This window comes from Acidovorax sp. 107 (genome assembly GCF_003058055.1).
Classification (GTDB): Bacteria; Pseudomonadota; Gammaproteobacteria; order Burkholderiales; family Burkholderiaceae_C; genus Acidovorax.
In genome coordinates, this window is the sequence record NZ_QBTZ01000001.1 from 2,674,215 (window position 1) to 2,728,766 (window position 54,552).

The window sequence follows — 54,552 nt, forward strand, 5'->3', positions numbered from 1 at the left end:
ACCTGGGCGTGTTCCTGCTGCAGAAGGAATTCCGCCACCGCTTCGGTCACCCCGCACCCCGCGTGCGCGGCCGGGTGCGCAAGATGAAGGGCACCTTCTCGGGCGGCACCGCCGCCAGCCTCAAGGCCACCATGGCGGCTGCCGCCAGTCAGCCCGGCGTGCTGGACCTGCTGAAAAACCCCTTCTCGCTGACCCCCGGTTTTGAAGGCCCGCGCCAGCCCTCGGGCAACAAGCCCATGGTGGACGAGGCCCTCGGCACCATGGGTGGCGATAGCGTCTGGGTCGCCCCGTTCGTGATGGCCGCCATCAACACCCGCAACGTGCACCGCTCCAACTTCCTGCTGCAGCACGCCTACGGCACCGACTTTGTCTACGACGAAATGCTCATCACCGGCCCCGGCGAAAAGGGCGAGGCCATCGCCAACGCGGTGGCGGGCGACAAGTCGCTGGGCTCGGACAAAGGCCCCAAGCCAGGCGAAGGCCCTTCGCGCGAAGAACGCGAGAACGGCTTTTACGACGTGCTGTTTTTGGGCACCGATGACGCAGGCCACACCCTGCGCGTGGGCGTGAAGGGCGACCGCGACCCGGGCTACGGCTCTACCTCCAAGATGATCACCGAGGCGGCCGTGTGCCTGCTGCAGGAAGCCACGGAAACGCCTGGCGGCATCTGGACCACCGCCCCGGCGATGGGCGACCGGTTGATCGCACGCCTGCAAGCCAATGCAGGGCTGAGCTTCGCGGTCGAGTCGGCGTAACGCTCTCAGAACTTCTTCACGGTCTGGTCCGTTTTCGCACCTTGCTGGTCCTGAAACGACCGGCTGGCGGCCTCCCCGATCCCAGAGAATGCAGGGCATGAACAATTCCCTGCGCCCCCGCGACCTCGCCCTGGCCCTGCTCGTCATCGTGGTCTGGGGCCTCAACTTTGCTGTCATCAAGGTGGGTGTGGCCGGGGTGCCCCCCCTGCTGCTGGGGGCGCTGCGCTACCTGCTGGCAGCCTTTCCGGCGCTCCTGTTTGTCAAGCCGCCCAAGGTGCCGCTGCGGCTGTACCTGCTGTACGGCATGACCATGGCCGTGGGCCAGTTTGCGCTGCTGTTCACCGCCATTCACATCGGCATGCCCTCGGGCCTGGCGTCGCTGGTGCTGCAGTCGCAGTCGTTCTTCACCCTGCTGCTGGCCGCGTGGTGGCTCCGCGAGAAGTGGCTGGGCAACCAGGTGGCAGGCCTCGCGCTGGCGGGCTGCGGGCTGGTGCTGATCGGCAGCGCGCATGGCGCCTCCATGCCGCTGGCAGGCTTTGCGCTCACGGTGGCAGCAGCGGCGATGTGGGGCTGCGGCAATATCGTCACCCGTGCGGTGGGACGGTATGGGCCGATGAACCAGTTTGCCTTCATCGTCTGGTCCAGCGTGGTGGCGCCGCTGCCGTTTGTGGCACTGTCAATGTGGCTGGACGGTCCTGCCACGGTGTGGGCCGCCGTGCAGCATCTGTCCTTCCAATCCATCGCCGCCGTCGCTTACATCGCGTGGATCTCGACCCTGCTGGGCTTCGGGCTGTGGACCTATCTGATGTCACGCTACCCCGTGAACCGCGTGGCGCCCTTCACGCTGCTGGTGCCGGTGGTGGGCCTGACCACGGGGTGGGTGGCGTTTGGCGAGCAGTTGCTGCCCGTGCACTTTGCGGGCGCTGGGCTCTTGATGGCAGGGCTGGTGGTCAACGTGTTTGGCGGCCCGGCCTGGGCGGCCATGATGGGGCGGCTGCGCGGCGCGCAGTAAACGGGCAGAGGCCGACCGCTACACCGCCAGCGGCAGCTCGGTGGTCGAGAGCACGTTGCGCAACACCATGAACGAGCGCACCTGGCGCACCCCGGGCAGGTAGAGCAGTTGCTCGGCGTGCAGCCGGTTGAAGCTGTCGTTGTCGCGCGTGCGCACCAGCATGAAGTAGTCGAACTCGCCGGTGACCACATGGCATTCCATGCAGCCGGACACCTTGGCGGCCGCCTTCTCGAACTCGGCAAACGACTCGGGCGTGGAGCGGTCCAGCACCACGCCAATCATCACCAGCATGCCCGCCCCCACGGCCTGGGGGTTGAGCAGCGCCACCACCTTGTCGATGAGCCCCAGGCGCCGCAGGCGCTCCACGCGGCGCAAGCAAGCGGGGGGACTCAGATGCACCTTCTCGGCCAGTGCGACGTTGGACAGCGACGCATCTCGTTGCAACTGCCGCAGGATGGCTTTGTCGGTGCGGTCCAGCTCGGCAGAGACATCGGCCTGTGGTGCATTCTTGGCACGAACTTTTGTTGCGCACATAAACAATCTAAAGAAATATTTTCGGCTTGCATTCTCTTTCAGAAAACTGAAACGCCGAAATTTTGACAATTTTTGCAACCACTTGATGCGCGTGTTTTTCTACGATGAAGGCACTGCAAGCCCCCCCGCTTGCGCCCCTTCTTCATCGACCGGAACACCGCCATGAACCTGCAGAAATTTGCTCGCCACCCGCTCACCTTTGGCCCCTCGCCCATCACGCCCCTCAACCGCCTGTCGGCGCACCTGGGCGGCAAGGTGCACCTGTATGCCAAGCGCGAGGACTGCAACTCGGGCCTGGCCTTTGGCGGCAACAAGACGCGCAAGCTCGAATACCTGATCCCCGAGGCGATTGCGGGCGGCTACGACACGCTGGTGTCGATTGGCGGCATCCAGTCCAACCAGACGCGCCAGGTGGCCGCCGTGGCCGCGCACCTGGGCATGAAGTGCGTGCTGGTGCAGGAGAACTGGGTGAACTACTCCGACGCGGTGTACGACCGCGTGGGCAACATCGAGATGAGCCGCATCATGGGCGCCGATGTGCGCCTGGACGCTGCGGGCTTTGACATCGGCATCCGCCCCAGCTGGGAGCAGGCCATGGACGACGTGAAGAAGGCGGGTGGCAAGCCCTTCCCCATTCCTGCCGGCTGCTCCGAGCACCCGTACGGCGGCCTGGGCTTCGTGGGCTTTGCCGAAGAAGTACGCCAGCAGGAAAAGGAGCTGGGCTTCCAGTTCGACTACATCGTCGTGTGCTCGGTCACGGGCAGCACGCAGGCGGGCATGGTGGTGGGCTTTGCGGCCGACGGCCGCGCGCGCAAGGTGATTGGCATCGACGCCTCGGCCAAGCCCGAGAAGACGCACGCGCAGATCCTGCGCATTGCCCAGAACACCGCCCAACTCGTCGAGCTGGGCCAGGAGCTGACCGCCGAGGACGTGATCCTGGACACCCGCTACGGCGGCCCCGAGTACGGTCTGCCCAACGAAGGCACGCTCGAAGCCATCCGCCTGTGCGCACGCCAGGAAGGCATGCTGACCGACCCGGTGTACGAAGGCAAGTCCATGCACGGCATGATCGACATGGTGCGCAAGGGCGAATTCCCCGAAGGCTCCCGCGTGCTGTATGCGCACCTGGGAGGGGTGCCGGCGTTGAACGCCTACAGCTTTCTTTTTCGCAACGGCTAAGCGCAATTCATTCATAGCCGAGCACTTCACAGACCTTGTAGGTCTTTCAGTGATTTGAGGAGGGGTAAGACCGTCGCGACGGGCCCATGTGGCTCTCTTCAAGCCCCCGAAGGGGTGGGCATATCAATACGATGCATCGGCTACGACCCCACTCCGGGTTACAGCCGGTAGCTTCGAGGGGTCTCAAGCGCTCAAGTGACGAAGTCTTGAAAGACCCGGGTGCTGCAAGATTGAGCAGGATCCGGCGTGACTGCCGGTCCCGGTAGATCAAACCCACCGAGCACGCCTGACGCCCCAAAAGCCGAACAGCATAAGCCCCGCAAGCACTGCCAGCGCCCAGTTGCTCAAAGTTGGAATGCCTTGCGCCGAGGAAAGAATGAGTGGCACTACTGGGTCGTTGATAACGCCATCCGCTCCAGTGAAGGTATCGTCACCCAACCCGTTATCGGTTATGTCGTAACTCACCGTATTGCCAGCGATCACCATATTGTTCGGCGTGTACCAGACTGTCGCGCCAGAAGACGTCGGCGTCTTTCCATACTTGCGTGCTGTGCGCCCCGCTAAATCTGGCCAAGTAACCGCAACGCGAACAGTTTCACCTGCGGTACAACCCGTGAGTCTGATTTTGAGACCGCCATATGGAGCAACACCTCCGTCAAATAAAGGAGGGGTAAACGCAACCGTATTGGTCGTATCAATAGCGCAGCTCGCACTCCCGCTCACGATTTGAGCGGATACCGTGCCACCGCCAACCGCTGTTGTGATTGCCCCTGTTTGCCGGACCACATAGGTGAATTGGTCTGACGCGCTCGTGGCGCTGGTGCCGCCGGTGGTCGTCACGCGCACATCCACCGTGCCCGTCCCTGCAGGGGCTGTGGCGGTGATCTGCGTGGCTGAGTTCACAGTAAAGCCCGTGGCTGGTGCCGCACCAAAACTCACCGCCGTCGCACCCGTGAAGTTCGTGCCCGTGATGGTCACTGACGTGCCGCCTCCTGTTGGACCTGCTGTCGGCGAGATCGACGTGACCGCAGGCGCTGCGACATAGGTGAACTGGTCCGCTGCGCTGGTCGCGCTGGTACCACCAACTGTTGTCACGCGCACATCCACCGTGCCCGTCCCCGCAGGGACTGTGGCGGTGATCTGCGTGGCTGAGTTCACAGTAAAGCCCGTGGCTGGTGCCGCACCAAAACTCACCGCCGTCGCACCCGTGAAGTTCGTGCCCATGACGGTCACCGACGTGCCGCCTCCTGTTGGACCTGCTGTCGGCGAGATCGACGTGACCGTAGGCGCTGCGACATAGGTGTACTGGTCCGCTGCGCTGGTCGCGCTGGTACCACCAACTGTTGTCACCCGCACGTCCACCGTGCCCGCACTGCCTGCCGGCGCCGTGGCCGTAATCTGCGTGGCCGAGTTGACGGTGAAGCCTGTGGCCGCCGTCGCGCCAAAGGTCACCGCCGTTGTCCCAGCGAGGTTTGTCCCCGTGACAATCACCGACGTCCCACCTGTGATTGGCCCCGCCGTAGGCGAGATCGACGTGACCGTGGGCGCTGCCACGTAAGTGAACTGATCCGCTGCGCTGGTCGCGCTGGTACCACCAACTGTTGTCACTCGCACGTCCACCGTGCCCGCACTGCCTGCCGGCGCCGTGGCCGTAATCTGCGTGGCCGAGTTGACGGTGAAGCCCGTGGCCGCCGTCGCGCCAAAGGTCACCGCCGTCGTACCACTCAGGTTCGTGCCCGTGATCGTGACCGTGGTCCCGCCCACGCTCAGGCCACTCGTCGGCGAGATCGACGTGACCGTGGGCGCAGGCACGTAAGTGAACTGGTCCGCTGCACTGGTCGCGCTGGTGCCACCAACTGTTGTCACGCGCACGTCCACCGTGCCCGTTCCCGCCGGCGCTGTCGCAGTCACTTGCGTGGCCGAGTTGACGGTGAAGCCCGTGGCCGCCGTCGCGCCAAAGGTCACTGCCGTCGCAGCACTCAGGTTCGTGCCCGTGATCGTGACCGTGGTTCCGCCAATTGCGGGACCCGCCGTGGGTGATATCGATGTCACTGTGGGCGCTGCCACGTAAGTGAACTGGTCCGCTGCACTGGTCGCGCTGGTACCACCAACTGTTGTTACCCGCACGTCCACTGTGCCCGTTCCCGCTGGCGCCGTGGCCGTAATCTGCGTGGCCGAGTTGATGGTGAAGCCCGTGGCCGCCGTCGCGCCAAAGGTCACCGCCGTCGCACCCGTGAAGTTCGTGCCCGTGATGGTCACCGACGTGCCGCCTCCTGTTGGACCTGCTGTCGGCGAGATCGACGTGACCGTGGGCGCTGGCACGTAAGTGAATTGATCCGCTGCGCTGGTCGCGCTGGTGCCGCCCGTGGTCGTCACGCGCACATCCACCGTGCCCGTCCCTGCGGGGGCAGTGGCGGCGATCGAGGTGGCTGAGTTCACAGTAAAGCCCGTGGCTGCTGCCGCACCAAAACTCACCGCCGTCGCACCCGTGAAGCTCGTGCCCGTGATGGTCACTGACGTGCCGCCTCCTGTTGGACCTGCTGTCGGCGAGATCGACGTGACCGCAGGCGCTGCGACATAGGTGTACTGGTCCGCTGCGCTGGTCGCACTGGTACCCCCAGCTGTTGTCACGCGCACGTCCACCGTGCCCGCACTGCCTGCCGGCGCCGTGGCCGTAATCTGCGTGGCCGAGTTGACGGTGAAGCCCGTGGCCGCCGCACCACCAAAGACCACGGATGTCGTGCCCGAGAAGCCACTCCCAGTGATAACCACAGTGGTCCCGCCAGCTACTGGGCCCGCCGTAGGCGAAATGGATGTCACTGTGGGCGCTGCCACGTAAGTGAACTGGTCCGCTGCACTGGTCGCGCTGGTACCACCAGCTGTTGTCACGCGCACGTCCACCGTGCCCGCACTGCCTGCCGGCGCCGTGGCCGTAATCTGTGTGGCCGAGTTGACGGTGAAGCTCGCTGCCGCGGCACCAAAAGTCACAGCGGTTACCCCAGTGAAGTTCGTTCCGGTAAGGACTACCGGAGTTCCGCCAGAAGTTGGTCCACTCGTCGGTGAGATGGACGTAATCGTCGGTCCAGGCAACGCAATTGTGATGGCGAAAGAAGTATTCGTTGTTCCAGAAGAAGTGCAACTCCCTAGAGAACTACTGCAATCGCTCGCATACCAGAGCGTGATGGTGTCGCTTCCCGGACTTGTCTGGGAATCAAGGCGGATGGTGTACTCAGGGAAGTCAACCCCACTGCCAACTGGAAGTAGGGTGTATGTTGCCTTGCTAGTGGAAATGCTCAGATTCGTCGGCGACGCAGCAGATGTTCCTGCTATTGGGAAGTAAGTGGAGGCAATGACATTCGGATTGCCTCCCCCTGCCGCCTGTCCGTATAGGCCCCAGCGGACTACATCATTTGTCAGACAGAGGCCAACCGCGTTAGGGGCCCCGGTTCCCGCAATGGCAACGCTAGTACCAGTGGTGGAACCCGACGTGTAGTTGCAAGCGGCTTGTGCACCAGCGATGCATCCCAAGCCCAACCCCAACACGGCTAACCACCGCAAAGCCGCCTGCGAACGCCGTGCCCATGAGATACCGCACACAAGAAAGACTAAACCTACTGCGCCAAAGAATGAAATCGCCATAGCCCCCCCGAACTGCCTACCGGCTGTTGAAAGAATTTTTTATGCGCATGATATGTCCTGTTGCAGCAGTCCAGCGACTCGACCATGCAAGCTCTCCGGGGTGACGAGGAGTGACTGAACAGGCGCCCCCACATTCAGCCCCACGCGGCTGTAGAAGCCCCGGCGGAACGGCCGCACCATCGCGCCGCCTTTTTCAATGCGGCTGAAGTACGAGCCCCACAGGTTGGTCAACGCCATGGGGATCACCGGCGCCTCGACACCCTCGGCCTTCGCCCGTTCGATGATCTTCATGATGCCGCCCTTGAACTCCTGCAGCTGCCCGTCCTTGGTGATTCCACCCTCGGGGAAGATGGCAAGCAAGTCGCCCTCGCGCAGCACCTGGGCAGCACGGTCGAAAGCCGCTTCATAGGTCTTCGGGTCTTCCTTGTACGGCGCAATCGGGATGGCCTTGGCCAGGCGGAAGAGCCAGCCCAGCACCGGCACGCGGAAGATGCGGTGATCCATCACGAAGTAGATGGGGCGCGGGCTGGCGGCCATGAGCAGCACGGCATCCACAAAGCTCACGTGGTTGCACGCCAGGATGGCCGCGCCGGTGGACGGCAGGTTTTCATCGCCCTGCACCTTGAAGCGGTACACGAACCGGGAAGACACCCACGCGATGAAGCGCAGCAGGTATTCAGGCACCAGCATGAAGATGTAGAACGCCACCACGGCGTTGGCCAGGCCGGTGAACAGGAAGATCTGCGGCACCGTGAAGCCCGCGCCCAGCAAGGCGCCGGCGATGAGCGAGCTGCCGATCATGAACAGCGCGTTCAGAATATTGTTGGCCGCGATGATGCGTGCGCGGTGTGTGGGCTGGCTGCGCATCTGGATCAGCGCGTACATGGGTACGCTGTACAGGCCCGCGAACAGGCTGAGCAGCGCTAGGTCCAGCATCACGCGCCAGTGGGCGCCCTGGGCCACGAAGGCGGCCAGGCCCATGATCTCGGACGGCGGCAGGCTGCGCGACGCGAAATACAGGTCGATGGAGAACACGCTCATGCCGATGGCGCCCAGCGGCACCAGGCCGATCTCGACATGGCGGCGCGACAGCACCTCGCACAGCAGCGAGCCCACACCAATGCCGATGGAGAACACCACCAGCAGCAGCGAGGCCACCTGCTCGTTGCCATGCAGCACGTTCTTGGCCAGGCTGGGGAACTGGCTCAGGAACACCGCGCCAAAGAACCACATCCAGCTGATGCCCAGCAGCGAGCGGAACACCACCACGTTCTCGTGTGCCAGCTTGAGGTTGCGCCAGGTTTCGGTGAAGGGATTCCAGTTGATGGTGAGGCCTGGATCAGTGGCGGGCACGGACGGAATGAACTGCGCCACGGCGCGCCCAATCAGTGCAGCCACCACACAGGCCACGGCCACGGTGGTGTGACCGATACCCGGGATGGCCACCAGCAAACCACCGGCCACATTGCCCAGCAAGATGGCCACAAACGTGCCCATCTCGACCATGCCATTGCCGCCTGTGAGCTCGCGCTCGTTGAGCACCTGGGGCATGTACGCAAACTTGACGGGGCCGAATAGCGTGGAGTGCACGCCCATCAAGAAGGTGCACAGCAGCAAGATGGGAATGTTGCCTGCGATGAAGCCCACGGCCGCCACCAGCATGATGGCGATCTCCAGGTTCTTCACGAAGCGGATCATCTTCGTCTTGTCGTACTTGTCGGTGAGCTGGCCCGATGTGGCCGAGAACAGCAGGAACGGCAGGATGAACAGCGCGCCGATCACCAGCCCCGCCATCGCGGGCGGCAGCCAGTCCACACTGAGCTGGTAGGTCACCATCACCGTGAAGGCGAACTTGAAGAGGTTGTCGTTGGCCGCACCCGAAAACTGCGTCCAGAAAAACGGTGCAAAGCGCCGCTGGCGCAGGAGGGCAAACTGGTTCGGGTCCTCGTGCGTGGGTGCGGGGGCCACGCTGGTGGAGGCGGTGTCGGGGCTCATGCGTTTCTCCTCGTTTCCGATGGGTTGGCTTGTTGGAATTTTCCGGACCTGCGCTTCATGCGCCGGATCTGCGGGCGACACCCACGGCGTGGGCGCCATTCTGCCCGGACGGCATGACCCGCGGCATCACCGCCGCGTCACTGTGGCGCAAAGCCACCAGCGAGCCCAATGCCGCCATCACGGGCCAAGCCGCGCCTGCCGCCAGCACATGCTTGAGGCTGTGGCCCGACACCCATCCACCTGTGGCCTCGAACACCGAGTGGTCTGCCGCCTCCAGCAGCTTGGCCAGGGCATACAGCACCACCACCACGCCCAGGTGCAGAGCCAGCCCGCCGACGCGGCGCGGCAGGCATGCCAGCACCAGTACCACCAGCAGACCACCCAGTTGCACCACGGCCCACGGCAGCAGGTTGCCGTTGTGCATCCACGCCCATACGGCCAGTGGCCCCGCCAGCAGCACGGCGCCTGCGGCGGCCACGCCTGCCCGCGCGCTCACCCGGCTGGCCGCCGCCAGGCCCAGCAGTCCCGCAAAGGGCAGCACCATGCCCAGGCGGTCCCACAGCAGGCCCGCATCCTGTGGTTGCCAGTGGTAGAGCACCGAACCTGCAGCGGTGCACAGCAGCCCGCCAAAGAACAGGGCCGCCAGTGCACGGGAGGTGGCGTCCAGCGTGGCCGACGGCACACGGCGCAGCACCCACCAACCCCATGCACCCGCGAAGGCAAAGGCCAGGTTGCTCAACACATCCAGCGCACAGGGAATGCCCCACAACGTGCGCTGGTCGGCAAAGTCATGCTGGTGCGCACTGGCGGGCAGCACCGGGCCGAACAGCGCCAGGGCGAGCAGCGCGGCCGCGCCCAGCAGCAAGCCGGTTTCGGCACCCGACAGGCGCGGCAGCCCTGCCAGGGCGCGCGAACGAAGGAGAGTCACAGGGGAAGAAGACATCACACACACCATGGAAAGTGAACGATGCCGCGCAGTGTGGGCAGCGGCCCCATCGGCCGCCCCAAGAAGTCGCGCAAGGGGCTACCCACGCACCTTCGGGTATTGATAATCGATACCCAGGAGCCCCGTCACCATGAGCACGACCGCCGACCTCGTCACCGCCCTCAAAAAAGAACTCAAGACCGCACAGATGACCTACGCCGACCTGGCGCTGGCACTGGGGATGGCCGAGTCCAGCGTCAAGCGCATGCTGGCCAAGGGCGACATGCCGCTGTCGCGCATCGACGCCATCTGCCGCGCGCTGGCGCTGGACTTTGCCGACCTGGCGCGGCGCGTGGCCGACGAACAGCCCTTGCTGAAAGAGCTGACCCACGAGCAGGAAAAGGCCGTGGTGGCCGACAAGAAGCTGCTGCTGATGGCGATCTGTGTGCTGAGCCAGTGGACGCTGGAGCAGGTGACAGGCTACTACCGCCTGACCGAGGCCGAGGGCATCAAGTACCTGGCGCAGCTGGACCGCATCGGCATCATCGAGCTGCGGCCGCTCAACCGCTACCGCCTCAAGCTGGCCAAGACCTTCCGCTGGCGCCCACATGGCCCGGTGATGAACTACTTCCGCGAGCACGCGCTGCTGGACTACTTTGCGGGCGGCTTTGATGGCCCAGGCGAAGGCGTGCTGCTGGTGCACGGCAACATCAGCCGCAGCCTGGCGCCCGCGTTCATGGAGCGCATGCAGCGCGTGGCGCAGGACTTTGCCCAGCAGCACCTGGCCGACCAGAAGCTGCCCGACCGCGAGCGCGAGGGCTACACCCTGCTGCTGGCCATGCGCAGCTGGGAGTTCGAGGCGTTTGCCAGCATGCGGCGGTAAGCCTCACGCCGATTTCGCGGGCCCCTGCAAGCGGCAGCCGTCGCTGCAAGCCAACTTCTGCCCTTGGTTGAGCGCAGCGGCCGCCTCACAGGTGCGGGAGCAGGCCGCAGTGCCCTGGCCCCGCATTCAATCACTATCTTTTTGATAGCTATCAGCGCATGAATTACCTGCGCTTGAGGCTAAAAACGCCTCAAAACCCCTGCTTGCGCCTGCCAAGAGGTGGCTTGACGCGACAAAGAGAAATAACTATTCTTTAAATTGAAAATTTACTCTATTTAAGAATAGTCAAATGAAAACCACCCGCCAGCAGCAAGACGCCACGCGCCGCCAGATCGTGGCCAGCGCGGTGGACCTCATGACCCGCCAGGGCTTTGACGGCACGACGATGAAAGACATCGCACGCGCCGCCGGCATTGGCGACGCCACAATCTACAAATACTTTCCGACCAAGGACCGCATCGTGCTGGGCTACCTGGACGACGTGGCCCACCAGGCGCTGGCCGACACGCTGCAGACGCCGGGCTTTGCGGGCTACGCCCTGCAAGAAAAGCTGCAGCGCCTGACCGATGCCGTGCTGGAGCGCCTGCTGGCCGACCGCGAGTTTGTGGCTCAGGTACGCGGCCTGGCGCGACGCTCGCCGCTGTCGATGCTGGCCGAGCCGCTGGCCGCGCGCCAGAGCCTGCGCGAGGCGGTGGCAAGCTTTCTGGAAGCGGCCGAGGCCAGCGGCGAGATAGAGCCCTGCGACTTCAAGGGCCTGGCGGGCGGGCTGTACACCGACTACCTGGCCGGGGTGGTGACGTATTGGCTGGCCGACACCTCCGACGAATTTGCCGACACCACGCAGCTGGTGGACCTGTCGCTGGGCGTACTGGTGCAGGCGCTGCGCGGCGGGCTGGTCAACCGCGTGCTGCAACTGGGCGGCTTTGTGCTGCGCAGCCAGATGGCCCGCATGGTGCAACACGGCAGCGGCCTGATGGGCATGCTGCACATGGCCCAGCAGGCCATGGCCAGCGCGCCGATGGATCGCGCCCCTGCGCACACCGCAGCCGCCGCCTCATCCACTGCATCACAGCCTTCTGAGTCGCCCCGCAAGCCCAGCAAAACCGGTAAGCCACGCCAACCACGTGTAACACTCAAAGCCGCCAGCCCCGCACCTGCGGCAAAGCCCGCAGCCACGCCACGCAAGAGGAAGTCCGCATGACCGCCGCCCCCACTGTGCGCGAGATCCCTGTGCCCGCGGGCACTGCCATCCACGCCACCCTGCCCGGCGCCCAGTTTTTTGACGCTTACGAAGTGGCTGACGACCACCCCGCACAGAACGCCCTGCAAACCTGGCTGGACGTTGTAGCCCGCACCCCGCGCTGGACGCAGCAGCTCATGGCCGTGCGCAACAAGCTGGTGCGGCTGGTGGGCCTGAAGGACCTGGGGCAACTGCACGACGGCCATCCGCCTGCCAGCGGCCGCTCTCCACGCGATGCCCGCAGCTACCGCGTGGGCGACCGTGTGGGCATCTTCCTGATCCGGCACCTGAGCGATACCGAAGTCGTGATGGGCCAGGACGACAAGCACCTGGACGTACAGGTGTCGCTGACCAAGCAGGGGCAGCAAGGCACGGCCCCAGCCACCGTCGTGGTCAGTACGGTGGTGCACATCCACAACGCCCTGGGCCACGCTTACATGGCCGTCATCACGCCCTTTCACCGCCGCATCGTGCGAGCCATGATGCAGCGCCTGGCAGACCATGGCCCGCACTGACGCCCCCCGCACCGGCAAGCTGGCCCGCAGTGCCATCACGGGGCTGGCAGCGGCGCGCATTGGCATGGCCGAGCTGGGGCACCGTGTGCGCACACCCACGGCCCAGGCGCAGGCCGAGCACGAGGCCGCGCTGGGCCGCATCCTGTTTGGCGCGCTGGGGCAGCTGCGCGGCTCGGCGCTCAAGGTGTCGCAGTTGCTCAGCATGCACCCGGGCCTGCTGCCCGACGGCGTGCGCAGCGAGCTGGCACGCGCCCACCAACAAGCCCCGCCGCTCAACCGCGCACTGGTGGGCCGCGTGTTCCGCCAGGCATTCGGGCAAGAGCCCGAGGCGCTGTTCGACCAGTTCGAGCCCACCGCGTTTGCCGCCGCCAGCCTGGGCCAGGTGCACCGCGCACAGCTCGCAGGCCAGGGCACGGTGGCCGTGAAGGTGCAGTACCCCGGCATTGCCGCCACCATCGCCAGCGACGTGCAGCTGATGCGCGCCGCGCTGCGCGCCCTGGCCCACACCGACATGCCGCTGCCCACCGATGCCGTACTGGACAGCGTGATGACCGAGATCGAGGCCACCCTGCTGCGCGAGGTGGACTACCTGCAGGAGGCCGAGCAGCTGCAATGGTTTGCCCAGCATGCCGCGCAGCCGGGCGTGGTGATGGCGCAGCCCATCCTCTCGCACACGCGGGCCCAGGTGCTCACGCAGCAATTCTTGCCCGGGCTACCGTTGCAGGCCTGGCTGGCCACACAGCCACCGCAGGCGCTGCGCGACCAGGCCGGGCAGCACCTGTGGGACTGGTTCATGCACTGCATCTTTGTGCTGGGGCGGGTGCATGCCGACCCGCACCCGGGCAACTTTCTGTTCGCGCCCGATGGCACGGTGGGCGTGCTGGACTTTGGCTGCACGCGCGCCCTGCCCAGCGCATTCCGGGCGCAGGTGGTGCAGGCATGGTCTGCCCTGCTGCGCAAGCCCACCTACCCCACGCGCAACGCGCAGGTGCTGCAGGCCTACCAGGCGCTTGGGCTCTTGCGCAAGGACCTGACGGTGCAGGCCTACGCCACCGAACTCGCCCCTGCCCTCGCCGAGATGCAGGCCTGGCAGATCGAGCCCTTGACCCAGCCGGTGTTTGACTTTGGCACCAAAACACCGCCACCCATCACCCCCAGCCGGCACCAGCGCGTGCTGGGCCAGCACCTGGCCCAGATACCCGGCGAGATGCCCGCGTTCGAGCGCATGTGGATGGGGCTGATGCACCTGCTGACGCAGCTGGGTGCGCGGGTGCGTACCCAGGCCCACGATGTACTGACCATTCACCCATGACCAACACCGCACTGACCCTTGCCGCCACCGGGCTGGCCCTGGTGGGCATGGCCCATTCCGTGCTCGGAGAAGCCCTGCTGTTTCGTAGCCTGCGCTCGCGTGCCGGCCCCAAGTCGCCCACCGCGGCGCGGCTGGTGCTGCGCACTTCCCATCTGCGCATCCTCTGGGGCACTTGGCATGTGGCCTCGGTGCTGTGCTGGGCACTGAGCGCCCTGCTCTGGCGCCTGGGTACCGCGCCCTGGGACGCCGCACTGGGCGCCTGGGTGGCCGATGTAGCGGGTATCGCCACCCTGGCCAGCGGCCTGCTGGTGTTTGGCGCCACCCGCGGCAGACACCCGGCCTGGTGTGCGCTGCTGGTGATTGCGGCGCTGGTGTGGTGGCGATGACGCGGGCCACAGGTTGCCTGCCGCAGGTGTGACAAAAGTCACGCGGCGGCCGCGTGTCTGCGAGATCGGCAACACACCTTCACAAAGCTTCGCAATTGGACTACACGGGCTTGACGCAGCCTGCGCACCATGAAGTCTCCGGTTCCGCAAGGAATCACTTCTGAGGAGAACCCTATGGCCCGCAAAGCACTTGCCGCTGTGTCCATCGCCCTGCTGTCGCTGGGCGCCGCAAGCGCGGCGCAGGCGCAGACCAGCGCCACCGTCGTCATCCAGGCTGGCACGCCCGTCTATCAGCAACCCGCTCCGGTGCTCGTGCAGTACCAGGCACCGCCCCCACCCCGCTACGAGGTGGCGCCCCACCCGCGCCGCGGCATGGTGTGGGTGCCCGGCCACTGGGAGTGGCGCGGCCACCGCCATGTGTGGATGCAGGGCTACTGGGTGAAGGCCCGCCCGGGCTATCACTACCGCGAGCCCCGCTGGGTCGAGAAAGGCGGCCGCTGGGACATGCAGGGCGGCGGCTGGGACCGCGATGGCGACGGTGTACCGAACCGCCACGACCGTGACCGCGACGGAGACGGCGTGCCCAACCGCTATGACCAGCGCCCGGACAACCCGTACCGCCGCTAAGCCCCCTCGGTCACCCCGCAGCGCAAAGCGGGGGCCTGCGGCCCGCACCACCCCCACCCGCGCAGACCCGCGGACAAATGCCCATGCGCCCATCGGCAACGATGGGCCCCAAAGGCGCAATACCCGGCCCCCTCTGGCTCCACCGGCACCCCCCTCTCGGCCTGAGCCAGGGCCCCTACCACCAGGAGTTTCACCATGACCACCACTTCCCTTTTTAGCCAGACCCTCACCGCCTCGGCACTCGCCCTGGCGGCCCTGCTGGGCACCACCGCCCCGGCACAGGCACAGGTTGCCACCCAGACCACCGTCATCGTGCAGCCGGGCGTCGTCATCCCGGCTCCGCCACCGCCCCGCCGCGAGGCCGTCCCGCACGCCCGCAGGGGCCAGGTGTGGGTGCCCGGGTACTGGGACTGGCGGGGCCACCGCCACGTATGGGTGCAAGGCCACTTTGAAAAAGTACGGCCCGGCTACCGCTACCGTGCCCCTCAGTGGGACCAGCGCGATGGTCGCTGGGAGCTGCACCGGGGTGGCTGGGACCGCGACGGCGATGGCATCGTCAACCGCAACGACCGGGACCGCGATGGCGACGGCGTGCCCAACCGCCGCGACCACCAGCCTGACAATCCGCGCCGCAACTGATCGACGCACCGCTGGCGAGGCAGGGCGCAAGGCCCTGCGCACTTAGCGCAGGTGCAACACCGCCCGCCCCAGGCCCGGAAAGTCTGCCACCACCTCGGAACCCGGCGCCACCAGCACCGTGCCTGTGCACGAGCCTGTGGTCACCCACTGCCCCGCACGCAGCCCCCCCAGGCTGCGTGCGCCTTCATTGGCCAGCCACACCAGCAGACGCACCGGGTCGCCTGCCGGGTTGCCCCAGGCGGCATGCTGCACGGCCGCCGACCCGTTCACGGACAGCGTCACTCCTTGCACCAGGGGCTGGACCGCTCCCACAGCGTCTGTGCCGGACCCCACGATCAGCGCCCCATGGCAGGCCTGGTCCGCCAGGCGGCTCCACTCGCCCTGCTGCGCCCAGGCGGCAAACCGCGTATCGCACACCTCGATGGCAGCACGCACCGACACCACGGCCGCCAGCACCTCGGCGGCGCTGTAGGGGGTGGCGCGGGCGGGCAGGTCGGCCCCCAGTTCGTAGACCAGTTCCGCCTCCACCCCCATCACGGCAAAACCAGATGCAGCCAGCAACACGGGCTCGCTCGCTGCAGCCACCCACACCGAATCGCGGGTGAGCGCGGCGCGTGCCGGTTGGGCCTGGGGCGATGCAGCCCCGACCTTCCAGCCAGCGATGGGCCCGCGTGCACGCACCACCGCGTCTTGCACGGCATAGGCCTCGGCGGCATCGCGCGGGCGCAGCCCTGCGGGGAAGTCCAGCGGGCGAGGCGTGCGCCCTTCCCGGGCCTGGGTGATGACGGCGGCGCTGGCGGCAGGGTCCAAAGCGGTGGGGGACATGGCAAAACTCTCCGTGGTGCAAGGGGTCGGCGGAATTATCGGCACCTTGCCCCATCGATCCCGCCCCGCTCCATCAGCAACGATTGCGCCCCATTAGCCGCCGCAGTTGATCCGGCGCACAGGCTTGCCCCATAGAATCGGCCTCGCAGGAGAGCACGGCAGCCACCGGCCGCCGCTGCACCGAAGGCGCAAACTCCCATACACGCTCAGGTCCCGTACTGCACCATTCATCAAAGCCGTCTGGAGAGCCGCCTCGCGCAACGCGAAGCGCACCGAAGGAGCAAGCCGCAGCCCGGGTGGGTAGCGGTGAATCTCTCAGGTACCAAGGACAGGGGGAGCGGCAGCTAGGGCATTCATGCGCCAGCTGCACGCTATTTAATTCATAGCTGCAAGCGCATATTGTTCTAGCGCCAGAGCCCAGAAAGGCTTTGAAAATCATGCGCGTGATCGTTTTGGGCGCCGGCTTGCTCGGCGTGACTTCGGCTTATTTCCTCTCTCAACTTGGCCACGAAGTGACCGTCATCGACCGCCAGGGCTCGCCCGGCGCCGAGACCAGCTTTGCCAACGGCGGCCAGATCTCGGTGAGCCACGCCGAGCCCTGGGCCAACCCCAGCGCACCGCTCAAGGTGCTGCAATGGCTGGGCAAGGAAGACGCCCCCCTGCTCTTCCGCCTGCGCGCCGACATGCGACAGTGGCTGTGGGGCCTGTCCTTCCTGCGCAACTGCACGCCCGCGCGCACGCGCCACAACATCGAGCAGATCGTGCGCCTGGGCACCTACAGCCGCGACACGCTGCAGCAGCTGCGCGCGGCCACCGGCATCCAATACGACCAGCGCACGCAAGGCATCCTGCACTTCTATACCAACCAAAAGGAATTTGACGGAGCCCTGGCCCCGGCCGAGCAGATGCGTGCGCTGGGCTGCGAGCGCCAGGTCATCAGCGCTGACGAGGCCGTGCGCATCGAGCCTGCGCTGGCCCACATCCGCCCGCAGCTGGCCGGTGCCACCTACACGGCAGAAGACGAATCCGGCGACGCCAACCAGTTCACGCGCGAGTTGGCCAAGCTGTGCGAAGCGGCGGGCGTGCAGTTCCGCATGGGCCACCACATCACCGCGCTGCGCGAGGCAGGTGGTCGCATCGACCATGTGGAAGTGACCAATGCCGAAGGCCGCTTCGAACGTGTGCGCGGCGATGCGTTTGTGCTGGCCATGGGCTCGTTCAGCCCGCTGCTGGCGCAGCCGCTGGGCATCCCGCTGCCCATCTACCCGGCCAAGGGCTACTCGGTGACCATGCCGGTGAAGGACGCGGCCAAGGCACACCAGGTGAGCCTGACGGACGATGAATTCAAGCTGGTGTTCTCGCGCTACACCAGCGAACGGGGCGGCGACCGCCTGCGCATCGCGGGCACGGCCGAGCTGAACGGCTATGACCGCCACCTGAACCAGGTGCGCTGCGAGGCCATCGTGCGGCGCGTGGAGCAGCTGTTCCCCGGCGCGGGCGACGCGACCCAGGCGCAGTTCTGGAGCGGCCTGCGCCCCGCCACACCCAGCAACGTGCCGCTGATCGGCAAGACGAAGGTGGGCAACCTGTTCCTCAACACCGGCCACGGCACGCTGGGCTGGACGCACGCCTGCGGCTCTGGCAAGGCGCTGGCCGACATCGTGAGCGGCCGCGTGCCCGAGGTGGACTTTGCGTTCCAGGGTTTGCAAGGACGTGCGGCGGGAGCGACGCTGGTGCCTTCGCGCACAGCTGCCTGAAGCATCGCGCGGTTGTAGCGAGGGAGCGCTGCAACCGACGCGAAAGCCTGCGCCTACTTGGCCGCGCCTGTGGCGTGCGCCACAAACTGCGCCACAGCTTGCATGTCCTTCTCGCTCATGCGCTCGGCATACGAGGGCATCGCGCCAATGCCCCCCTTGAGCGCGCGCAGCACACGGCCTGCGTCGGGCTTCAGCTCATCCAGCACCGGGCCCACCTGCCCCTCGGCGCCCGCCGCCTGCAGCGTGTGGCACACGGCGCAGGCGGGCTGGATCTTGGTAAACAGCTCCTTGCCGCGCGCCAGTTCGGCCGGGTCGGCGGCCCAGGCCGACGCACAGGCGCCAGCGGCCCACAACGCCGCTGCGACGCGGCGCGCTCGGTTGCACCCACCCATGTCAGGCCACGGAGACGGTGACGGCGTGGTCGCGCCAGCTGGCGTTGTTGTAGCCGCCCAGGTTTTCTTCGCGCTGCTCGGCCTGCACATTGCCTGCCGTGTCGGTGGCGCGGCTCGCCAGCACATGGGAGCCCGCCTCCAGGCGAATGGGCAGCGCAAACTGCCGCCAGGCAAACGGCCCCAGGTCGGGGCCGATGAGCTTGGCCGCCTGCCAGGTCTTGCCGCCATCGGCCGACACCTCCACACCCTTGATGGCGCGCGTGCCGCCAAAGGCCACGCCATGCACCAGCACCTGGCCGGGCTTGAGTGGACCCTTGTCGGCCAAGGGACCGTTGATCCACGACTTCACGCCCATCTCCCACACCGAAGGCTGGTCGGGGCTGGCCTTGCTGCCGGGCGGCGACATGCGGTAGCCATGCGACATGATGCGCGCCTGCGACTGAGCGCTGCCGAAGGCCACACGCTTGACGTACTTGATGTTGTTCACACCCTGGTAGCCGGGCACCACCAGGCGCAGCGGGCCGCCATGCGCCAGCGACAGGGGCTCGCCATTCATCTCCCAGGCGAGCAGCGCGTCGTCCATCGCCTTCACGGGCACCGAGCGCTCCACCAGCACCGTGAGCGGGTCCACCCCCTCGGGCAGCTTCTCGCCGCCCGTGCCGGTCAGGTAGGCCGCGCCATCGGCCAGCCCGCCCAGGGCCGCTACCACGTTGCGCAGCGGGACGCCGCTCCAGACCACGCAGCCCGCGGCGCCCACCGACCAGGGCGTGCCGCTGGGCTTGCTGGGAAAGAAGCCCCGGCCGTTGCCCGAGCACTGCAGCACGGTGGCCACGGTTTCCACGCCCAGCGTCTTGAGCTCAGCCAGCGTGAGGCTGCGCGGGTTCTTCACCCCTTCGACGGAGACCGTCCATGCGTCACGGTTGTCGAGGATGGCTGCGTCGGGCGCAGGCAGGTTGTTGCGCACATACAGCTGGTTGGACGGCGTGATGACGCTGGTGCCGAACGCGGAGCGCCGGGTTTCCAGGGTGCTGCTGCTGTGCACGATCAGCGCATCCGGCGACTTCCACCCTGCATAGGCGGGCAGCGGCTTGGCTGCGGGGGCGGCGGCCTGCTGGGCGCGCGCACTGCCCGTCCATCCGGCCAGGCCCAGCGCGCTCAAGGCGGCAGCACTTCCGGCCAGCATGTGGCGGCGCGGCAGGGTCATCGAATCTTTCATGCGAACGTCTCCAAAGAGTGGGGTGGACAAAACCTCTCGCCCCCGATTCCCCTCGCAAGCGCAGGGCATCGGGCCAGCCCGCATTCTGTGCGGCAGCCCCTCGCACCGCACGTTCGGCGTCGTTAGCAGAAGTAACAAAAACAAAACATCGGAAACATTCGTACGCAGGTGCGGAGGCCGTGGGCATATTCGCGCTTTGTTGTGGGGAGAGGAAAAGCGCTATGAACATCATCAAAAAACGATCTTGGCGACCACTCGGGCTGCTCCTGCTCTGGGGCCTGGGCTGCAGCGCTGCGCAGGCCCAGCTGACGGCCATGGTGGCGGTGGAGCCCACCGCCCGCAAGGCGGCGCACTCCATCCTGCGCACATCGGCCGAGTCGGGCCTGTCCAAGGCCGCGGGCCAGCCTGTGGCACTGACCACCAGCGACGACCTGGCCGACGTGATGCGGGCCACCCGCAGTGCGGGCTACGACATCTTCATTGGCCCGGCCCAGGTGGCGGCGTCTGCACTGCAACGCGGCTATGAGCTGGTGGGCGCGACGCACAAATCAGACAAATACCTGCTGGTCGGGCTGCAGCAGATCGCGGCGGTGCCCGCGATGAAAGGGAAAAGGCTGTACCTGCCCCAGCAGGACTCGGTCTACACCTACTTGGCACGCGGCATGCTCAACGAGGCGGGGCTGTCTCTCCAGGACCTGCGGGCCGTGCAGTACGAGAAATTCCCGCAGGCGGGCCTCACGGCCCTGACCCTGGGCACGGCGGACGCCACCGTGGTGCGCGAGGACGACTGGGCCGAATGGTCGGCGGCGCACCCCGGCATCGCGCGGGTGCTGGCCACGTCACAGCCCGTGCCGGGTGGGTTCTCCATCGTGGTGAAGAAGGACCTGCCGGCGGATGCCCGCAACAAGCTGGCCCAGTGGTTCGGCACATCGTCCTCCGCCAGCGGCCTGCCGCTGGTCTCGGTGCGCCCGGAGGCTGTTGAATACCGCCGCGTGGCCGAGCTGGGGCTGTTCACCCCCACCAGCCTGCCCGGAGTAAACCGCGTCAGTGCGCGCGAAGCCCAGACCCTGCTGACGCAAGGCGCCACGCTGGTGGACACCCGCACCGAAAAGGAATTCAAGACCAAGCGCATCCGTGGCGCCGTGTTCGCCGCGTACGTCGAAAAGAGCCTCAAGGACGTGGCCTTCAATGCGGCCCAGGATGATTTCCAGGCACTGGACAAGCTCAAGGGTCTGGACAAGGCCAAGCCGGTGATATTTGCGTGCAACGGCGCCGAATGCTGGAAGTCGTACAAGGCCGCCAAGGTGGCCACCACCAAGGGCTTCCAGTCGGTGTACTGGCTGCGCGGGGGGCTGCCCGAATGGGACGAAACCGGCCTGCCCACAGAAGGCGGCTAGGAGTCGGCGCAGGGTCTCTGGCCCCTGTCCTTACAATTGGTCGCTTCTCAACACCCAAGGGCGTGCAAGGCGCCCTTTGTATGGAAATAGCAATACTGTTCGCCCTCATCTGTCTCAACGGCCTGTTTGCCATGTCAGAGATCGCTCTGGTCACGGCCCGCAAGGTGCGGTTGCAAAAGCTGATTGATGAGGGCGATAGCGGTGCCGCCGCTGCCGTGAAGCTGGGCGAAGACCCCACGCGCTTTCTCTCCACCATCCAGATCGGCATCACGTCGATCGGGGTGCTGAACGGTATCGTGGGTGAGGCCGCTCTGGCCGCCCCGCTGGCCGCCTGGCTGGATCGCATGGGCGTGCCTCTGCCCTATGGCGGCTATGCAGCCACCGGCCTGGTGGTGGTGCTGATCACGTACTTCTCCATCGTGGTGGGCGAGCTGGTGCCCAAGCGCATCGGCCAGTCCTACCCCGAGACCTTTGCACGCCTGGTGGCGCGGCCCATCAACTTCCTGGCACTGGCCACCAAGCCGTTTGTGTTGCTGCTGTCCACCTCCACGCGCACGCTGCTGCGCCTTTTGGGCGTGAAGGAAACCAGTGGCAGCCCGGTGACCGAAGAAGAGATTCACGCCATGCTGGTCGAAGGCACCACCGCAGGGGTCATCGAATCGCACGAGCACACCATGGTGCGCAACGTGTTCCGTTTGGACGACCGCCAGATCGGCTCGCTGATGGTGCCGCGTGGTGACGTGGTGTGCCTGGATGTCGATGCGTCGTTTGAAGAAAACCTGAAGTGCATCGAAGAGTCCGACCACGCGCGCTTTCCAGTGGTGCGCGGCGGCATGGACAACATCCTGGGCGTGATCAACGCGCGCCAATGGCTGTCCCGCACCCTGCGCGACAAGGCGCGGGGCAGCCTGGCTGACCAGCCGCTGCAGACCGCGCTGTATGTGCCCGAGACCATCACGGGCATGGAGCTGCTGGACAACTTCCGCCTTTCGGACGTGCACATGGCGTTTGTGATCGACGAGTATGGCGAGGTGCAGGGCATCGTCACGCTGCAGGACCTGATCGAGGCCATCACGGGCGAGTTCCAGCCGCGCGACCCCGAGACCTCGTGGGCGCTGCAGCGCGAGGACGGCAGCTGGCTGCTGGACGGCCACATCCCCGTGCCCGAGCTGAAAGACCGCCTGAACCTGGACGCCGTGCCCGAGGAAGAACGCGGCCGCTACCACACGCTCAGCGGGATGATCATGCTGCTGACCGGCCGCCTGCCCAAGGTGACCGATACGGTGCAGTGGGAGGACTGGAAGCTCGAAGTGGTGGACATGGATGGCAAGACCATCGACAAGATCCTGGCCACACAGCTGACGCCCGAGGAAAAAGCCGAGTCCGACGAGAACGGCGCGGGCTGACCGGCATTGGGGATTGCGAGGGCGGCTGTGCCAGCCAGCCCCCTCTTCTTCAGATCAGGGCGGTGAGGGCTCGCCGTCCACAAATACCGTGAGCACCCCGGTGTAGCCGTACAGGTGGTGGTGCGCGATCTCACCGCCCGCAAAGAAACCGGCCAGTGGTACGTCGCCCAACGCATGTCGCACGATCTGCAGCTCGGCGCTGGGCCCACCAAAATGCGGGCCGCCCCGGCCCGAGCAACTCACGTAGATCGCGCCGCAAATGCGCCGTCCCGCCTGCGGCTGCACACCCAGTGCGGCCATGCCGGGCGCGGGCGCCAACCCGCTGCCCTGCGCGGAGGACGCCAAAGGTGGCGCGGGCTCCAGCTCCTCGGGTTCCAGCTCCTCCCGAATCTCTGCACAGATGCGCATGAGGTCGGCCCGCGCGGCCGCCACGTTGCGCTGGCAGAACGCGAGGTGCATGCCCGGCTCCACATGGTCGGCCACGGCCACGCCCCGGCGGCTGCCGTCCAGCCCCACGATGTGGCGCACACGCGTGTCGGTGCCAAAGTGGCCCGTGCGGCGCTGGCCCGGGGGCTGTTCACCGGCATTGACCAGCCCGGCCAGCGTGGCGCGCACCTTGCGCAATGCGGGCTGCGGGTCGCTGCCATCGAGCGACACCTGCAGCGTGTCGAGCAACACATCGAGCGCGGGCTCGCCATCGAGCGTGAGCACCACGTTGTCCTGCGCTGCGGTGATGGTGTGGAGCGCCCCGACGGGCTGGCAACCTTGCGTGACACGCGACACCATCGCCACCCCGGCGCCAAATGCCACGCCCGACAAGCCACCGTCAAACACCCCACCGGCACCGCCCTGCCCGGCCATGTTGCCGTCGCCGCCCACGGCAAACTGCACGCTGGCCGTGCGGCTGGCAGAGAGACCGCCAAACAGGTAGCCCGTTTCGGTGCGTGCGGCCATCTCGGTCAGCAGCTCGGCCAGCTCGGGCGTGTGGCCGTCTGCATGCACCAGCGCGGTATGGGCTGCAAAGCCGGCGCCTGGGTGCGGCGCATGGGTGGGCAGCGGTGCCACACCCGAGAACACGCGGTATTGGTCCGCAGGCACATCGAGCAGCATCACCGACAGCGCAGGCTCGTCAAAGTACTCAGCGTTGTTGGCCGACACGCCCACGCCCACGGTACCGCTCCAGTCGGTCACCTCAGGCAGCTCAGCGCTCAGGTAGTCGAGCAGCGACTGGGCGTCGCTCGCATAGTGGTCGGTGATGTAGAGCAGGCCCAGCGTGGGGGCGGGTGCGTAACCGGGCAGCGCCATCTGAGCGCGCAGCTGCGCCAGCACCAGGGCAGCAGCCATGCGCCACTGCGGGTGGGTGGCGTGGCCGGTGGGAAAGAGTTTCATGGTGGTGGTCTCCATGCCTGGGCGGGGGTAGGCCAGTAGGGCGCACCTGCGGGTTGCAACACCCGCCCGCGGGCGTCAGCCCGCTCGCTTGCGGGCCGCCGGGCTGCGGGTGCTGCTGGCCTTCTTGGCGGCGGGCTTCGTGTTGGTTTTGCGGGCTGCGGGCTTTTTGGCGGCAGCGGCCTTTTTGGCGGCGCCTGCGGATGATGCCGCCGCGCGCTTGGCACCGCCCTGCATGGTCTGCATGCCTTTGGCGGCAAACTGGCTGGCCATGCCGGTGGCCGTCTTCAGAGCTTCCTTTGCCAGGCCCGTGGCCATGTTCTTGGTGGTGTCTATGGCGGTCTGCTTGGCCGCATCCTTCATGGCGTTGGCCGCAATCTGCTGGAACTGGCTGGTGAGCGCACCCCACCATTGCATGGGGTCCACCACGGCGGGCTCGGCCGCAGCCGAGGTCTTGCCCTTGGCTTTGGGCCTGGCTTTCGCAGCGGGTGCGGACTCGGCGTCGGCCTCGTCTGGGGTTTCCTCTTCAGCGGCGGCGCGGCCCGTGACGCGGGCCGCCGCGCCAGCCACTGCTTCGGCAGCGCCGGTGACGGTGTCGGCGGCCTTTTGCACGCCACTCATCACCGTGTCGGCGGTCTTGAGCTTGAAGGCGTTGGCCACATCGCCCATGCTGAAGTTCATGCCCTTGAGCGTGGCCAGGGTCATCTTCTGCACCTCCAGCGCCTGGATGGTGGCGGCCAGCGCGCGCGAGTTCTGCTCCAGCCAGAACTGCACGGCCTTCAGTTCTTCGATGCGCTTTTCCAGCTCTTCCACGCTGATGGTGGGGGCCACCCAGTTGGAGAGGTTGGGCAACTGCGGAATGCTGCTGGACGCCCCCTTGGCCAGGCTTTGCAGAAAGTCAAAACCGGGGACGAATTTGCCGAAACCGAAGTTGGATGTGTCGCTCATGGCCGCTCCGCAAGAGGTGGGTCTTTAGAACCTTGGGAAGGTTCTGAGGAGGCACAGCTTACTCCAATGCACTGCATCCGCGAAGGCGCTGCGGCGGCCGGGATCTCAGTGTTTATGCCCATCCATCATGCTGCCTGCCGTGGCGCCGCCGGGCGCCGAGGTGCCCACCGGCACTGTCAGGTTCAGCTTGCTTTCCACGCCCTTGGCATCCTGGAACACCAGGGTGATCGGCACCGAACTGTCCTTGGCCAAAGGCGCCTTCAGGTCCAGCAGCATGACGTGGTAGCCGCCGGGCTTGAGTTCCACCGTCTTGCCTGCCGGCAGGTCCAGCGTGGGCACGGCGCGCATCTTCATGATGTCGCCTTCCATCTTCATCTCGTGCACTTCGGTAAGGCCGGCCGCAGGCGACTCGGCACGCACCAGGCGGGCACCGTCCTTGGCCGTGAGGCGCATGAACGCGCCCGTGGCCTTCTGGCCCTGCACGCTGGCGCGTGCCCAGGCGCCTTCGACCTTGACGGGTGCTGTCTGTGCCCATGCGGGGGTGCCGAGCAGTGCGGCAACGACGGCAGCGGTGTGGAGCAGTTTTTTCATGAGGAATGTCTTTCGGTTGGCAAGAAGGGAAAGGGATGCGAGAGCAGGCCCGACTGTCAATGATTGTGCGCAGCGGCGCCACCGGTGGGCAGAATCTCCAGCGCGGCCGCAGGGGACTTCAGGTCCGACAGTTTCTGTCCCGCCGTCGGCACCTCGGTCCAGTCGTTGCGGCCCTCGGTGCAGACCTGGCGCACCGGCCAGTACACAGTGCCGGCCTGCTCGGGCGCTTGAGCGACCAGCACAAACTCGTCGTAATGGGCGCTCTGCAGCATGTCGTCCGGCGTCTTGGCTGTCCAGGTGATGCGCACCACGTCTTCGGTGATGCTGCGGCCGTGGCTGGTGTACGGCTGGGCCAGTTTGTCGCGCTGCACGTCGAGCGTCCAGCCCGGCTTGGGCATGGGGCGCGCGCCGCGCATGCCTGCGGGGATGTCCACCACCACCTGCCGCGTGGGCGCCGCGCCGCAGCCATGGCCCACCTTGAAGGCGGCCTTGTAGCTAGCGCCAGCCGGGGCCACCTGGTATTCGAGCACCACATGGGCAGATGCAGGTACCAACAGGCCGCAAGTGCCAGTCAGCAATACGGCAGCAGCTATCCTTTTTATAGTATTCAGAGACATGGGATGTTTTCCTTTCAAAGGGAGACCTTCAACTCAGCCATGTAGCTGCGCTGTGGGTAGGGGTGGAAGTTCCAGAACTGGTAGTTGTTGAGGTTGTCGATGCCCATGGCGACGCTGACCGCTTTGGTGATCTGGTAGCGCACGCGCACATCGGTGGTGAAGTAGCGGCTCGCGCCCTGGTAGGCAAAACCGTTGGGATCGCTGTTGTCGAGCGTGCTGTATTGCTTGCCGCTGTAGCGCGCGCCCAGGGTGTACGACCATTTGTCATCGGGCCGGTAGGTGGCCACGGCAGTGGCGCGCCACTCGGGGATGCGCGGCTGCCATTGGCCGACGCTGGCGGGGAACTTGTCGTTGCGCGTGATCTTGGAATCCGTCCAGGTCAGGCTGCTGCCCAGCTCCAGCCCGCGCACGAAGACGTTGGTGGCCTGGTACGCCAGCTCGATGCCCTTGGTACGAATCGCGTCCACGTTCTGCACATTGGTGACGTTGGGGGTGACGAGCACATTGGTCTGCGAGTACAGCGCGTCTTTGGTGCGCTCAAAAAAAGCCGTCAGGCGCAGCAAACCGTTGCCCATGTCGCGCTCCGCTGTCAGCTCGGTGGTCCAGCTCTTTTCGGGCCGCAGGTTGGGGTCGTTGTTGATGAGCGTGCCGCTGCCGCTGATGCCGCCCTGGTACAGCTCGGCCACGGTGGGCATGCGCACGGCGCGGCCGGTGGAGGCCTTGAGCACCCACAGATCATTGGCCTGGTAGGCCACCGCAGCCTTGGGTGAGAAGTAGGTCTCGTTGCGCTCAGGGTGGTTCACCGTGGTGGTGGCGTTGCCCGTCTGGCCGTTGCTGGCACTCCAGCGCTCGGCGCGGGCGCCCAGTACGGCCTTCCATTGGGGTGCGATCTTCCAGGTGTCTTGCGCCCACAGGCCCAGCAGTTGTGTGTCGCCATTGAAGGCCTGGTTGCGGGCGCCCGAAGCGCCGTTGATCCAGTTGCTGGTGGCGTTCTCCACCGTGCGCAGCTGGTAGCTGTCGCGCTGCAGGCCAAAGTCCACGATGTGCGCGCCCAACACGCCATCCGGCCGCCAGGTGCCCTTGGCAGCCAGCGTGTTCCAGCCCGTGCCCTTGCTGTTGACGATGCGCCCTGCCCCGCCGTTCATCGCCGCAGGCAGCGCCACCGTGGCGGCGCGCAGGGTGTCGGTCTGGTAGTCATACAGGCTGGCGGCCACTTCCCAGTCGAACGCGCCCTTGGTATTGCTCTTGACCGACAGGCCGTGCATGAAATGCGTGAGGTCTTCGTTGGAAACGTTGAAGTCGGTGGGCGCGAGCGTATACGAACGGCCGTTGATGTTGACCGTGCCCGCGTACACCGCATTGCCATTGGCATCGCGCAGGTAGCTGGCAGGGCGGCCTTCGGATTCGTTGTGCCACCAGCCGAAGGTGTACGCGGCCCGCACGGTGGGCGAGAAGTCGTAGGCGATCTTGGCCTTGATGTGGTCTTGCTGCGTGTGGTACTGCGTGGCGGTGCCCAACAGGTACCAGGGCTGGTTGCTGCGGTTGTTGCCCAGCACAGCGCCCGTCACGGGTGTGCCTGCACTGCCCACAGTGCCTGCGGACACCAGGCGCGTTGGGAAGGTGAGCGGCTGGCCTTCGCTGTCGGTCTTGTTGAAGTTAAGGAACCAGGACCAGTCACCGTTCTTGTTGCCCACCGATGCGCTGACTTGCTTGCCTCCGTAGGTGCCGCTGGTGTTGTACAGGTCGAACGGCTGGTGCTGGTAGCTGACCTGCCCGTGCGCCTCGAACTTCGTCGGCATGCGCGTGACGTAGTCCACCACTGCGCCCACCGAGTTGCCCGCGTACGCTGCAGAGAAGGGCCCGTAGAGCACGTCCACCCGCTCGATCTCCTCGGGCGTAACCAGCATCCAGCGCGGCGCGTTGGTGGGGCCGTTGCCCAGGTAGTTGCTCAGCAAGATGCCGTCGGCAAACACCATGGACCGCGCCGGGTTGCCGGTGCCCGAAGCGCGGGTGGACAGCACGGCGTGGTTGTAGTCGCCGATGTAGCGCTTGCGCACCAGCAGGCTGGGCAGGTACTTGAGGGCGTCTTCGCTGTCGGTGGCATTGATCGCATGCTCGATCTGCTCGCGCGTCACGCCCTCGATGGTGGTGGGTATCTGCGTGGGCAGCGAGGTCGGCTGGCCACCGCTGATGGTGACCACGCCCAGCTCCTTGACCGGGGCATTGGAGCTGGCAGGGACGCTGTCGGTGGTCTGTGCGAATGCGGGCACGGCCCCGGTGACCGTGAAGGTAAGGACGAGGGGAAAGGCACTGGCCACGGCCAGCGCCATGCGGCTTTTGCGCATAGGGACTCCTGAAAATCAAGCCAAATAGGCCGCAAGCGCAGGTGAACAATGCGCAAGCAGCTATCGAATCAATAGCGATTTCAGGAGAGCGATGGGGGCCCGCGCGGCGGCAGCGGCGCGGCGGTGCGCGCAGCAATGTGCGCGGCAGGGATGGGGCGCAAGGCATGCGCCAGGGGGTGAACCACAGGCAGCTGGGCCTGCGACACGGGAGGGGGGGCGCCCACGTGCGCACACAGCGGGCAGTCCAGCGTGTGGCTGGACAGCTCCTTGGCGCCGTCGTCGGTCTTGACCAGCACCTTGATCGCGCCCGAACCCGAGCAGATCAGCTCCATGGACTGCGGATGCACCAGGGGCGACGCCACGGCCACGCCGATCGACAACACAAACCACGCCAGCACAAGGCGGGCGAGCCAGCGAAGGCTGCGGATGGTTTGCAGGGGGGACATGGGTGCGGATTGTAGGGGGCCGGAGCACGCACTCCTTGACCGAGGTCATCTGCGCGACGGCCTACGGCCTCGCCCGCACCTAGGATGCGGGCTGCATTCACCACCCCAACGGAGACACCGTCATGCTCACACTCTGCGGCTTTTCGGCCAGCAATTACTACAACAAGGTCAAGCTGGCCCTGCTCGAAAAGGGCCTGCCGTTCACTGAAGAACTGGCCTGGGTGGGCGAGACCGACCGCAGCGCCAGCCCGCTGGGCAAGGTGCCCTACCTGCGCACGCCGCAAGGCGCACTGTGCGAGTCGGCCGTGATGGCCGACTACATCGAGACCGCCCACCCCGAGCACCCGCTGATCCCGGCCGACCCCTTCCAGGCCGCCAAGGTGCGCGAGCTGATCACCTTTCTGGAGCTGCACCTGGAGCTGGTGGCACGCAACCTGTACCCCCAGGCGTTCTTCGGCGGCACGGTGAGCGACACCGCACGCGAGAAGGTCGGCGCACAGCTGCAGAAGAACATCGCTGCCTTCGGCCAGCTGGCAAGGTTCAGCCCCTATGTCGCCGGCGACACGTTCACGATGGCCGACTGCGCCGCCATCGTGCACCTGCCGCTGGTCAGCTCTGCCACCAAGATCATCTACGGCCGCGACTACCTGGCCGACCTGCCCGTGCGCGACTACCTGGCCCGCATGGCCGAGCGCCCCCATGTGCAGCGCGTGAACGCAGACCGCAAGACCAACACCGCCGAAATGCTGGCGCGCCCGCCCAAGCGCTGAGCCCGCCCCGCAGCGGTGTCACCCGGGCAGTGACACCGCGCGCCATCCCTTGACCCTGGTCAACCCCCGGCACCGCGCGCAGGCGCACCATGCAGGTATCCGATCACACCGAGGAGACCCCGCATGGACAAGACCCAAGCCGCACCTTTCCGCCAGCAGTTACTGGCCCAGCAATCCGAGTTGCTGGCCCAACTGGCCGCGCAGCGCGGTGGTGTCATCGGCCGCGCCGAGGCTGCGGCCGATCACTTTGGGCAGCCCGAAGACCCACGCGCCCAAGTGGCCACCGAGCGCGAACTGGAATTCGCCCTGGGTGAACGCGAAACCGAACACCTCGCAGCCGTCGAGGCCGCCCTGGCCCGCATCGACACAGGCACCTACGGGGAGTGCACCGACTGCGGCGCCCACATCACTGCCGCCCGCCTGCACGCCACCCCCGAAGCTGCGCGCTGCGTGCACTGCCAGGAGAAGGCTGAGCAACACCACCACGCTGCGTGAGCTGGCTCACGCAGTCAGACACCTCGTTTCCCCGTTATGTCCTCACTTCAAGAAAGTCGATTCATGAGCACTTTTCACGCCGTTGTCTGGATGGACCAGTCCGAAGCCCACGTGGTGATGTTCGACCGCGAACACGCCGAAGCCCAGCGCATCAAGTCCCGCAGCCACCACAAGCACCAGGGCAAGGCCGACGACCTGGCCCCGTTCTTTGCAGACATTGCCCAGACGCTCACGCACACCCGCGAGGTGCTGCTGGCAGGGCCAGGCTTGGTGCGCAATCAGTTCCGCGACTGGGCCGCCAAGCACCATGCCGCGGTGGCGGATGTGGTGGTGGACTCCGTGGCGGCCGACCACCCGACCGACGCTCAGCTCGTGGCCATGGCGCGCCAGTATTTCAAGAAGTTTGACAACATGGCTGCCGATCCATCAGCCGCTTGACCTGCCCCCACATCGCGCCCATAGCGCGGCCCTGGCTGCTATCCTTTGCAGGATGCGCAGCCTCTTTCACCTTGCCTTTCACGTCACCGACCTGGACGCCGCGCGCCGCTTTTATGGCGGCGTGCTGGGTTGCCAGGAGGGCCGAAGCACCGACACCTGGGTGGACTTCGATTTTTTTGGCCACCAGATCTCGTTGCACCTGGGTACGCCGTTTGCCAGCGCCCGCACCGGGCATGTAGGGGACCACTTGGTCCCCATGCCGCACTTCGGCGCCATTCTGGAGCTGCCCGACTGGCATGCACTGGCCGCACGGCTGAAGTCCGCCGGCACCGCCTTCGTACTGGAACCGCAAGTCCGTTTTGAAGGCCAGCCCGGCGAGCAGTGGACGATGTTCTTTCACGACCCCAGCGGCAACCCGATCGAGATCAAGGGCTTTCGGTTGCTGGACGCGGTGTACGCAGCGTGAGCTACACCTTCGCGTCAGCCACCATCCTGCTTCTGCTGATCACCGATCCGCTGGGCAACATCCCCATCTTTGCCAATGCCCTGCGTGGCGTGGCGCCCGAGCGGCGCGCGCGGGTGATCCTGCGCGAGGTGCTGATTGCGTTTGCCCTGCTGCTGGTGTTTTTGTTCTTCGGGGCGGAGTTCCTGCGGGTGATGAACCTGAGCGACCTGTCGCTGCAGATTGCAGGTGCGGTGGTGCTGTTTCTGATCGCGCTGCGCATGATCTTTCCGTCGGCAGACGGTCCGCAGGCGGAGCTGCCCAGCGAGCCGCTGATCGTGCCGCTGGCCATTCCGGCACTGGCAGGCCCTTCGGCCCTCGCCACCGTCATGCTGCTGGTGGCCCAGGCGCCGGAACGCCGCTGGGAGTGGGTGGGCGCGCTGTGCGTCACCATGGCTGTGTGCGCCGTGGTGTTGCTGCTGGCCGAACGCATCCAGCGCCTGGTGGGCGAACGCGTGGTGATGGCGTTTGAACGCCTGATGGGTCTGATCCTGGTCGCCATCTCGGTGGAGATGCTGATCCGGGGGATCAAGCAGCTCGCGCACCAGCTGTAGCCGTCGGCGAGCTGGCGGCCGCCGCTGCGCCAGCCTAGGTGGGCTTGGCGCCGCATCCGACACCTCGCACCACCGCCTGATCCATTCGCCTCAGCGGCGCTGCAGGATCGGCATGCTCCCCAAGGCAAACACCGAATTGGGCACGTTGACCCGCGCCATCAGCGGACGGGGCTTGGGCGCCAGGGGCAGCTTGGTCCGCGCAGGGGGCGCCTTGTCCTCCACGACCGTGCCTTGCTTCAGTGCCTGGGTGACCAGGTCCTGCAGCGTTACCGACTGCAGGTATTCCATCACTTGGGAGTTGAAGCTGGTCCACAGCTCGCCCGTCATGGATTTGACCTGCGCGGCCTGGCCGGCTCCCAGATTCTGCAGTTCGTCGTTCTTGAGATTCTCCACCGCCAGGATGATTTCAGCCACCGACACCTGCTCCGCGTGCCGCGCCAGCGTGTAGCCGCCGCCTGGCCCGCGGGTGCTGTCCACGAGGCCGGCACGGCGCAGCGCGCTGAACAGCTGTTCCAGATAGGACAAAGAAATCCCCTGCCGCGCGCTGATGGTGGACAAGGGCACAGGCCGCATCTTCTGGCGCAGGGCCAGGTCGGTCATGGCAGATACCGCCAGCTGTCCTCGGGTCGTGATACGCATCGTTGCTACTCCTTGTGAACACAGGCAGCTCCAGGCCGCAGCGCAGATCGCCACGGAAGCTGCCAAACGTCAATGTAGAGATTTTCATACTTCGCGTATATTCGTTTTATTGCGTTTTATTCTTCGCTTTAATCGAAGTATTGAGAGCACCATGAACTTCAAGCATCTGCGTTATTTCTGGACAGTAGCCAAGGCGGGTGGTGTCATGCGTGCGGGTGAGCAGCTCAACACCACGCCCCAAACCCTGTCGGGCCAGATCAAGCAGCTGGAGGAATGGCTCGGCCATGACCTGTTCCGCAAGCGGGGGCGGGGTCTGGAACTGACCAGCGAGGGGCGCGTGGCCCTGGGGTATGCCGAGCAGATCTTTGCGCTGGGTGACGAGCTCGAAAAATCCATTCGGCTGGCCCGCGGCCAGGAGAAACCGCTGGAGTTCCGCGTAGGCGTGGCCGACTCGATTGCCAAGTCAGTGGCCTACCACCTGCTGGAGCCCGCGCTGGGCATGCCCCAGCGCGTGCACATGACCTGCCATGAGGGCAAGTTTCCCGAACTGATTGCGCAGCTGAGCCTGCACCGGCTGGACCTGGTGCTGGCCGATGAGCCGGTGTCCAAGAAAATCGGTGTCAAGGCCTTCAACCACCCGCTGGGCACCAGCAGCATGAGTTTTCTGTGTGCTCCTGCCTTGCGGGCGCAGCTGGAGGGCCCCTTTCCCCAATGCCTGCATGGCGCGCCCATGCTCATCCAAGGCCCCATGTCGTCCGTGCGCCAGCAACTCGACCACTGGCTCAACAAGCATCACCTGCAACCCCGTCTGGTCGGTGAATTCGACGATAGCGCCCTGATGAACGCTTTTGGCCGGGAAGGCCGGGGGATCTTTACGTCCCCGTCTGTGCTGGACGACGAGACGACGGCCCAATTCGGCGTGGAGGTGATTGGACGCTCTGCAGACTTGGTCGAGGAGTTTTTCGCCATCTCCATCGAACGGCGCATTACCCACCCTTGCGTGGTAGCCATCACCAAAGCCGCCAAGGCAGATCTGTTTGCGCGTTGACGGTGCTTGGCGCCAAGGACCGCGGCGGGCCAAGGGCAGCCACGGAGTCAAGCTTCACGCCACACCGGATGGCGCAGATCTTTGCGCACAAACAAAAACGCCCACTGTGAAGTGGGCGTTTTGCTGCAGCAGTTGCTGTTTTTTTGGTTGCGCGAGAAGGATTTGAACCTCCGACCTTTGGGTTATGAGCCCAACGAGCTACCAGACTGCTCCATCGCGCGGTAAGAAATAAATTATACCCTATTATTCGGCTGCTGCCGAATTATTTTCGGTTTCTGCAGCGCGGTCCACCAGTTCGACCAGCGCCATAGGAGCATTGTCGCCCACGCGGAAGCCCATCTTCAGAATGCGGGTGTAGCCGCCAGGACGCACCTTGAAACGGGGGCCCAGGTCATTGAACAGCTTGGTCACGCTGTCACGGTCGCGCAGGCGGTTGAATGCCAGACGGCGGTTGGCGACAGAGTCTTCCTTGGCCAGGGTGATCATGGGTTCGATCACGCGGCGCAGTTCCTTGGCCTTGGGAACGGTGGTCTTGATGACTTCGTGCTCGATGAGCGAGTTCATCATGTTCTGCAGCATCGCGAGGCGGTGCGAGCTGGTGCGGTTGAGTTTGCGGAGGCCGTGTCCGTGGCGCATGGTGCTTTCCTTCTACTGTCTATGTAATTAAATCGGGCAGCCGGATCAGGTACTGTCCGAGGCACTGTTCCCCTTGGGGAACGAAAAGTCCCCCTTGCGGGGGACATCAAATCAGGTGCCCAAACTTTGGGCAGCCTTCTATTATAGCTTTGGCTTAACGCTTGTCCAGACCAGCTGGCGGCCAGTTCTCGAGCTTCATGCCCAGCGTGAGACCACGCGAGGCCAACACTTCTTTGATTTCGTTGAGCGACTTTCGGCCCAGGTTAGGGGTCTTGAGCAACTCGTTCTCAGTACGCTGGATCAGGTCACCGATGTAATAGATGTTCTCGGCCTTCAAGCAGTTGGCAGAACGCACGGTCAGTTCCAGCTCATCCACAGGACGCAGCAGGATCGGATCGAACGTGGCGTTGCCGCGTGGGCCTGCTGGTGCGTCAAACGCAGCCAACTCGCCACCTTCCAGCTGTGCAAACACAGCCAGCTGCTCCACCAGAATCTTGGCCGAGGCACGCACTGCGTCTTCGGCAGTGATGGCACCGTTGGTCTCGATTTCAACCACCAGCTTATCCAGATCGGTGCGTTGCTCCACACGGGCGCTTTCCACGGTGTAGCTCACGCGCTTCACGGGGGAGAACGACGCGTCCAACACGATACGGCCAATGGACTTGGTCGATTCGTCGGCATAGCGGCGCAGATTACCTGGCACGTAGCCACGGCCCTTCTCGACCTTGATCTGCATGTCCAGCTTACCGCCGGCAGACAGGTTCGCAATCACGTGATCAGGATTGACGATTTCCACGTCGTGAGGGGTCTGGATGTCACGGGCCGTGACAACGCCTTCGCCATCTTTGCGCAGGCTCAACGTCACTTCATCACGGTTGTGCAGCTTGAACACCACACCCTTGAGGTTCAACAGGATGTTGACCACATCTTCTTGAACGCCGTCAATGGACGAGTACTCGTGCAGTACCCCTGCAATCGTGACTTCCGTCGCTGCGTAACCCACCATGGACGAGAGCAGGACGCGCCGGATGGCATTGCCCAGCGTGTGGCCGTAGCCACGCTCGAACGGCTCCAGCGCGACCTTGGCACGATTGTGGCCAAGCTGTTCGACATTGATCGCCTTGGGTTTCAGCAAATTGGTTTGCATTCAGACTTCCTCTCAATACCCCCAGCTCGTTACACCGGTAAGGCTGGTGAAGCGCCTAAACCGCGATGCCTCGCGGTTCAGGGACGGTTTTCTTGAATTACGTACTCGACCGATTAGCGCGAGTACAACTCAACGATCAGCGATTCGTTGATGTCGGCGCCAAACTCGTCGCGGTCCGGCACCTTCTTGAAGATGCCTTCTGCCTTCTCGGCATTCACTTCCACCCACGCAGGCATACCCACTTGGGCGGCCAGTTGCAGGGCTTCCACCACACGGTTTTGCTTCTTGGACTTTTCGCGCACAGCCACCACGTCGCCCGTCTTCACGAGGTACGAAGCGATGTTCACGGACTTGCCATTCACGGTGATCGCCTTGTGCGACACCAGCTGACGTGCTTCGGCGCGGGTCGAACCGAAACCCATGCGGTACACCACGTTGTCCAGACGCGATTCCAGCAGGAACAGCAGGTTGGCGCCGGTGTTGCCCTTCTTGCCTTCAGCGGCTTCGAAGTAACGGCGGAATTGCTTTTCCAGCACGCCGTACATGCGCTTGACCTTCTGCTTTTCACGCAGTTGCAGACCGTAGTCCGAAGTACGGGCACCGGAGGTGCGGCCGTGCTGACCAGGCTTGGAGTCGAATTTGGACTTGTCAGCGATCGAGCGGCGAGCGCTCTTCAGGAACAGGTCCGTGCCTTCACGGCGGGAGAGTTTGGCCTTGGGGCCGAGGTAACGTGCCACTTGAGCTTCCTTTGTGTCATCTACCGCAAACCATTGCGGGAGCCGCCTGAGGCGCTTGCGCGTTCACAGGCGGCGGTGGGCTTAGAGAGAGATTAGATACGACGACGCTTTTGAGGGCGGCAGCCGTTGTGAGGCACCGGGGTCACATCGGAGATCGACGTGATACGGATGCCCAGTGCGCCCAGTGCGCGCACCGACGACTCACGGCCAGGACCTGGGCCCTTGATTTCAACGTCAAGGTTCTTAATACCTTGATCGATGGCAGCGCGGCCAGCCACTTCCGAAGCCACTTGGGCTGCGAATGGAGTGGACTTGCGCGAGCCCTTGAAACCTTGGCCACCGGACGAGGCCCACGACAGGGCATTGCCCTGGCGGTCGGTGATCGTGATGATGGTGTTATTGAACGAGGCGTGCACGTGTGCAATGCCGTCCGAAACATTCTTCCGGACCTTCTTGCGGACGCGCTGAGCTGCGTTATTGGCAGGAGACTTAGCCATGATGATCTTTCAATCTTTATTTCTTCAGTGCAGCGGCACCCTTGCGCGGACCCTTGCGGGTACGGGCGTTGGTACGGGTGCGCTGACCACGCATTGGCAGACCGCGGCGATGGCGGAAGCCACGATAGCAGCCGATGTCCATCAAACGCTTGATGTTCATCGTGGTTTCGCGGCGCAGGTCACCTTCAATGGTGAACTGCTCGATTTGCTCGCGAATTTTTTCCAGGTCGCCGTCCGTCAGATCCTTGATCTTCTTGGAGTAAGCGATACCAGTTGCTTCGCAGATCTTGCGAGCGCGGGTGCGACCAATGCCAAAAATGGCGGTCAAACCGATTTCCGCGTGCTTGTGCGGCGGAATGTTAATGCCAGCGATACGTGCCATATGCGTCCTCTAATACTTTCCAATCAACCTTGGCGCTGCTTGTGACGCAGATCCGTGCAGATCACGCGCACCACACCCTTGCGGCGGATGATCTTGCAGTTGCGGCAGATTTTTTTGACCGAAGCCGAAACTCTCATTGCATTCTCCTAAAACTTTTCCATCCGTCCCGGCTGCTTCGCACGGAACACAATTTGTGCCCGCGAAAATCGTGGGGCGCCAACTCAACCGATATCCAACTCTTTGCAGTCAGCGCTGAACGCTGCCTTTGTCGCCATCAACCGCCTGCACTGCCCTTGAAGTTCGCCTTCTTGAGCAGCGACTCGTATTGCTGAGACATCATGTAGTTCTGGACCTGGGCCATGAAGTCCATGGTCACCACCACTATGATCAGCAGCGAAGTTCCACCAAAGTAAAACGGTACGTTGTACTTCAGGATCAGAAACTCCGGCAGCAGACACACGAATGTGATGTACACAGCACCAGCCAAGGTCAGGCGAACCAGGATCTTGTCGATGTAGCGTGCCGTTTGCTCACCTGGACGAATGCCCGGAATGAACGCGCCACTCTTCTTCAGGTTGTCTGCTGTTTCACGGCTGTTGAACACCAAGGCCGTGTAGAAGAAGCAGAAGAAGATGATCGCAGCAGCATAAAACATCACATAGATCGGCTGACCAGGGGTCAGTGCGCCGGAGATGTCCTTGAGCCAGCGCATCGATTCACCCGCGCTGAACCAGTTCACCACCGTAGCAGGTAGCAAGATGATCGACGATGCAAAGATCGGTGGAATCACACCGGCCATGTTCAGCTTCAGCGGCAAGTGCGACGATTGACCGCCATACACCTTGTTGCCGACCTGCCGCCGTGCATAGTTCACCAGAATCTTGCGCTGACCACGCTCCACGAACACCACGAAGTAGGTCACGAGACCGACCACGATGACGATAAAGATGGCGGCCAGAATGCTCATCGCACCGGTACGAACCAACTCCAGAAGACCACCAATCGAACTAGGCAATCCGGCAGCAATACCACCGAAAATCAGGATCGAGATCCCGTTGCCGAGTCCACGCTCGGTAATCTGCTCACCCAGCCACATCAGGAACATCGTGCCTGCCGTCAGGCTGACGACTGCAGTCAGTCGAAAGCCGAAACCGGGGCTCAACACGAGACCTGCCGAGCTTTCCAAGGCCACAGCGATACCCAGCGACTGAAACAGGGCCAGGCCCAAGGTTCCATAGCGCGTGTATTGCGTGATCTTCCGGCGACCAGCTTCGCCTTCCTTCTTCAACTGCTCAAACGCGGGCAGCACATAGGTCATCAGCTGCATGATGATCGATGCCGAGATGTACGGCATGATCCCCAGAGCAAACACCGTGAAACGCGACAGCGCGCCACCCGAGAACATGTTGAACAGGTTCAGGATGCCACCCTGCTGGCCACTGAACAGCTGCTGAAGTTGGGCTGGATCGATACCAGGCACAGGGATGTGAGCCCCGATGCGGTAAACGACCAGCGCCAGCAACAGAAAAACCAGACGCCGACGCAGGTCGCCGAATTTTCCGGTCTTTGCAATTTGAGCCGCGCTAGTAGCCACAGATGCCTTCCTTCAGTGCCACACTCAGGCGACGCTGCCGCCAGCAGCTTCAATCGCTGCCTTGGCACCAGCCGTAGCACCCACGCCAGACAGTTTGACTGCCTTGGTCAGGGAGCCGCTCTTGATGACCTTGACCACCTTGGCCAGCTCACCCACCAGACCTGCCTGCTTGAGTGCCAGCACGTCCACTTCGGCCAAGCCGAGTTGGTCCAGAGCCGTCAGCGTGACTTCTGCATTGAACTTGAGCAGATGCGACTTGAAGCCGCGCTTGGGCAAGCGACGTTGCAGAGGCATTTGACCGCCTTCGAAGCCCACCTTGTGGTAGCCACCGGAGCGGGACTTTTGGCCCTTGTGACCACGGCCAGCGGTCTTGCCCAGGCCGGAGCCGATACCACGGCCTACGCGGCGCTTGGCATGCTTGGCGCCGTCAGCGGGCTTGATGCTATTGAGTTCCATGATCTATCTCTCAGACGATTTTGACCAGGTAGCTGATCTTGTTAATCATGCCGCGAACTTCGGGCGAATCCTTCAATTCGCTGACGCTGTTCAGCTTGCGCAGACCCAGGCCACGGACTGTGGCGCGGTGCGATTCCTTGGTGCCGATCGGGCTGCGCACCAGTTGAATCTTGACGGTTTGTTGCGTTGTCATATTCAGGCTCCGGTTCAGGCGAAGATGTCTTCGACTGTCTTGCCGCGCTTGGCTGCCACATTCGACGGGGTGGTCGAATTGACAAGTGCGTCAAAGGTGGCACGGACCATGTTGTAGGGATTGGACGAACCGTGGCTCTTGGCCACAATATCGGTCACACCCAGCACTTCAAAGACTGCGCGCATTGGACCGCCAGCGATGATACCGGTACCCTTGGGAGCCGGAGCCATCATCACCACGGCCGCGCCATGATGGCCGGTCACGTTGTGATAGATGGTGCCGTTCTTCAGAGAAACCTTGACCATGTTGCGGCGGGCTTCTTCCATCGCTTTTTGCACGGCAGCAGGCACTTCCTTCGACTTGCCCTTACCCATGCCCACGCGGCCATCACCGTCGCCGACCACCGTCAGTGCGGCGAAACCGAGAATACGGCCACCCTTCACGACTTTGGTCACGCGGTTGACCGCGATCATTTTTTCGCGCAGACCGTCGTCACGACCTTCGTCTTGCACTTTGGGTTGAAATTTAGCCATTTTTTATTCCGCTCCGCTTAGAACTGCAGGCCGGCTTCACGGGCTGCGTCGGCCAGGGCCTTGACGCGACCGTGGTAGGCAAAGCCTGCGCGATCAAATGCAACCTTCTCGACACCTGCAGCCTTCGCCTTTTCAGCGATACGCTTGCCGATGATCTGGGCTGCAGCGGCATTGCCACCCTTGCCCGAACCGCCGAGCGACTTGCGCACGTCGGCTTCTGCCGTCGAAGCGCTTGCCAGCACCTTGCTGCCGTCGCCGGAGATCACACTGGCGTAGATATGGAGGTTCGTGCGGTTCACGGTGAGACGCGCCACGCCTTGCTGTGCAATGCGGATGCGGGTCTGGCGCGAACGACGAAGACGCTGCTCTTTCTTGGTCAACATGTTGCAGCTCCTTATTTCTTCTTGGTCTCTTTGATCGTGATCTTTTCGTCCGCATAGCGGATGCCCTTGCCCTTGTAGGGCTCGGGTGGACGAACAGCACGGATCTCAGCAGCGATCTGACCGACGCGCTGACGATCGGCACCCTTGATCACCACTTCAGTGGGGGTCGGGGTGGCAACCGTGATGCCAGCAGGCATGTCGATGTTGACCGGGTGCGAATAACCTACGGCCAGGTTCAGCTTGGAACCGGCTGCAGCAGCCTTGTAACCCACACCAACCAAGCTCAGCTTCTTCTCAAAGCCCTTGCTGACACCGACCACCATGTTGTTGACCAACTGGCGAATCGTGCCGCTCATGGCATTGGCTTCGCGGGAATCATTGGCAGGCTCAAAGCTGAGCTTGCCTTCATTGCTGGACACCTTCACCAGCGCGTTTTGCGCCAGCGACAAGGTACCACCAGAACCCTTGACAGAGATCTGGTCGCTTTTCACGGACACATCCACACCTGCGGGGATGGTCACGGGCATTTTTCCTACTCGGGACATTTCAGTTTCTCCTCAATGCCGCGGGTTAGGCCACGTAGCAGAGCACTTCGCCACCAACACCGGTAGCTCGCGCCTTGCGATCGGTCATCACGCCCTTGGGCGTCGTGACAATTGCCACACCCAGACCGTTCATGACTTGTGGAATGGAATCACGGCCTTTGTAGACACGCAGACCAGGGCGGCTGACACGCTCGATGCGCTCAATCACGGGACGGCCTGCGTAATACTTCAGGGCAATTTCGAGTTCGGACTTGCCAGCTTCGGTCTTGACCTGGAAGCCGTCGATATAACCTTCGTCCTTCAGCACTTGGGCGATGGCGATCTTCACTTTGGAAGAAGGCACCAGAACCGTGGCCTTGGAGACCATCTGTGCATTACGGATGCGGGTCAGCAAGTCAGCGATGGGATCACTCATGCTCATGTTTAATCTCTCCTGCCTGCTTACCAGCTGGCCTTGGTGACACCAGGGATGTCGCCATTGAAAGCCAGTTCGCGGATCTTGGCGCGAGCCAGACCGAATTGACGGAAGGTGCCACGTGGACGACCGGTGATTTCACAACGGTTGCGCTGACGTGTGGGATTGGCGTTGCGTGGGAGCTTTTGCAGGCCCAGGCGGGCTGCATCACGCTCTTCGTCGCTACGCTTGGCATCGCCAGCGATTGCCTTCAGTTCCGCATACTTGGTTGCGTACTTGGCTGCCAGTTTTTCGCGCTTCAGTTCGCGCTGGATCAAAGCTACTTTAGCCATGCTTCGCCTCAGTTCTTGAACGGGAAACGGAAACCAGCGAGAAGCGCCTTGGCTTCTTCGTCGGACTTGGCCGTCGTGGTGATGCTGATATTGAGACCGCGCAAAGCGTCAACCTTGTCGTACTCAATTTCAGGGAAGATGATCTGTTCTTTGACGCCGATGTTGTAGTTGCCACGGCCATCGAAAGCGCGACCGGAGATACCACGGAAGTCACGAACGCGGGGCAGAGCCACGGTCACGAAACGGTCCAGGAACTCATACATCTGCACGCCACGCAGCGTGACCATGCAACCGATGGCCTGGCCTTCGCGGATCTTGAAACCGGCGATAGCCTTCTTGGCCTTGGTCACCACAGGCTTCTGACCAGCAATCTTGGTCAGGTCAGCCACGGCGTTGTCCATCACCTTCTTGTCCGAGACTGCTTCGCTCACGCCCATGTTCAGGGTGATCTTGGTCAGACGGGGAACCTGCATCGGCGAGGTGTAACCGAACTGCTTGGTCAGCTCGGGAGCGATCTTGTCGCGGTAAATTTCTTGGAGTCGTGCCATGTTTACCCCTTAGGCCGCCTTGATTTCAGCGCCGCTGGACTTGAACACGCGAACGCGCGTGCCGTCAGCCTGCACCTTGATGCCCACGCGATCCGCCTTGCCGGTGGCGGCATTGAAGATAGCGACGTTGGACTGGTGAATCGGCATGGCCTTTTCGATGATGCCGCCGGTCGTGCCCTTCATGGGGTTTGGCTTGGCGTGCTTCTTGACGAGGTTGATGCCGTCGATGACGAGGTGGGAGTCATCCTTGCGCAGCGACACAGTGCCGCGCTTACCCTTGTCACGGCCGGTCAGCACGATGACTTCGTCGCCCTTGCGAATCTTATTCATGGCGCGTCCTTAGAGAACTTCAGGAGCCAGGGACACGATCTTCATGAACTTCTCGGTACGCAGTTCACGCGTCACGGGTCCAAAGATGCGGGTGCCGATGGGCTCCAACTTTGCATTCAGCAACACTGCAGCATTGCCGTCGAATTTCACGAGCGAACCATCGCCGCGACGAATACCCTTCGCCGTGCGAACCACCACTGCGCTGTAAACCTCGCCTTTTTTGACGCGGCCACGTGGAGCGGCTTCTTTGATGCTCACCTTGATGATGTCGCCAACGCTTGCATAGCGACGCTTCGAGCCACCCAGCACCTTAATGCAAAGGACGGACTTGGCGCCGGTATTATCGGCAACCTCTAACCGAGATTCTGTCTGGATCATTTCAATATTCCCAACTTGCACCAGAAGACAACAGCCCCAGAGAACTTCTCAAGGGCTGCAGATCAGCCAGTCAGTCTTGGGCCCGTCGTCCGCACCGCAAACCATTTGCAGCACTTCCCGCTGGGCAGAAACTTCGCGCTTTAAACGCGAAGCCCTCGATTATTGCAAAGGACTTTCAGGAAGTCAAGCGTGTGCTACGCAGGCACATGCAGATACTGTTGCGCCAGGGTCAGAAAGGCCGCCAGCTGCGGGTCTGCACCCAACTCCTCACGCAGAATGTCCGCAACGAGGGGGGCCAGCTCAATGGCCTTGCGGGCGTCCAGGAACAGCAGGCGCGAGCGGCGAGCCAGCACGTCTTCCACGGTGCAGGCGTATTCGTGGCGGGCAGCAAAGCGCACCATCGCTTCCGTGAGGCCTTCGCCCAGACTCCTCTCGGCGCCCGGGGTTCGCAGCACCTCAGCCGCCTCACTGCCGTACGAATGCAGACCCTGGGCATCGCTGATACGGTGCCGCACCGGCTCCCGCGGCGTTCCCACCAGGGGCAGGTGATTGGTCACGCCTGCAGGCTTTTCTGGCAGCAGTCCCGTGGTGAAGCATTTTTGCAACACATCTTCGGCCATGGCGCGGTACGTGGTCCATTTGCCACCGGTCACGGTGATCAGACCACTGCGGCTCGCCAGCACCGTGTGCTCCCGGCTGATTTTCTTGGTGTTATCGCCGTCGTCGTCCTGCGGCTTGACCAGCGGGCGCAAGCCCACCCAGATGCTGCGGATGTCCTCGACGCGGGGCGCGCGGGTCAGGTAGCGGGCGGATTCCTCCAGGATGAACCGCACTTCCTCCCGGAAGGGCTCGGGCTCACGCACTACGTCCTGGCGTGGGCTGTCGGTGGTGCCCAGAATGAGTTTGCCCAGCCAAGGCACCGCAAACAGCACGCGGCCATCGGCCGTCTTGGGCACCATCAAGGCGTGGTCAGACGGCAAGAATTCCCGGTCCACCACGATGTGCACGCCTTGGCTGGGCGCCACCATGGGCTTGACGGGCCGACCGATGGCTTCACCATCCATCTGGCGCAAGGTGTCCACCCACACGCCCGTGGCGTTGACCACCGACCGGGCGCGCACGGAGAACTGCTGGCCGCTGTCCGCGTCCTCGCAGACAAAGCCCACGACCTTGCCGGCCTCATGGACCAAAGATTTGGCTGGGCAGTAATTGACCACCAAGGCGCCCAGGCTGGCCGCCGTGCGCGCCAGCGCCAGCGCCAGGCGCGCATCGTCGAACTGGCCATCCCAGTATTTGACCCCGCCTTTGAGGCCCTCGGTCCGGGCGGTGGGCAGGCACCGCAGGGTGCTCTCGCGCCCCAGGAACTGCGTGGCGCCCAGGCCCGCCTTACCCGCCAGCGCGTCGTACATCATCAGCCCGACACCATAAAAGGGGGTTTCCCAAAAACGGTACGACGGCATTACGAAGGGCAATGGCTGCGCGAGGTGGGGCGCGTTGTGCAGCAGCGTGGTGCGCTCATGCAGCGCCTCGCGCACCAGGGCGATGTTGCCCTGCGCCAGATAACGGACTCCGCCATGCACCAGCTTCGTGGCGCGGGACGACGTCCCTTTGGCGAAATCGTGGGAATCCACCAGGACCACGCTGAAGCCGCGCGCCGCAGCATCCAGCGCCACCCCCAGGCCCGTCGCGCCCCCGCCGATCACGGCGAGGTCATAGTGGTGCGGCTGGGCAAGGCGGGCCAGGAGGTCGGCGCGCCGTGTGGGGAGGGGAGCGGTGGCAATGGTCATGGGGTGATTGTCCATGGGCGGAGCAAAAACCAAGGGTTTACCCTTGAATTCCTGACACTCCCGGGGTGAGAACCCGCCCCAAGCCCAATGGAGGCCGGGGCGGTATGGAGCAAAAAAGGCAGCCAGAGACCTTGTGAGCCCTGGCTGCCGATCAATGGTGGTTACATGAACCCCTTGATCTGTGGATCAGCGCGTCTTGCCGTCCTTCCACGCTTGCAGGAGCGTGCCGTAGGCAATCGTCTGGCCCTTTGGCTTCTCATTGGCCAGCTTGGCCCAAGGCGCCTGCTTGTCGCTCAGCCACTTCGCGGGGTCGCTCTTGGGGTTCAGCTTGGGTGCGCAATGCGCCATGCCAGCCCGTTCCAGACGGGCCATCACCTGGTCCATCTCGTCGGCCAGCGTGTCCATGGCGCCCTGGGGGGTCTTTTCACCCGTCACAGCCTGGGCCACGTTCTTCCACCAGAGCTGCGCCAGCTTGGGGTAGTCGGGCACGTTGGTACCGGTGGGCGACCATGCCACGCGGGCAGGGCTGCGGTAGAACTCCACCAGTCCGCCGAGCTTGGGTGCGGCATCGGTCATGGCCTTGGACTGGATGTCGCTCTCGCGGATCGGGGTCAGGCCTGTCAGCGTCTTCTTGAGCGACGTGGTCTTGGCGGTCACAAACTGGGCGTACAGCCAGGCGGCAGCCGTCTTGTTGGCATCATGGTCCTTGAAGAAAGTCCACGAACCCACGTCCTGGTAGCCGTTCTGCATGCCCTGCTTCCAGTACGGGCCGTTGGGGCCTGGGGCCATGCGCCACTTGGGCGTGCCGTCGGCGTTCATCACAGGCAGGCCAGGCTTGGTCATGTCGGCCGTGAACGCGGTGTACCAGAAGATCTGCTGGGCGATCTGGCCCTGGGCGGGCACGGGGCCGGCTTCGCCGAAGGTCATGCCCGTGGCTTCCTTGGGCGCGTACTTCTTCATCCAGTCCACGTACTTGGTGAGGGCGTAGACGGCGGCGGGCGAGTTGGTCGCACCGCCACGGGCCACGCTGGCACCTACAGGGGTGCACTTGTCGTCAGCCACACGGATGCCCCACTCGTCGATCGGCAGGCCGTTGGGAGCGCCAATGTCGGCAGCACCTGCCATGGACAGCCAGGCGTCGGTGAAACGCCAGCCCAGCGACGGGTCCTTCTTGCCGTAGTCCATGTGGCCATAGATCGGCTTGCCGTCGATGTTCTTCACGTCGTTGGTGAAGAACTCGGCGATGTCCTCGTAGGCGCTCCAGTTCAGCGGCACGCCCAGGTCGTAGCCGTACTTGGCCTTGAACTTGTCCTTGATGTCCTTGCGGTCGAACAGATCGGCGCGGAACCAGTACAGGTTGGCGAACTGCTGGTCGGGCAACTGGTACAGCTTGCCATCGGGCGCGGTCGTGAACTTGGTGCCGATGTAGTCCTTGATGTCGATGCCGGGGTTTGTCCACTCCTTGCCCGCGCCGCCCATGTAGTCGGTCAGGTTCATGATCTTGCCGTAACGGTAGTGCGTACCGATCAGGTCAGAGTCCGAGATCCAGCCGTCATAGATCGACTTGCCCGACTGCATGGAGGTCTGCAGCTTCTCGACCACATCACCTTCCTGGATCAGGTCGTGCTTGACCTTGATGCCCGTGATTTCTTCGAACGCCTTGGCGAGCGTCTTGGACTCATATTCGTGGGTGGTGATGGTTTCCGACACCACCGAGATCTCCTTCACACCCTTGGCCTGCAGTTTCTTGGCCGCGTCCATGAACCACTTCATCTCGGCCATCTGCTGGTCTTTGCTCAGCGTGGAGGGCTGAAACTCGCTGTCGATCCATTTCTTGGCCTCCGCCTCGCCCGCCATGGCGGCCTGACCCGTCATGACCGCCACTGCCAGTGCCAGCGCTGTGTACCGCGTCTTCATAGTGCCTGTCTCCTCATAGTCATCTCCCCTTTGGATGCAAGGGTCGCGCAGCTCCGGGGAAGGGTTGAGCCGCACGACGGGAACCATTGAAATCAAAGCTGCCCGGAGGCATCTCACCCTTTGCGCAGGATGAACACCAGCAGCGCCATCGACAGCACAAAGCTGATCCAGATCGACGGATCGCCTTGCAGGCTGAACCACTGGGCCAGCTTGCCGCTGATGCCCACAAAAATCAGATTCACATAAGCCGCTGACAACAGGCCGATAAACAGCCGGTCGCCGCGCGTGGTCTCCAGCGGCAAAAAGCCCCTGCGCATCACTGTGGGGGACTTGATCTCCCACACCGTCATGCCAATCAGCATCAGCACGATGCAAACGAAGAACACCGCCACAGGCAGCGTCCAGGCCATCCAGTCAAACATGTCGCTGCCTCCTCAAACACGCCCCATCGCAAAGCCTTTTGCGATGTAGTGGCGAACAAACCAGATCACGATGGCACCCGGCACGATGGTCAGCACCCCAGCAGCCGCGAGCGTGGCCCAGTCCATGCCCGAGGCGCTGACGGTGCGTGTCATCGTGGCCACGATGGGCTTGGCATTCACGCTGGTCAGCGTGCGCGCCAGCAGTAGCTCCACCCAGCTGAACATGAAGCAGAAGAACGCCGCCACACCCACGCCCGCCTTGATGAGCGGCAGGAAGATGGTCATGAAAAAGCGCGAAAAGCTGTAGCCGTCGATGTAGGCCGTCTCGTCAATTTCACGAGGGATGCCGCTCATGAAACCTTCGAGAATCCACACCGCCAGCGGCACGTTGAACAAGAGGTGCGCCAGCGCTACGGCGATGTGCGTGTCCATCAGCCCCACGGTCGTGTACAGCTGGAAGAACGGCAGCAAAAACACGGCCGGCGGCGTCATGCGGTTGGTCAGCAGCCAGAAGAACACATGCTTGTCGCCCAGGAACTGGTAGCGGCTGAACGCATAAGCCGCAGGCAGCGCCACGGTGAGCGAGATCACCGTGTTGATGCCCACGTAGATCAGGCTGTTGATGTAGCCCGAATACCAGGACTCGTCCGTGAAGATGGTCTTGTAGTTATCCCAGGTGAAATGCTGGGGGAAGAACGAGAACGTCGACAGGATCTCCGCGTTCGTCTTGAAGCTCATGTTGACCATCCAGTAGATGGGCAGCACGGCGAAGATGAGGTAGACGACAAGGAAGATCGACCGCTTCTGGAAGCGCTTTTCATTCATGGCCGGCCCCTTCGTTGCTGGCGGTGCCCACGCGCTGCATCCAGTTGTAGAGGATGAAGCACAGCAGCAGGATGATGAAGAAATAGATCAGCGAGAACGCTGCGGCAGGGCCCAGATCAAACTGGCCCACGGCCTTGGTCGTGAGGTACTGGCTCAGGAAGGTGGTGGCATTGCCTGGCCCGCCGCCCGTGAGCACAAAGGGCTCGGTGTAGATCATGAAACTGTCCATGAAGCGCAGCAGCACGGCAATCATCAGCACGCCGCGCATCTTGGGCAGCTGGATGTAGCGGAACACCGCGAACTTGCTGGCGCCGTCAATGCGCGCGGCCTGGTAGTACGCGTCCGGGATGGAGCGCAGCCCGGCAAACGCCAGCAGCGCGACCAGCGGCGTCCAGTGCCACACATCCATCAGCAGCACCGTGAGCCAGGCCTGCGTGGCGTTGCCGGTGTAGCTGTATTCGATGCCCATCTGCTGCAGCAGCCGGCCCATGAGGCCGATGTCGGCACGGCCATAGATCTGCCAGATGGTGCCCACCACGTTCCACGGAATCAGCAGCGACAGCGCCACCACCACCAGCACGGCGGACGACTTCCAGCCCTGCGCGGGCATGGAGAGCGCGAGCAGGATGCCCAGCGGAATCTCCACCGCCAGCACGGCCAGCGAGAAGGTGAGCTGGCGCAGCAGCGCGGCGTGCAGCTCCTCGTCGCGCATCACCTGCACGAACCACTCGGTGCCCACGAACACGCGGCGCTCGGGGCTGATGATGTCCTGCACCGAGTAGTTCACCACCGTCATCAGCGGCAGGATGGCCGAGAAGGCCACACACAGAATCACGGGCAGGATCAGGAACCAGGCTTTCTGGTTGACGGGCTTGGTCGTTGTGCTCATCCCAGGAGCTCCTCATTTTGGTAGAAGCAGGTGTGCTCACCCAGCACCTGCAGCCAGGCCGTGTCACCGGCCGATGGCAGTCGCGTCTCGGGCGTGAAACGCGCCTTGACGGTGTGCTCACCCACCTTGGCGGTCAGCATCTGATAGGTGCCAATGTCCTGCACCTGCACCACCGTGCCGGGCAGTGCACCTGCCTGTTGCGGCTGGGCCAGCGCCAGGTATTCGGGGCGGATGCCGACCTGCAGGGCGCCAGCGGGCAGCGTGCGGCCCACGGGGCTGGCCAGGCGGTTGCCGGCCACGGTGAGGCTGCCGCCCTCGCTGTGCGCTGGCAAGAAGTTCATGCCCGGCGAACCAATGAAGTGGCCCACGAAGGTGTGTGCGGGCCGCTCGAACAAGGCGTCGGCCGAGCCTACCTGCACGGCCTTGCCGCGCGTCATCACCACCACCTGGTCGGCAAAGGTCAGTGCCTCCACCTGGTCGTGCGTGACGTAGATCAGCGTGAGCTTGAGTTCGTGGTGAATCTGCTTGAGTTTGCGCCGCAACTGCCACTTGAGATGGGGGTCGATCACCGTGAGCGGCTCGTCGAACAGTACGGCGGCCACATCGGCGCGCACCAAGCCACGGCCAAGCGAGATCTTCTGCTTGGCATCGGCCGCCAGGCCTGCGGCGCGCTGGTTGAGCTGCCCACTCATCTCCAGCATCTCGGCAATCACACCCACGCGCTGCTTGATCTGGTCCTCAGGCACCTTGCGGTTACGCAACGGGAAGGCCAGGTTCTCGGCCACCGTCATGGTGTCGTAGATCACGGGGAACTGGAACACCTGGGCGATGTTGCGCTCCTGCGGGCTGGCGCGCGTCACGTCGCGGCCGTCAAACAGCACCTTGCCATGCGAGGGCACGAGCAGCCCCGACATGATGTTGAGCATGGTGGTCTTGCCACAGCCCGAAGGGCCGAGCAGCGCATACGCGCCGCCGTCCTCGAACTCCATCTTGAGCGGCAGCAGCGCGTAGTCGCTGTCCTGCTGCGGGTTGGGCTTGTACGAATGCGCCAAGTCCAGGCTGATGCGGGCCATGTCAGCGCCCTCCTTGTGCGGTAGCAGGCCGGGCGGGCGCCCAGGCCAGTCGGCCGTCGGCACCAAACACGTAGGCCTGGGCGGGGTCCAGGTGCAGCGTGATGGGCGTGCCCAGTTCAAAGTAATGCACGCCGGTCAGCTGCGCCACCAGGTCACCCCAGGGCGTGGCCGCGTGCACAAAGGTGTCGGAGCCCGAAATCTCGGCCAGCTCCACCACCCCTGCCACACTGACGTCGCCCGGGCGGGCCGCCACGCGCAGCGCACTGGCGCGCACGCCCACCGTGAGGCCGGCAGCTGCCGCCACGCCTTGTGGGAGCGGCACGCTCAGCTCCAAGCCGCCCTGCAGGCGCACACCGGCAGGCGTGGCCGAGGCGGCAATCAGGTTCATCGGCGGGTCGCTGAAAGCGCGCGCCACGCGCAGTGAATTGGGCGCATGGAACACCTCGGCCGTGGGGCCGTACTGCAGCAGCTGGCCTTCGTCCAGCACCGCCGTGTAGCCTCCCAGCAGCAGGGCCTCGCCCGGCTCGGTGGTGGCATAGACCACGGTGGACTGGCCGGCGGCAAACAGCTGGGTCAGCTCTTCGCGCAGTTCTTCGCGCAGCTTGTAGTCCAGGTTCACCAGGGGCTCATCTAGCAGCATCAGGGGCGCACCCTTGGCCAGGGCGCGGGCCAGTGCCACGCGCTGCTGCTGGCCGCCCGACAGCTCGGCCGGATAGCGGTCCAGGAACATGTCGATGTGCAGGCGGCTGGCAATTTCACGCACGCGGGCGTCGATGTTCTTTTCGCCGCGCAGCTTCAGGGGCGACGCAATGTTGGCCGCCACCTTCATCGAGGGGTAGTTGATGAACTGCTGGTACACCATGGCCACATTGCGGTCGCGCACGGGGGTGCCCGTCACGTCCTTGCCATCCACCAACACACGCCCGTGGGTGGGCACATCCAACCCCGCCATGATGCGCATCAGGCTGGTCTTGCCCGCCTGGGTCGCCCCCAGCAGCACCGTCACGGCATTGGGCTGCAGCGACAGGTTCATGTCGTACAGCCAGGTCTGCGCCCCGACTTTTTTGCTGATGCTGTCCAACGCCAGCTGCATGAAGCATCCTCTTCCGGCCCTGCGGCCTGTGTGAAAGGGCTGCACACACGCACGGCAGCCCTCAAATTTCGATCTTTTTCATTTTTGTTCCTTTTTGTTCGAATCGAATCAAGGTTTACCCTTAATCAATTCGTTTTTGTTCGATTTACAGTCTTTGGCGTGTCACCGGGCACCAAAGCGAATGTTTCATATTCGTTACGATTCGGTGACAAACCACTGCGCACCACACCCCACCGTGAACACCAATCCCCGCCAACTCCAACTCCTCGAAGAAGTGCGCGCGCGCAAGTCCGCCACGGTGGAACAACTTGCCGACACCCTGGGGGTCACGCTGCAGACGGTGCGCCGCGACGTGCAGCGCCTCGCGGAGTCGGGACTGCTCACGCGCTTTCATGGCGGCGTGCGCGTGCCCAGCTCCACGGTGGAGAACCTGGCGCACACCCAGCGCGAAAACCTGCATGCCGAAGGCAAAGCGCGCATTGCGCGCGCCGTGGCCGAACAGGTGCCCAACGACTGCTCGCTGATCCTGAACATCGGCACCACCACCGAGGCCATTGCCAAGGCGCTGCTGCACCACCGGGGCCTGCGCGTGATCACCAACAACCTGAATGTGGCCGCCATCCTGAGCGGCAACCCCGAATGCGAGGTCATCGTGGCCGGCGGCGTGGTGCGCGCGCGCGACCGGGGCATCGTGGGCGAAGCGGCGGTGGACTTCATCCGCCAGTTCAAGGTGGACATTGCGCTCATCGGCATTTCGGGCATCGAGCCGGACGGGTCGCTGCGCGACTTTGACTACCGCGAGGTGAAGGTGGCGCAAACCATCATCGAGCACGCGCGCGAGGTCTGGCTGGCGGCCGACTTCAGCAAGTTCAACCGCCCGGCCATGGTGCAACTGGCCACTCTGGCGCAGATCGACCGCCTGTTTACCGATGCACCGCCGCCTGAGCCGTTTCCTGCCCTATTGCAAGACGCCGAAGTCCTCTGCACAGTCGCCGCCTGAATTCCTGAATCTTCCTCACCATGACCTACTTGCTCGCCCTCGACCAAGGCACCTCCAGCTCCCGCAGCATCGTTTTTGACGAAGGCGGCCACATCGTGGCGCAGGCGCAGCTGGAGCTGCCGCAGATCTACCCCCAGCCCGGCTGGGTGGAGCACGACCCGCTGGAGATCTGGCGCACCCAGCTCGCCACCGCGCGCGATGCGCTGGCCAAGGCGGGCATCGCGGCCCGCGACATCCGTGCCGTCGGCATCACCAACCAGCGCGAAACCACGGTGCTGTGGAACCGCAAAACCGGCCAGCCCGTGCACCACGCCATCGTGTGGCAGGACCGGCGTGCCGAACCCGCCTGCGCCCAGCTGCGTGAGCAAGGCCATGCCGCCACCATCCAGGCCAAGACCGGCCTGCTGGTGGATGCGTACTTCTCCGGCACCAAGCTGCAGTGGATGCTGGACCACGTGCCCGGCGCCCGCGACGCGGCCGAGCGCGGCGAGCTGGCCTTTGGCACGGTGGACAGCTGGCTGATGTGGAAGCTCACCCACGGCAAGGTGCATGTGACGGACGTGAGCAACGCCTCGCGCACCATGCTGTTCAATGTGCACACCAACCAGTGGGACGACGAGCTGCTGGCGCTGCTGCGCATTCCCAAGGCGCTGATGCCCGAGGTGCTGCCGTCCAGCGCCCACTTTGGCGACATTGCGGCCGACCTGCTGGGCCACGCCATCCGCATCGGCGGCGTGGCGGGCGACCAGCAAAGCGCGCTGTTCGGCCAGGCCTGCTTCACCGCCGGCATGGCCAAGAACACCTATGGCACGGGCTGCTTCATGCTCATGCACACGGGCGGCACGTTCCAGACCTCGCAGAACGGCCTGCTCACCACCAGCGCAGCGCAGGCGACGGCGCAACCTGAATTTGCGATGGAAGGCAGTGTGTTTGTCGGCGGCGCGGTGGTGCAGTGGCTGCGCGACGGCCTGCGCGCAATCTCCACCAGCGGCGAGGTCGAGTCGCTGGCCCAAAGCGTGCCCGACTCGGGCGGCGTGATGATGGTGCCGGCCTTCACCGGCCTGGGCGCCCCGTACTGGAAGCCCGACGCACGCGGCACCATCACCGGCCTCACGCGTGGCACCACGCTGGGCCACATTGCGCGCGCAGCACTCGAAAGCATTGCCTACCAGAGCGCCGCCCTGCTGCTGGCCATGAGCCGCGACGCCGTGGCTGCCGGTGGCGCCCCAGTGAGCGAGCTGCGCGTGGACGGCGGCGCCTGCATCAACGACCTGCTGATGCAGTTCCAGGCGGACCTGCTGGGCATCCCGGTGGTGCGGCCCGCGGTCATCGAGACCACGGCCCTGGGCGCTGCTTACCTGGCCGGGCTGTCGAGTGGCGTGTACCGCAGCACGGATGAACTCTCGCAGCTGTGGCGCGCCGACCGCCGCTTTGTGCCCACGCTCAGCAGTGCGCGCGCGCAGGAGCTGATGGCGAACTGGGAACACGCCGTTCGCCAAACTGTTGCGGAGTAGCCCCCCTGAGTCGCCTTCGGCGCCTTCCCCCCGCTCTCACATCGCTGCGCGTTGCGGGCGGGGGGACGCTCCCAGCGCCCCTACCTGGGAATGCTGGCGGCCCTTGCGTGGGAGCACTGGCATGGGCCGCGCCAGTTGCGCAGGCCATTCGGACAATCACAGGTCTCCGGCGCTACCATGGCGCCTCCCTTTCTCGCCTGACCGTAGCATGACCTCCTCCGCTTCCGCCGCAGCAAATTCCCAACTCCCCACCATCGCCTTCATTGGCGGCGGCAACATGGCCAGCGCCATCATTGGCGGGCTGATCCGCCAGGGCCACCCGGCCAGCCAGATCGAGGTGGTTGAGCCCTACGCCCCCACGCGCGAGGCGCTGCTCAAGAATTTCGGCCTCACGGCACAACCCGACGCAGGCCCCGCGCTGCTGCGCGCCAGCATCGTGGTCTGGGCGGTCAAGCCCCAGACCTTCAAGGACGCCGCCGTACAGGCCAAGGCGCACACCCACCAGGCCCTGCACCTGAGCGTGGCCGCAGGCATTCGCTCGGACAGCATCGCCCAGTGGCTGGGCACCGAGCGCATCGTGCGCACCATGCCCAACACGCCCGCGCTGGTGGGCAAGGGCATGAGCGCGATCTACGCGCGCCCCGCCGTAACCAGCGCCGAGCGCCAGAGCGTGGAAGCCATCATGACGTCCACCGGCGAATTCCTATGGGTGGAGAGCGAGACCCAGCTCGACGCAGTCACCGCCCTGTCGGGCTCGGGCCCGGCCTATGTTTTCTACTTCCTCGAAGCCATGACACGCGCCGGCGTGGGCATGGGCCTGACCGAAGCGCAGGCGCACCAGCTGGCCGTGGGCACGTTTGTGGGCGCGTCCGAGCTGGCCCGCCGTTCCGACGAATCCCCCGCCGTGCTGCGCGAACGCGTCACCTCCAAGGGCGGCACGACCTACGCGGCCTTGCAGTCGATGGAAGCCAGTGGCGTGTCGCAGGCGTTCGAGGCCGCCATGCGCGCTGCCGAAAAACGCGCCAACGAATTGGGCAACGAGTTCGGATCTTGATGTTTTTGGGCGGTAGCGCCAGTCGATAAAGCACTAGCTGCTATTAATTTGTGAGTGCCGCCCGCACGAGGTAACTGCCCGCAATGCCCGCAAACACCGTGGCGCCCAGCCAGTGGTTGATGCGGAACGCCTTGAAGCAGCCCTCTCGGGTGCGGGTGCGGATGAGCGTGAAGTGCCACACGGCCTGGGCCAGCGCCGCCGCAAGCGCTACATAAAAAATAGCACCCAGGGCATACGGTTGTAGCACTACCGCCCAAATTCCCAAGAAAAGCAGATAGAACACCACGATGGCGGCCACATCCAGCCGCCCCAGGGTGATGGCCGAGGTCTTGATGCCGATCTTGAGGTCATCGTCGCGGTCCACCATGGCGTATTCGGTGTCATAGGCCAGCACCCAGAACAGGTTGCCCAGCCACATCCACCACGCCACCGCCGGCACGCTGCCCTGCACGGCAGCAA

General features: G+C 64.3%; 61 protein-coding genes, 1 tRNA gene and 1 riboswitch (2 of these 63 running past the window's edge). Of the genes, 22 read left to right on the top strand and 40 right to left on the bottom strand.

Translation table 11 applies throughout. The annotated features are described in order from the left end of the window. Both C8C99_RS12510 and C8C99_RS12515 read left to right on the top strand, forming a co-directional pair. A protein-coding gene (locus C8C99_RS12510; RefSeq protein WP_056648058.1) for a trans-acting enoyl reductase family protein crosses the window boundary here: on the top strand, nt 1-755 show its 3' portion. Its footprint begins 439 nt before the window's first position; only the last 755 of its 1,194 coding nucleotides appear in the window; the start codon falls outside the window, past its left edge; the stop codon is at nt 753-755. Nucleotides 756-852: 97 nt separating this feature from the next. Then, nucleotides 853-1,767, top strand: a complete 915-nt coding sequence (locus C8C99_RS12515) for an EamA family transporter (protein ID WP_056648368.1) — start codon at nt 853-855, stop codon at nt 1,765-1,767. A gap of 18 nt (nt 1,768-1,785) precedes the next feature. On the opposite strand, the gene C8C99_RS12520 is transcribed toward C8C99_RS12515, so the two are convergent. Beyond that, entirely contained in the window at nt 1,786-2,301 is a 516-nt protein-coding gene (locus C8C99_RS12520) for an Lrp/AsnC family transcriptional regulator (protein ID WP_056648055.1), read from the bottom strand. Between the two features lie 162 nt (nt 2,302-2,463). Between C8C99_RS12520 and C8C99_RS12525 the strand changes: the two genes are divergently transcribed. Next, the gene (locus C8C99_RS12525; protein ID WP_056648366.1) at nt 2,464-3,480 is read left to right on the top strand and encodes a 1-aminocyclopropane-1-carboxylate deaminase; all 1,017 of its coding nucleotides are present in this window, start codon (nt 2,464-2,466) and stop codon (nt 3,478-3,480) included. Between the two features lie 267 nt (nt 3,481-3,747). Here the strand turns inward: C8C99_RS12525 and C8C99_RS12530 are convergent, their stop codons facing one another. Genes C8C99_RS12530 through C8C99_RS12540 form a run of 3 tightly spaced genes read right to left on the bottom strand, consistent with a single transcriptional unit; the run spans nt 3,748 to nt 10,057 of the window. Next, on the bottom strand, nt 3,748-7,119 hold the full coding sequence (locus C8C99_RS12530; protein WP_108625923.1) for an IPTL-CTERM sorting domain-containing protein: 3,372 nt from the start codon (nt 7,117-7,119) through the stop codon (nt 3,748-3,750). Between the two features lie 39 nt (nt 7,120-7,158). After that, on the bottom strand, nt 7,159-9,114 hold the full coding sequence (locus tag C8C99_RS12535) for an MFS transporter (RefSeq protein WP_056648039.1): 1,956 nt from the start codon (nt 9,112-9,114) through the stop codon (nt 7,159-7,161). Nucleotides 9,115-9,169: 55 nt separating this feature from the next. Beyond that, nucleotides 9,170-10,057, bottom strand: a complete 888-nt coding sequence (locus tag C8C99_RS12540; protein WP_056648361.1) for a hypothetical protein — start codon at nt 10,055-10,057, stop codon at nt 9,170-9,172. Nucleotides 10,058-10,190: 133 nt separating this feature from the next. Between C8C99_RS12540 and C8C99_RS12545 the strand changes: the two genes are divergently transcribed. The 7 genes from C8C99_RS12545 to C8C99_RS12575 all read left to right on the top strand — a co-directional run bounded on the left by C8C99_RS12545 (nt 10,191) and on the right by C8C99_RS12575 (nt 15,641). Beyond that, nucleotides 10,191-10,922 carry a helix-turn-helix transcriptional regulator gene (locus C8C99_RS12545; protein WP_108625924.1) on the top strand — a complete coding sequence of 244 codons (732 nt, stop codon included), beginning with the start codon at nt 10,191-10,193 and terminating at the stop codon, nt 10,920-10,922. Nucleotides 10,923-11,211: 289 nt separating this feature from the next. Further along, nucleotides 11,212-12,123, top strand: a complete 912-nt coding sequence (locus C8C99_RS12550; protein ID WP_108625925.1) for a TetR/AcrR family transcriptional regulator — start codon at nt 11,212-11,214, stop codon at nt 12,121-12,123. After that, nucleotides 12,120-12,677, top strand: coding sequence for a DUF2867 domain-containing protein (locus C8C99_RS12555; RefSeq protein WP_056648028.1), 558 nt, complete (start codon nt 12,120-12,122; stop codon nt 12,675-12,677). Before C8C99_RS12550 ends, C8C99_RS12555 begins: the two co-directional genes overlap by 4 nt. Then, nucleotides 12,664-13,989, top strand: a complete 1,326-nt coding sequence (locus C8C99_RS12560; RefSeq protein ID WP_108625926.1) for an AarF/ABC1/UbiB kinase family protein — start codon at nt 12,664-12,666, stop codon at nt 13,987-13,989. The genes C8C99_RS12555 and C8C99_RS12560 overlap by 14 nt, the downstream gene beginning before the upstream one ends. Further along, nucleotides 13,986-14,375: a hypothetical protein gene (locus C8C99_RS12565; protein ID WP_108625927.1), complete on the top strand. Its 390-nt coding sequence runs from the start codon at nt 13,986-13,988 to the stop codon at nt 14,373-14,375. The genes C8C99_RS12560 and C8C99_RS12565 overlap by 4 nt, the downstream gene beginning before the upstream one ends. Before the next feature lie 174 nt (nt 14,376-14,549). Further along, nucleotides 14,550-15,002 (top strand): YXWGXW repeat-containing protein, encoded by a 453-nt coding sequence (locus C8C99_RS12570; RefSeq protein WP_108625928.1) that lies wholly within the window; start codon nt 14,550-14,552, stop codon nt 15,000-15,002. Nucleotides 15,003-15,197: 195 nt separating this feature from the next. Beyond that, nucleotides 15,198-15,641, top strand: coding sequence for a YXWGXW repeat-containing protein (locus C8C99_RS12575; protein ID WP_056648016.1), 444 nt, complete (start codon nt 15,198-15,200; stop codon nt 15,639-15,641). Between the two features lie 42 nt (nt 15,642-15,683). On the opposite strand, the gene C8C99_RS12580 is transcribed toward C8C99_RS12575, so the two are convergent. Beyond that, on the bottom strand, nt 15,684-16,466 hold the full coding sequence (locus C8C99_RS12580; protein WP_108625929.1) for a 2-keto-4-pentenoate hydratase: 783 nt from the start codon (nt 16,464-16,466) through the stop codon (nt 15,684-15,686). Nucleotides 16,467-16,696: 230 nt separating this feature from the next. Then, a riboswitch (glycine riboswitch) is annotated at nt 16,697-16,808 on the top strand. A 95-nt stretch (nt 16,809-16,903) separates the two neighbouring features. Here C8C99_RS12580 and C8C99_RS12585 point away from each other — a divergent pair. Continuing rightward, a complete protein-coding gene (locus C8C99_RS12585) occupies nt 16,904-18,223 on the top strand; it encodes a D-amino acid dehydrogenase (protein ID WP_108625930.1) in 1,320 nt (439 codons plus the stop codon). A gap of 53 nt (nt 18,224-18,276) precedes the next feature. Here the strand turns inward: C8C99_RS12585 and C8C99_RS12590 are convergent, their stop codons facing one another. Beyond that, complete coding sequence (locus C8C99_RS12590; protein ID WP_108625931.1) at nt 18,277-18,615, bottom strand: cytochrome c; 339 nt, start codon at nt 18,613-18,615, stop codon at nt 18,277-18,279. Between the two features lies 1 nt (nt 18,616). Continuing rightward, complete coding sequence (locus C8C99_RS12595) at nt 18,617-19,831, bottom strand: sulfite oxidase (protein ID WP_108625932.1); 1,215 nt, start codon at nt 19,829-19,831, stop codon at nt 18,617-18,619. Between the two features lie 221 nt (nt 19,832-20,052). Between C8C99_RS12595 and C8C99_RS12600 the strand changes: the two genes are divergently transcribed. Continuing rightward, nucleotides 20,053-21,228 carry a rhodanese-like domain-containing protein gene (locus C8C99_RS12600; RefSeq protein WP_108625933.1) on the top strand — a complete coding sequence of 392 codons (1,176 nt, stop codon included), beginning with the start codon at nt 20,053-20,055 and terminating at the stop codon, nt 21,226-21,228. Nucleotides 21,229-21,308: 80 nt separating this feature from the next. After that, the gene (locus C8C99_RS12605) at nt 21,309-22,634 is read left to right on the top strand and encodes a hemolysin family protein (protein WP_056648001.1); all 1,326 of its coding nucleotides are present in this window, start codon (nt 21,309-21,311) and stop codon (nt 22,632-22,634) included. 54 nt (nt 22,635-22,688) lie between these two features. Here C8C99_RS12605 and C8C99_RS12610 read toward each other — a convergent pair whose 3' ends face one another. From C8C99_RS12610 to C8C99_RS12635, 6 genes are all read right to left on the bottom strand, one after another. Beyond that, a complete protein-coding gene (locus tag C8C99_RS12610; RefSeq protein WP_108625934.1) occupies nt 22,689-24,023 on the bottom strand; it encodes an FIST N-terminal domain-containing protein in 1,335 nt (444 codons plus the stop codon). A gap of 75 nt (nt 24,024-24,098) precedes the next feature. Then, nucleotides 24,099-24,968, bottom strand: coding sequence for a PhaM family polyhydroxyalkanoate granule multifunctional regulatory protein (locus C8C99_RS12615; RefSeq protein ID WP_108625935.1), 870 nt, complete (start codon nt 24,966-24,968; stop codon nt 24,099-24,101). 105 nt (nt 24,969-25,073) lie between these two features. Then, nucleotides 25,074-25,559: a copper chaperone PCu(A)C gene (locus tag C8C99_RS12620; RefSeq protein ID WP_108625936.1), complete on the bottom strand. Its 486-nt coding sequence runs from the start codon at nt 25,557-25,559 to the stop codon at nt 25,074-25,076. Between the two features lie 56 nt (nt 25,560-25,615). Continuing rightward, nucleotides 25,616-26,176 carry a YcnI family protein gene (locus C8C99_RS12625; RefSeq protein ID WP_233247215.1) on the bottom strand — a complete coding sequence of 187 codons (561 nt, stop codon included), beginning with the start codon at nt 26,174-26,176 and terminating at the stop codon, nt 25,616-25,618. A gap of 14 nt (nt 26,177-26,190) precedes the next feature. Next, nucleotides 26,191-28,521: a TonB-dependent receptor gene (locus tag C8C99_RS12630; protein WP_108625937.1), complete on the bottom strand. Its 2,331-nt coding sequence runs from the start codon at nt 28,519-28,521 to the stop codon at nt 26,191-26,193. Nucleotides 28,522-28,601: 80 nt separating this feature from the next. Further along, on the bottom strand, nt 28,602-28,967 hold the full coding sequence (locus C8C99_RS12635; protein WP_056647991.1) for a DUF2946 family protein: 366 nt from the start codon (nt 28,965-28,967) through the stop codon (nt 28,602-28,604). Between the two features lie 122 nt (nt 28,968-29,089). Between C8C99_RS12635 and C8C99_RS12640 the strand changes: the two genes are divergently transcribed. The 5 genes from C8C99_RS12640 to C8C99_RS12660 all read left to right on the top strand — a co-directional run bounded on the left by C8C99_RS12640 (nt 29,090) and on the right by C8C99_RS12660 (nt 31,726). Next, nucleotides 29,090-29,737 carry a glutathione S-transferase gene (locus C8C99_RS12640; RefSeq protein WP_056647988.1) on the top strand — a complete coding sequence of 216 codons (648 nt, stop codon included), beginning with the start codon at nt 29,090-29,092 and terminating at the stop codon, nt 29,735-29,737. A 123-nt stretch (nt 29,738-29,860) separates the two neighbouring features. Continuing rightward, nucleotides 29,861-30,232 (top strand): TraR/DksA family transcriptional regulator, encoded by a 372-nt coding sequence (locus C8C99_RS12645; RefSeq protein ID WP_108625938.1) that lies wholly within the window; start codon nt 29,861-29,863, stop codon nt 30,230-30,232. Nucleotides 30,233-30,295: 63 nt separating this feature from the next. Next, the gene (locus C8C99_RS12650; protein ID WP_056647982.1) at nt 30,296-30,670 is read left to right on the top strand and encodes a hypothetical protein; all 375 of its coding nucleotides are present in this window, start codon (nt 30,296-30,298) and stop codon (nt 30,668-30,670) included. A 52-nt stretch (nt 30,671-30,722) separates the two neighbouring features. Next, nucleotides 30,723-31,136: a VOC family protein gene (locus C8C99_RS12655; protein ID WP_108625939.1), complete on the top strand. Its 414-nt coding sequence runs from the start codon at nt 30,723-30,725 to the stop codon at nt 31,134-31,136. Further along, nucleotides 31,133-31,726 carry a MarC family protein gene (locus tag C8C99_RS12660; protein WP_108625940.1) on the top strand — a complete coding sequence of 198 codons (594 nt, stop codon included), beginning with the start codon at nt 31,133-31,135 and terminating at the stop codon, nt 31,724-31,726. The genes C8C99_RS12655 and C8C99_RS12660 overlap by 4 nt, the downstream gene beginning before the upstream one ends. A gap of 90 nt (nt 31,727-31,816) precedes the next feature. Here C8C99_RS12660 and C8C99_RS12665 read toward each other — a convergent pair whose 3' ends face one another. Beyond that, a complete protein-coding gene (locus C8C99_RS12665; RefSeq protein WP_056647979.1) occupies nt 31,817-32,365 on the bottom strand; it encodes an Rrf2 family transcriptional regulator in 549 nt (182 codons plus the stop codon). 151 nt (nt 32,366-32,516) lie between these two features. Between C8C99_RS12665 and nhaR the strand changes: the two genes are divergently transcribed. Next, complete coding sequence (gene nhaR, locus C8C99_RS12670; protein ID WP_108625941.1) at nt 32,517-33,413, top strand: transcriptional activator NhaR; 897 nt, start codon at nt 32,517-32,519, stop codon at nt 33,411-33,413. Nucleotides 33,414-33,557: 144 nt separating this feature from the next. Here nhaR and C8C99_RS12675 read toward each other — a convergent pair. The 25 genes from C8C99_RS12675 to C8C99_RS12795 all read right to left on the bottom strand — a co-directional run bounded on the left by C8C99_RS12675 (nt 33,558) and on the right by C8C99_RS12795 (nt 50,525). After that, nucleotides 33,558-33,634, bottom strand: a tRNA-Met gene (locus C8C99_RS12675). 22 nt (nt 33,635-33,656) lie between these two features. Further along, entirely contained in the window at nt 33,657-34,049 is a 393-nt protein-coding gene (rplQ, locus tag C8C99_RS12680) for a 50S ribosomal protein L17 (protein WP_008906513.1), read from the bottom strand. A 154-nt stretch (nt 34,050-34,203) separates the two neighbouring features. Continuing rightward, nucleotides 34,204-35,196, bottom strand: a complete 993-nt coding sequence (gene rpoA / locus C8C99_RS12685) for a DNA-directed RNA polymerase subunit alpha (protein ID WP_005793666.1) — start codon at nt 35,194-35,196, stop codon at nt 34,204-34,206. Nucleotides 35,197-35,309: 113 nt separating this feature from the next. Beyond that, nucleotides 35,310-35,933 carry a 30S ribosomal protein S4 gene (gene rpsD / locus C8C99_RS12690; RefSeq protein ID WP_008906515.1) on the bottom strand — a complete coding sequence of 208 codons (624 nt, stop codon included), beginning with the start codon at nt 35,931-35,933 and terminating at the stop codon, nt 35,310-35,312. 92 nt (nt 35,934-36,025) lie between these two features. Continuing rightward, on the bottom strand, nt 36,026-36,430 hold the full coding sequence (rpsK, locus tag C8C99_RS12695; RefSeq protein WP_005793662.1) for a 30S ribosomal protein S11: 405 nt from the start codon (nt 36,428-36,430) through the stop codon (nt 36,026-36,028). Nucleotides 36,431-36,446: 16 nt separating this feature from the next. Next, complete coding sequence (gene rpsM / locus C8C99_RS12700) at nt 36,447-36,812, bottom strand: 30S ribosomal protein S13 (RefSeq protein ID WP_008906516.1); 366 nt, start codon at nt 36,810-36,812, stop codon at nt 36,447-36,449. A gap of 23 nt (nt 36,813-36,835) precedes the next feature. Next, nucleotides 36,836-36,949, bottom strand: a complete 114-nt coding sequence (rpmJ, locus tag C8C99_RS12705; RefSeq protein ID WP_005793651.1) for a 50S ribosomal protein L36 — start codon at nt 36,947-36,949, stop codon at nt 36,836-36,838. A 137-nt stretch (nt 36,950-37,086) separates the two neighbouring features. Next, a complete protein-coding gene (secY, locus tag C8C99_RS12710; protein ID WP_056065391.1) occupies nt 37,087-38,406 on the bottom strand; it encodes a preprotein translocase subunit SecY in 1,320 nt (439 codons plus the stop codon). A gap of 24 nt (nt 38,407-38,430) precedes the next feature. Then, nucleotides 38,431-38,862, bottom strand: a complete 432-nt coding sequence (gene rplO / locus C8C99_RS12715) for a 50S ribosomal protein L15 (protein WP_015016013.1) — start codon at nt 38,860-38,862, stop codon at nt 38,431-38,433. Nucleotides 38,863-38,872: 10 nt separating this feature from the next. Continuing rightward, entirely contained in the window at nt 38,873-39,055 is a 183-nt protein-coding gene (rpmD, locus tag C8C99_RS12720; RefSeq protein ID WP_005793644.1) for a 50S ribosomal protein L30, read from the bottom strand. Nucleotides 39,056-39,069: 14 nt separating this feature from the next. Further along, nucleotides 39,070-39,588, bottom strand: a complete 519-nt coding sequence (gene rpsE, locus C8C99_RS12725; RefSeq protein ID WP_015016014.1) for a 30S ribosomal protein S5 — start codon at nt 39,586-39,588, stop codon at nt 39,070-39,072. A gap of 17 nt (nt 39,589-39,605) precedes the next feature. Beyond that, nucleotides 39,606-39,971, bottom strand: a complete 366-nt coding sequence (rplR, locus tag C8C99_RS12730; protein WP_005793639.1) for a 50S ribosomal protein L18 — start codon at nt 39,969-39,971, stop codon at nt 39,606-39,608. A gap of 11 nt (nt 39,972-39,982) precedes the next feature. Continuing rightward, the gene (gene rplF, locus C8C99_RS12735) at nt 39,983-40,516 is read right to left on the bottom strand and encodes a 50S ribosomal protein L6 (protein ID WP_056647962.1); all 534 of its coding nucleotides are present in this window, start codon (nt 40,514-40,516) and stop codon (nt 39,983-39,985) included. A 25-nt stretch (nt 40,517-40,541) separates the two neighbouring features. After that, nucleotides 40,542-40,937 carry a 30S ribosomal protein S8 gene (rpsH, locus tag C8C99_RS12740; protein WP_005793636.1) on the bottom strand — a complete coding sequence of 132 codons (396 nt, stop codon included), beginning with the start codon at nt 40,935-40,937 and terminating at the stop codon, nt 40,542-40,544. A 20-nt stretch (nt 40,938-40,957) separates the two neighbouring features. Further along, nucleotides 40,958-41,263, bottom strand: a complete 306-nt coding sequence (rpsN, locus tag C8C99_RS12745) for a 30S ribosomal protein S14 (RefSeq protein WP_015016017.1) — start codon at nt 41,261-41,263, stop codon at nt 40,958-40,960. Nucleotides 41,264-41,271: 8 nt separating this feature from the next. After that, complete coding sequence (rplE, locus tag C8C99_RS12750; RefSeq protein WP_005793632.1) at nt 41,272-41,811, bottom strand: 50S ribosomal protein L5; 540 nt, start codon at nt 41,809-41,811, stop codon at nt 41,272-41,274. Between the two features lie 9 nt (nt 41,812-41,820). After that, entirely contained in the window at nt 41,821-42,141 is a 321-nt protein-coding gene (gene rplX, locus C8C99_RS12755; protein ID WP_008906524.1) for a 50S ribosomal protein L24, read from the bottom strand. Between the two features lie 9 nt (nt 42,142-42,150). Continuing rightward, entirely contained in the window at nt 42,151-42,519 is a 369-nt protein-coding gene (rplN, locus tag C8C99_RS12760) for a 50S ribosomal protein L14 (RefSeq protein WP_007861702.1), read from the bottom strand. A gap of 194 nt (nt 42,520-42,713) precedes the next feature. Continuing rightward, nucleotides 42,714-44,306 carry a glycerol-3-phosphate dehydrogenase/oxidase gene (locus C8C99_RS12765; RefSeq protein WP_056648356.1) on the bottom strand — a complete coding sequence of 531 codons (1,593 nt, stop codon included), beginning with the start codon at nt 44,304-44,306 and terminating at the stop codon, nt 42,714-42,716. Nucleotides 44,307-44,492: 186 nt separating this feature from the next. Further along, entirely contained in the window at nt 44,493-46,223 is a 1,731-nt protein-coding gene (locus C8C99_RS12770; RefSeq protein WP_056647959.1) for an ABC transporter substrate-binding protein, read from the bottom strand. Between the two features lie 113 nt (nt 46,224-46,336). Beyond that, nucleotides 46,337-46,645 (bottom strand): DUF2160 domain-containing protein, encoded by a 309-nt coding sequence (locus tag C8C99_RS12775; RefSeq protein ID WP_056647956.1) that lies wholly within the window; start codon nt 46,643-46,645, stop codon nt 46,337-46,339. A 12-nt stretch (nt 46,646-46,657) separates the two neighbouring features. Further along, nucleotides 46,658-47,470 (bottom strand): carbohydrate ABC transporter permease, encoded by an 813-nt coding sequence (locus C8C99_RS12780; RefSeq protein WP_056647953.1) that lies wholly within the window; start codon nt 47,468-47,470, stop codon nt 46,658-46,660. Next, nucleotides 47,463-48,359 carry a carbohydrate ABC transporter permease gene (locus C8C99_RS12785; RefSeq protein WP_056647951.1) on the bottom strand — a complete coding sequence of 299 codons (897 nt, stop codon included), beginning with the start codon at nt 48,357-48,359 and terminating at the stop codon, nt 47,463-47,465. The genes C8C99_RS12780 and C8C99_RS12785 overlap by 8 nt, the downstream gene beginning before the upstream one ends. Next, on the bottom strand, nt 48,356-49,432 hold the full coding sequence (locus tag C8C99_RS12790; protein WP_056647948.1) for an ABC transporter ATP-binding protein: 1,077 nt from the start codon (nt 49,430-49,432) through the stop codon (nt 48,356-48,358). Before C8C99_RS12790 ends, C8C99_RS12785 begins: the two co-directional genes overlap by 4 nt. A 1-nt stretch (nt 49,433) precedes the next feature. Next, complete coding sequence (locus C8C99_RS12795; RefSeq protein WP_015016026.1) at nt 49,434-50,525, bottom strand: ABC transporter ATP-binding protein; 1,092 nt, start codon at nt 50,523-50,525, stop codon at nt 49,434-49,436. A gap of 235 nt (nt 50,526-50,760) precedes the next feature. On the opposite strand from C8C99_RS12795, the gene C8C99_RS12800 reads away from it, so the two are divergent. The 3 genes from C8C99_RS12800 to proC all read left to right on the top strand — a co-directional run bounded on the left by C8C99_RS12800 (nt 50,761) and on the right by proC (nt 54,093). After that, nucleotides 50,761-51,525, top strand: a complete 765-nt coding sequence (locus C8C99_RS12800) for a DeoR/GlpR family DNA-binding transcription regulator (protein WP_056648352.1) — start codon at nt 50,761-50,763, stop codon at nt 51,523-51,525. A 20-nt stretch (nt 51,526-51,545) separates the two neighbouring features. Continuing rightward, nucleotides 51,546-53,039 (top strand): glycerol kinase GlpK, encoded by a 1,494-nt coding sequence (gene glpK / locus C8C99_RS12805; RefSeq protein ID WP_108625942.1) that lies wholly within the window; start codon nt 51,546-51,548, stop codon nt 53,037-53,039. 208 nt (nt 53,040-53,247) lie between these two features. Continuing rightward, nucleotides 53,248-54,093 carry a pyrroline-5-carboxylate reductase gene (gene proC / locus C8C99_RS12810; protein ID WP_108625943.1) on the top strand — a complete coding sequence of 282 codons (846 nt, stop codon included), beginning with the start codon at nt 53,248-53,250 and terminating at the stop codon, nt 54,091-54,093. Between the two features lie 43 nt (nt 54,094-54,136). Here proC and ubiA read toward each other — a convergent pair whose 3' ends face one another. Beyond that, nucleotides 54,137-54,552, bottom strand: the end of a protein-coding gene (gene ubiA, locus C8C99_RS12815; RefSeq protein WP_108625944.1) for a 4-hydroxybenzoate octaprenyltransferase. The gene runs 478 nt beyond the window's last position; the window shows 416 of its 894 coding nt (coding positions 479-894); the start codon falls outside the window, past its right edge; it ends in the stop codon at nt 54,137-54,139.

Coding starts and splice junctions, on each gene's coding strand:
- C8C99_RS12515 (WP_056648368.1), top strand. CDS start 853: ATGAACAATTCCCTGCGCCCCCGCGACCTCGCCCTGGCCCTGCTCGTC.
- C8C99_RS12520 (WP_056648055.1), bottom strand. CDS start 2,301: ATGTGCGCAACAAAAGTTCGTGCCAAGAATGCACCACAGGCCGATGTC.
- C8C99_RS12525 (WP_056648366.1), top strand. CDS start 2,464: ATGAACCTGCAGAAATTTGCTCGCCACCCGCTCACCTTTGGCCCCTCG.
- C8C99_RS12530 (WP_108625923.1), bottom strand. CDS start 7,119: ATGGCGATTTCATTCTTTGGCGCAGTAGGTTTAGTCTTTCTTGTGTGC.
- C8C99_RS12535 (WP_056648039.1), bottom strand. CDS start 9,114: ATGAGCCCCGACACCGCCTCCACCAGCGTGGCCCCCGCACCCACGCAC.
- C8C99_RS12540 (WP_056648361.1), bottom strand. CDS start 10,057: ATGTCTTCTTCCCCTGTGACTCTCCTTCGTTCGCGCGCCCTGGCAGGG.
- C8C99_RS12545 (WP_108625924.1), top strand. CDS start 10,191: ATGAGCACGACCGCCGACCTCGTCACCGCCCTCAAAAAAGAACTCAAG.
- C8C99_RS12550 (WP_108625925.1), top strand. CDS start 11,212: ATGAAAACCACCCGCCAGCAGCAAGACGCCACGCGCCGCCAGATCGTG.
- C8C99_RS12555 (WP_056648028.1), top strand. CDS start 12,120: ATGACCGCCGCCCCCACTGTGCGCGAGATCCCTGTGCCCGCGGGCACT.
- C8C99_RS12560 (WP_108625926.1), top strand. CDS start 12,664: ATGGCCCGCACTGACGCCCCCCGCACCGGCAAGCTGGCCCGCAGTGCC.
- C8C99_RS12565 (WP_108625927.1), top strand. CDS start 13,986: ATGACCAACACCGCACTGACCCTTGCCGCCACCGGGCTGGCCCTGGTG.
- C8C99_RS12570 (WP_108625928.1), top strand. CDS start 14,550: ATGGCCCGCAAAGCACTTGCCGCTGTGTCCATCGCCCTGCTGTCGCTG.
- C8C99_RS12575 (WP_056648016.1), top strand. CDS start 15,198: ATGACCACCACTTCCCTTTTTAGCCAGACCCTCACCGCCTCGGCACTC.
- C8C99_RS12580 (WP_108625929.1), bottom strand. CDS start 16,466: ATGTCCCCCACCGCTTTGGACCCTGCCGCCAGCGCCGCCGTCATCACC.
- C8C99_RS12585 (WP_108625930.1), top strand. CDS start 16,904: ATGCGCGTGATCGTTTTGGGCGCCGGCTTGCTCGGCGTGACTTCGGCT.
- C8C99_RS12590 (WP_108625931.1), bottom strand. CDS start 18,615: ATGGGTGGGTGCAACCGAGCGCGCCGCGTCGCAGCGGCGTTGTGGGCC.
- C8C99_RS12595 (WP_108625932.1), bottom strand. CDS start 19,831: ATGAAAGATTCGATGACCCTGCCGCGCCGCCACATGCTGGCCGGAAGT.
- C8C99_RS12600 (WP_108625933.1), top strand. CDS start 20,053: ATGAACATCATCAAAAAACGATCTTGGCGACCACTCGGGCTGCTCCTG.
- C8C99_RS12605 (WP_056648001.1), top strand. CDS start 21,309: ATGGAAATAGCAATACTGTTCGCCCTCATCTGTCTCAACGGCCTGTTT.
- C8C99_RS12610 (WP_108625934.1), bottom strand. CDS start 24,023: ATGAAACTCTTTCCCACCGGCCACGCCACCCACCCGCAGTGGCGCATG.
- C8C99_RS12615 (WP_108625935.1), bottom strand. CDS start 24,968: ATGAGCGACACATCCAACTTCGGTTTCGGCAAATTCGTCCCCGGTTTT.
- C8C99_RS12620 (WP_108625936.1), bottom strand. CDS start 25,559: ATGAAAAAACTGCTCCACACCGCTGCCGTCGTTGCCGCACTGCTCGGC.
- C8C99_RS12625 (WP_233247215.1), bottom strand. CDS start 26,176: ATGTCTCTGAATACTATAAAAAGGATAGCTGCTGCCGTATTGCTGACT.
- C8C99_RS12630 (WP_108625937.1), bottom strand. CDS start 28,521: ATGCGCAAAAGCCGCATGGCGCTGGCCGTGGCCAGTGCCTTTCCCCTC.
- C8C99_RS12635 (WP_056647991.1), bottom strand. CDS start 28,967: ATGTCCCCCCTGCAAACCATCCGCAGCCTTCGCTGGCTCGCCCGCCTT.
- C8C99_RS12640 (WP_056647988.1), top strand. CDS start 29,090: ATGCTCACACTCTGCGGCTTTTCGGCCAGCAATTACTACAACAAGGTC.
- C8C99_RS12645 (WP_108625938.1), top strand. CDS start 29,861: ATGGACAAGACCCAAGCCGCACCTTTCCGCCAGCAGTTACTGGCCCAG.
- C8C99_RS12650 (WP_056647982.1), top strand. CDS start 30,296: ATGAGCACTTTTCACGCCGTTGTCTGGATGGACCAGTCCGAAGCCCAC.
- C8C99_RS12655 (WP_108625939.1), top strand. CDS start 30,723: ATGCGCAGCCTCTTTCACCTTGCCTTTCACGTCACCGACCTGGACGCC.
- C8C99_RS12665 (WP_056647979.1), bottom strand. CDS start 32,365: ATGCGTATCACGACCCGAGGACAGCTGGCGGTATCTGCCATGACCGAC.
- nhaR (WP_108625941.1), top strand. CDS start 32,517: ATGAACTTCAAGCATCTGCGTTATTTCTGGACAGTAGCCAAGGCGGGT.
- rplQ (WP_008906513.1), bottom strand. CDS start 34,049: ATGCGCCACGGACACGGCCTCCGCAAACTCAACCGCACCAGCTCGCAC.
- rpoA (WP_005793666.1), bottom strand. CDS start 35,196: ATGCAAACCAATTTGCTGAAACCCAAGGCGATCAATGTCGAACAGCTT.
- rpsK (WP_005793662.1), bottom strand. CDS start 36,430: ATGGCTAAGTCTCCTGCCAATAACGCAGCTCAGCGCGTCCGCAAGAAG.
- rpsM (WP_008906516.1), bottom strand. CDS start 36,812: ATGGCACGTATCGCTGGCATTAACATTCCGCCGCACAAGCACGCGGAA.
- rpmJ (WP_005793651.1), bottom strand. CDS start 36,949: ATGAGAGTTTCGGCTTCGGTCAAAAAAATCTGCCGCAACTGCAAGATC.
- rplO (WP_015016013.1), bottom strand. CDS start 38,862: ATGGAACTCAATAGCATCAAGCCCGCTGACGGCGCCAAGCATGCCAAG.
- rpmD (WP_005793644.1), bottom strand. CDS start 39,055: ATGACAACGCAACAAACCGTCAAGATTCAACTGGTGCGCAGCCCGATC.
- rpsE (WP_015016014.1), bottom strand. CDS start 39,588: ATGGCTAAATTTCAACCCAAAGTGCAAGACGAAGGTCGTGACGACGGT.
- rplR (WP_005793639.1), bottom strand. CDS start 39,971: ATGTTGACCAAGAAAGAGCAGCGTCTTCGTCGTTCGCGCCAGACCCGC.
- rplF (WP_056647962.1), bottom strand. CDS start 40,516: ATGTCCCGAGTAGGAAAAATGCCCGTGACCATCCCCGCAGGTGTGGAT.
- rpsH (WP_005793636.1), bottom strand. CDS start 40,937: ATGAGCATGAGTGATCCCATCGCTGACTTGCTGACCCGCATCCGTAAT.
- rpsN (WP_015016017.1), bottom strand. CDS start 41,263: ATGGCTAAAGTAGCTTTGATCCAGCGCGAACTGAAGCGCGAAAAACTG.
- rplE (WP_005793632.1), bottom strand. CDS start 41,811: ATGGCACGACTCCAAGAAATTTACCGCGACAAGATCGCTCCCGAGCTG.
- rplX (WP_008906524.1), bottom strand. CDS start 42,141: ATGAATAAGATTCGCAAGGGCGACGAAGTCATCGTGCTGACCGGCCGT.
- rplN (WP_007861702.1), bottom strand. CDS start 42,519: ATGATCCAGACAGAATCTCGGTTAGAGGTTGCCGATAATACCGGCGCC.
- C8C99_RS12765 (WP_056648356.1), bottom strand. CDS start 44,306: ATGACCATTGCCACCGCTCCCCTCCCCACACGGCGCGCCGACCTCCTG.
- C8C99_RS12770 (WP_056647959.1), bottom strand. CDS start 46,223: ATGAAGACGCGGTACACAGCGCTGGCACTGGCAGTGGCGGTCATGACG.
- C8C99_RS12775 (WP_056647956.1), bottom strand. CDS start 46,645: ATGTTTGACTGGATGGCCTGGACGCTGCCTGTGGCGGTGTTCTTCGTT.
- C8C99_RS12780 (WP_056647953.1), bottom strand. CDS start 47,470: ATGAATGAAAAGCGCTTCCAGAAGCGGTCGATCTTCCTTGTCGTCTAC.
- C8C99_RS12785 (WP_056647951.1), bottom strand. CDS start 48,359: ATGAGCACAACGACCAAGCCCGTCAACCAGAAAGCCTGGTTCCTGATC.
- C8C99_RS12790 (WP_056647948.1), bottom strand. CDS start 49,432: ATGGCCCGCATCAGCCTGGACTTGGCGCATTCGTACAAGCCCAACCCG.
- C8C99_RS12795 (WP_015016026.1), bottom strand. CDS start 50,525: ATGCAGCTGGCGTTGGACAGCATCAGCAAAAAAGTCGGGGCGCAGACC.
- glpK (WP_108625942.1), top strand. CDS start 51,546: ATGACCTACTTGCTCGCCCTCGACCAAGGCACCTCCAGCTCCCGCAGC.
- proC (WP_108625943.1), top strand. CDS start 53,248: ATGACCTCCTCCGCTTCCGCCGCAGCAAATTCCCAACTCCCCACCATC.